Genomic DNA, 57,671 nt, shown 5'->3' on the forward strand with positions numbered 1-57,671 from the left:
GAAACAGATTCAGTCTGATATGCGTTATACAGGCACTAAATTGCCCATCGTTTCAGATACCCCACCGCCAAACACTCAGGCAGCCAGGAAAGAGATGATGAAAAAATCCCCAAAAAGTCAATGGCTACAATGCGCTGCTTTTCGTGAAGCTCACCAGGCTAATCGGTTTCGAGTGCAGCTCGCATTAGAAGGCATGGAAAGTAAAATTCATTCATTGGATGGTTGGAATCGCGTGTTATTGGGGCCTTATAAGAACTCATCAGACACCAGCCGCGCTTTTCAAAAATTAAAAAAAATAGGAATAAATACCTGTATTTCTGTTAATGACAGGGGTTGAAAAATGTGACTCTTCGCCCCATCTATATTTGCTGTATTTTTAATATTTTCGTACATCATTTTATTCAACCGATAGTGAGGGTTTTCTGGTGACAACAATTGTAAGCGTGCGCCGTCATAATCATGTTGTCATCGGTGGTGACGGTCAAGTGACTTTGGGCAACACTGTCATGAAAGGCAATGCGAAGAAAGTACGTCGTTTGCATCACGATAAAGTCATCGCCGGTTTTGCAGGGGGAACTGCCGATGCGTTTACTTTATTCGAATTATTTGAAGCAAAATTAAAATTATGCAGTGGCCAGCTAACTAAAGCGGCTGTTGAAATGGCAAAAGATTGGCGTACAGATCGTATGCTCAGACGCCTGGAAGCACTGTTAGCAGTAGCCGACGAAACAGCCTCTTTGATCATTACTGGTAATGGCGATGTGATTCAACCTGAAGATGATTTAATTGCGATTGGTTCTGGCGGTCCTTATGCTCAAGCTTCAGCTCGAGCGCTACTAGAGAACACAAATTTGAGCGCGCGTGAAATCGTTGAAAAATCACTGACCATTGCAGGAAATATTTGTATTTATACAAACCAATATCCGACCATAGAAGAATTAACAATTAAAACTAAGGGATAGATAAGTATGTCTGACATGACTCCAAGCGAGATAGTAAAAAAGCTGGATGATTATATCATTGGCCAAGATGATGCAAAGCGTGCAGTCGCGATCGCTTTGCGTAACCGTTGGCGTCGTATGCAACTTGATACAGAATTACGTCAAGAAATCACGCCAAAAAATATTTTGATGATTGGTCCTACTGGTGTTGGTAAAACTGAAATTGCTCGCCGCTTGGCTAAATTAGCAGAGGCTCCCTTTATTAAGGTTGAGGCAACAAAATTTACTGAGGTAGGCTATGTTGGAAAAGAAGTGGAGTCCATCATTCGTGATTTAACTGACACAGCAGTAAAAATGGTACGTCATCAGGCTATTGAGAAAATGCGAGATAAGGCAAAAGAACTTGCTCAAGAGCGTATTTTGGATATTTTAGTATCTCCTGCAAGGAATTCTTCAGGTCAAGTCGAAGGATCACAAAATACCTCTACTGCTCGTCAATTTTTTCTTGAACCTTTAATAAAAGGTGAGCTGAATGAGCAAGAAATTGAAATTGATTTGGCAGTAACACCAGTGGACATAGAAATTATGTCTCCTCCTGGTATGGAAGAAATGACGAATCAATTGCAATCTATGTTTCAACATATGTCGAGTCAAAAACACAAGATACGAAAAATGAAAATCGGTGATGCATTAAAATTACTGATTGATGAAGAAGCCTCGAAATTAGTTAATCCTGAAGAGCTTAAACAGGTTGCCATTCACTCTGTTGAACAAAACGGAATTGTGTTTATAGATGAAGTGGACAAAATTTGTAGACATGGTAGTAAATCAACCTCTGATGTATCTAGAGAAGGTGTTCAGCGGGATTTATTACCATTGGTAGAAGGCTGTACCGTTTCTACTAAACATGGCATGGTCAAAACAGATCATATTTTGTTTATTGCGTCTGGGGCTTTTCAGGTAGCCAAACCCTCTGATCTGATTCCTGAATTGCAAGGGCGATTTCCTATTCGTGTTGAATTAAAATCGCTGACTCCAAAAGATTTTGAACGTATTTTGACTGAGCCTAGCGCATCTCTTACTTATCAATATAAATCTTTGATGAAAACAGAAGGGATCAAAATTGAATTTACCAAAGATGGCATTACTAGTATTGCTGGCGCGGCAGGTCAGGTGAATGAAAATACAGAAAACATTGGAGCTCGTCGTTTACACACGATATTGGAACGTGTCATGGAAGACATTTCATATAACGCTGATAAAATCAAGAAAAAATCTATTACTATTGACTCAAAGTATGTTGACACACATCTCAGTAAATTGATCAATAACGAAGATCTGAGCCGTTTTATTCTTTAATATTTCTATTTATCTGAAAGACGTGACCTTATATCCCAATCATAAAGAGCCGGGATACAAGGCTGCTTATTCGATAAAATACTTTTTTCTCAAATTTAACGTTTGGCAGGAATAGAGCAACGGCAAGAACATTTTACTCCTAAACGGCCTGCCATAGCACTGACGATTGCTCCTAATAGTAAAGCAAAGAATGACCACAATGCAGATTTAGCAATGGCCTTTGTGGCTTCAGCGGCTTGTTGGAGGGCTTTTTGTTTAAAAATCTGATATTGCTCTTGGGCTTGAACCATTTTCTCTTCTAATTCATTAAAATTTTCATTGATCATTTCTGCACTTTTTTCTTTGGCTTCAATAATATTATCCGCAATTTGATTGACTTCTTCTTGTGTTAAATCGGTATTACTAGAAAGCGCTTGAATTAATTCAGGACGATCAATTTTTTGCGTTATTATTTGACTGCGTTTTTTCAGATGATCAATTAATGTTTGAAAGATCTGATCTGAATCATTAGGATTCATCGCAATTTGTTTTAATGATTGAGCGATTTCTTTCTTTGTTGCCTGTAATTGTTTTTTTAAAAATTCGGGTTTTAAGGTTGGAATATTACTTTTATCTAAAGACTGGATAACATTTTTTTTAATATTTTGAGGGCTCAGTTGAATATCAGTGTTAAAATTTTCGAAAATCCGCTCCCCTGTTTCCATCATTTCTGAGAGACCATTACCGATAGAAGAGCTTGTTCCCGAGATGATATTACCTGTTATTGATGTGATAGAGCCTAAGAGGTTTCCTGTTGCTTTAATAGTACTTCCAATTAACATACCTCCTAAAATGACAGCAAAAAGAAGTGCGGTTGCCCAGACGAGAAAACCATGAATAAAACCATTTCCAGCAGCTAATTTTCCAGAAACAAAAGCCCCGAAGGCCAAGCTGATCATGAGAGAAATAGCAGACCATATTGCTACGGTAGTTGCCACACCTTTAACAGGTTCACTAGATAGAGGATCTGTAATGGAAAATCCTAAGCTAGTACCTAAAGTAGAAAATAAGAGCGAAGCCGATAAAACGGTAATAACACCAGCTAAAATACTGCCCCAAGAAATTCCTTCCATCATTTTTAAATCTTTTTTTATTTCCATACCTAAAGCTCCTCTAATGTGAATATCTATTAAATAAATGTCAGCAAAAATAAGTATAGACAGCATTAAATAATCTGCATGAATTAAAAGTGTTTTTAGATAATAAAATAACTTATCATTCAACAATTAAACTATGACTACTATGAAAAATTATCTAATACCGTACTGGATGTAAGCTGGCCACTAAAGTCTCAATATGAGTACATCTCAAATGTTGGAGAAAATTGCTAAACATTATGTAAAAAAATACGGCTTCTTTTTTAGTTTGTGTATAAATCCTTTTTTTATTTTATGAGCTAAAATATATTGACTCAATGACTTAAGAAAATTTTTATTATCAGTTTTTTTAGAATTTAAATTGATATAAATCATTTAATAAAAAATATATTAAAAGGATTCAATATATGCCGATGCCGAGCACTTCTTCATCTGATTCAAATTATGGCCCGCACTTTGTGATAGAAAATTCATTTGATTTTAGTCAATACCAGGATATTTTTATCAAAACAAAAGATAAAATCGGCAATATTAATCTTTTATCAAAATATTATAATAATAACGGATTATGTATTGCTTTGTCTGTTCGCTATGTAATTGAAGAACGTAACTTTGGTTTAGGGGGCGCGGTAAAGGCTATATTTTATGGTTAAAAAATTTGGCAGAAAGTGATTATGCCGCTTGGCGTAACTTTTATTACGAATTCTCTTCTGAATACGACTCGATCAAACGGGGAGAAATTATATCAATTTGAAGATCCAGAAGCAGGAGAGAAGACTAAAATAGAATATACGCATTTAGTACCAAAAGATAATTCAGGTTACGATGGCATTTGGAAAGAAGCACAATCACAGGAAGAAAGCTATTTCATCAAATCTTTAGTGGAAAAAAAATTCAAGTGAATTTTCATCCCAACGTGACAGGTCAATTCGTGTCTTACTACTTTCAATGCTGAGAATAAAATCCCTGAAATTACCTTTAAAATAACGCATCATAAAAACCAGGAATGCACAGTCATTGCCATATCAGCATTTTCATCAAATACGTGAAGCGGTTCTACGTAGAATTGATAAAAAAGGGCATTTTATAAGGAAAAAATTTAAAAGATTTAATTGTGATGGCCTCTAAAAAAGAATATAAATCCGCCGGAATTCAAATGAATATTATTGCACCTAAATCTGTTTATATTACAAATAATATTTATAATAGTTTCGGACTAGGCCTTATTTGGTTAAATAAAAAAATAAAAGAACGAGTACCTAAATAAAATTTTTTAAAATTATTAACAAGAAATTTTTTTATTAATAATGACAGTTTTGATGTAATGAGTGATTATGATAAAGAAAAATTAAAAGAATTTGAAGATTTATTCAAATCTTTAAAAAAAACATAAAAGAAAAAACCAATAATATTTTTAAAAATACCAGAAATTCATTTTTACCTATGAATCCTGAAAGTTATTTTTTAAGTTCTACTCAATCGAATCATGGACATATCCTGGTTTTAGATATCACTCAAAACGATCAAGGTAATACGATGACATTATATGATCCGATGATTGGCGATATAAAAATAAAGACGTCTGATGAACATAATACTGAATTTCATCAATTTCTTAATGATTATCTGGATTCTAAAGTCATGAATGATAAAACACGAGGTCAATTATATGGGGTTGAAAAATTTCGTGGCAATTATTATTTTAAAATCACGACATTAACTGAAAATACGTTAACTGATTTACATCAATTGAATCATATAGACCAATTTATCTCTGATTTTCGTTCCGATAAACAACGCATTTTTGAATTACCCCCCATGATTTTAAATAAAGTGACTTTGTCTCCTTTCTTAATTTATGAAATGGGGGGGATGTTTGGTCAAAAGGGGATTTCTGTAGAGCACTTTGCTTCTCAAAAAGAGTTATTATCACACCTTCATTTTAACGCGAAAAAATTAAAAAATTATTTATTAAATCAAAAGCTCGAAGAACATGAAATAGAAATGGCGATCACCCTTTTAAAAGAAAAAATAAAAATAACGCCCTCCCTCACTACAATATTAGAAGGAGAAAAAGAAGATAAAAAAATCATCATCGATTTCATAATTTAAAAAAAAATTTTTTGAATAGTCAATTATATAAAAAAGTGAATCGAATCGATACTTTTATGCAAATCTCTAATTACTTTCATGGCATGTATGAAATCATTAAAATTAGACATTTTTTACAGGATAAAGCATTAACCCAAGAAGAGAGAAAAATACTAGAAATTCAACAAGAAGCCCTTTATTCCTCTCTTTTTTTAGCATGAGCGGCGATCTCGTGCAATATAGTCTTCATAAACTACATATTAATCTGATCGAAATACCCAGGCATCAATTACCACTTTATTCTCCTTTTATCCAAATAGGGGGGAATAAGGGGATCCAGTTTCTCCCTTTTATCAAAATGGGGTTAGGTTTATTCATTTCTTCTTTTGATTTTTATCAGGCCTATTTTAATTTTGAAAAAATATCTGACACTGTTGATCCAAAAATTCGGCAAGATTTGATGGTCAATGGTTCTTTATCACTGTTAAGTGGTGGGCTTGGCGTGGCGAGTCTGACCGCGATTGTTGGATACAAGAGTGCTCTTTTAGGCGGAGTAGCTATTCTGGCCACCTCGCAATTATATTCTGCCTTTCGTCAGTTAGAAGACATAAAAAACCATGTTGAACTCAATACAGAAGAGTTTTGGAAAAATTACGCGCGTCTATTTGTGGGATTAGCCCCCACTATTGAATTACAAAATAAAGAATTAAAACAAAAAAGTGAACATGCGGCACGTGAACAATATAATCAAATGTTGGACGTCAACGCTCAAAAAATATTAAAAAATTTATCGCCTCAAAAAATTAATATTTATTTTTATAGTCAACAAGATTTTAAGATAGAAATGAGACCTTATAAATTATTAACTTATAAGAACTGGACTCAGACTTTACCTGGCATTAAGTATTTAACGGAAATAAAAGATAAATTTCATCCTAAAGAAGTCAATCAATTTATTTCTGATAATGTTCATCAATATAAAGATATAGAGATTAAAGATAGCGAATATCATTATCCTGAGCCTTCAGCTTTAACAGCGGTGAATGATCATATCAATGTGAATTAGGATGAGGATGATGCAAATAACGCCACGGTTAAAAAAAACTTTTCGGATGACCCTGACATTTCTCAAGACGAATCGACGGCTTTATTTGATCTCGGTGATGGGGATGATATTGCGGTGGGGTATCGTCAAAGAAAAAATATTTTTAAAATCAGCTACGGCTCCAAACAATATACAGGAGGAGATAAAGCCGATATTTTTTACTTATCAAAGCCGGACTTATTGGCAGAAGCCAGTTATTTTAATGGTTTAGGCGGTGAAGATATTATTATTACTTATGAAGATTTGCCAGAGCATAGTCATTATTTCATTGATTTAACTTTAGGAGAAATTCATTTTCATCATATCAATGATAAAAAATTAATAGCAAAAATAGAAAATATCGAACACGCTTATGGCAATCCAAAAACCAATGATGAACTTAAAGGAAATCATGAAAATAACTATCTGAATGGAAGAGGCGGAAACGATCAAATTTGGGGATATTTAGGAGACGATGAAATATTTGTTTATCAGGGCAATAACTTTATTTGTGGTGGCATAGGAGATGATTTCCTTTCAGGGGGTGTGGGTGATGATATTTATTTAATCAGCTATAACGATGGTCAAACCGTGATTGAAGACACAGCGGAGGTAACGATACTTTAGTTTTATGTCATATTCGTCATGATGAATTAGAGGCAATAACAGAAGGCGAAGATATAGTACTTAAAATGTCAAGGCCTGGATTTAAAAATTCATTTTCAGTCACCATCAAAAAAGGTGCAAAGCTCAATACGGCTCAAAAAATAGAAAAAATACAAACACTGATTCAAGAAAAGAACGGGATACAATTAACTATTTCAGATCTTGAATTTAAAAAAACTCTCTCATTCAATACAGAACAAGCATTTCAGACAGCAGAAAGAGAAAAATTAAAAAATATTCAAATGAGCAATGGTGACGATATCACCCCTGATTTGATCACAACACTTATGTCTGCTTTTAATTCAAAAGACGAAACGCCTATCATACAGGAAATCGCTTCTACTTTTTATAAACCGATCGCTCAAATCGTTACTCAGTATGGATTCACTAAAAAATACTTAATGAGAAAATCTGTTTTTTGAATTGAAGTTGTTAGTCTCTATTTAATACTTCTCAAAGTAGGAGGCTGACTTTTTGATTTTTTTCTATGGGAAGGTATTTTTTTCTTAACTCCTGATGCCTCTTCTGTATTTTTTTCTGTGTCTATAGAAGTGTCGACCAGATTTAAGAAATGATGCGATATCTTCACTTCTTCTGATTCAAATATTTCTGCTTCAAATAAAGTGCCAAATCCATTTTCTTGGGCATAGATGGCTAGTACTGAGCTGATAGGGATCACTATAGAAAAAGGCACACTACTAAAATAAGCATCAAAACAAACTTCTTTGTTAGTTAATGACAAATCGGAAACAACAGAGGGTGCAATATTCAAAATAATTTGGCCATCTTGAACACACTCTCTCGGTACTATGACATCTTCAGAAGTGGCATCTACCATCAGATAAGGGGTCAAGTGATTATCGATTAACCAATCATAAAATGCGCGTAATAGATAAGGACGTCGTGGGATCATAGTTAAAATTTCCGTCATTACTTTATCATTATATCTGTTGTGAAATCGACTTCGAGCGGCGACTTCTGTGGTTGTCTTTTCTTTAATAAACCAGTCACTCGCTATCCTCATGACTTCTATATAGGTTCTGATGACAGTACTCAGGGCGCCTTGAATTCACCGCTTTGGTGAGCGTTTTGAAAGCAGTCTCTTGATGAAAGGGATTCATTTGAGATTCAGCTTCGGTCAAAGACGCAAGAAACGGATCACGATCAAAAATACGAGTCATATAATTTTTTAATTCTTTTACGCCAGACACAAGTTCCTCGAACTTGATATTTAATTCAGGCAAACGCCATAATAGAGGCGCTAAATAGCAATCTATCAAGCTAAATGTATCACTCATAAAATAAGGTTTTTGCTGAAACATCGGAGCCAATGCTAATAATTCTTCTTTTAATTGTTGACGAGCCGATGCCACTTCCGAAGCAGACCCTTTTTGAATTTTATCAAATAGACTGTACCAATCATTTTCAATGCGGTGCATCATCAAACGAGCATGTCCACGAATCATCGGATAAACGGGCATCAGAGGGGGATGGGGGAATCGTTCATCTAAATATTCCATTATAATGCTTGATCGATACAAGGTGAGATCACGATCTACTAAAGTTGGCAGGCTAGCAGAAGGATTAAGTTCGATAAAATCTTTAGGAAGAGGTTCATCTTCTTGAACATATTTAATGACAACTTTGACTCCTTTTTCTGCCAGTACAATACGAACTTGATGGCTAAAGATGTCTGTGGACCCTGAAAAAAGCGTTATTACCGAACATTTATTAGCGGCAACAGACATAAAAAATCTCCAAACTTTAAAAAATAGTTATTCCAAAGACGACATAGTCTACCAGATTTTAGGGATGTTTTGCAGATCTGATCGAGATAGGCTTAATAATAAATACGTGTAAACAACAAAAAAGATAAATAAACCCTAACAGGGATCCTGATAAGGTTTATTTAAATTATTAAAATGATATATAAAAAGTAAGTACTAACGTTTCGAAAATTGTGGACGCCGTCTTGCTTTACGGAAGCCTACTTTTTTACGTTCGACTTCTCGGGCATCACGCGTCACAAAACCTGCTTTACGTAGTTCGGGTCTCAAAGACTCATCGTAAGCCATAAGTGCACGCGTAATACCGTGGCGAATAGCCCCAGCTTGACCTGAGATCCCGCCTCCTTTTACCGTAATATACAGATCAAATTTATTCATCATATTCAATAGCTCTAATGGTTGATAAACAACCATTCGAGCGGTTTCTCGCCCGAAATATACTTCTAGACTGCGTTGGTTTACGACGATATTACCGCTGCCAGGTTTTATAAAAACCCGAGCCGCAGAACTCTTTCGGCGACCAGTGCCATAATGTTGATTCTCAGCCATTGCTATCATCTCAATTAAATGTTCAGAACTTTTGGCTGCTGCGCGATATGATGATGCGTAGCCCCTTTATAAACTTTCAGTTTACGGTACATTGCACGCCCAAGAGGGCCTTTAGGAAGCATCCCTTTAACGGCAATTTCAATGACCCGTTCAGGATGACGGGCAATCATCTCTTCAAATGTGGTTTGTTTGATACCACCCACATATCCTGTATGGCGATAATAAATTTTATCTTTACGCTTTTTGCCCGTTACAGAAATTTTTTCTGCATTAATCACAATAAGATAATCACCAGTATCAACATGAGGGGTATATTCTGGTTTATGTTTTCCTCTGAGACGCCGAGCTAACTCAGTTGCAAGACGACCTAAGGTCTTGCCATCTGCGTTAACCAAATACCAGTCTCGCTCTACTGTCTCTTTTTTAGCTGTAAAAGTTTTCATTGAAACTTACTCAATTAATCATTAAGTCACAGACTGGTGAAGGTTCAATCGTTCAAACCTGTTTTTTCGTTTACACCAGGATTAATTCCGACTCATCTATCCCTTCGAATAGTGGGTGGTATAATTTTGGGAGCCATTGATACTGTAAGGCGGGAGCTGCGGATTATAGATAATTTAATGCTAAAAATCGAATAATTTTTAACCTAAGTTCAGTTTTAAAAACTGAACATTATTTTCAGCGATTCTTAATGATTTAAAAATCATGTGTTTATGGGTTAAAATCAGCGATGAACGGTGCTTCGAGGCAAAGCCAGCCAATCTTTGACGGGTAAAAAATCTTGGTATAAAGCAGCTTCAGGGCTGTTTGGCTCAGGTTGATAATTTGATTCCCAACGAACCAGCGGGGGCAATGACATCAAAATAGATTCAGTACGCCCACCACTCTGTAAACCAAAAAGAGTGCCTCTGTCCCAAACTAAATTAAATTCTACATAACGGCCTCTGCGATAAAGCTGAAATTGGCGTTCTCTCTTCCCCCAAGAAAATATTTTACGACGTTTAACAATAGGAAAATAAGCCTTTGAAAAGCCATTTCCTACTGCTTGGATAAACTCAAAGCAGTTTAAAAAATCGGGCGTATTCAGATCATCAAAAAATAATCCACCAATACCTCTTGCTTCGTTGCGGTGTTTGAGAAAAAAATAATCATCACAGCATTTTTTATATTCTTGATACCGATTATCACCAAAAGGTTGGCAAAGATCGCAGGCTGTCTGATGCCAATGACGAGCATCCTCTTCAAAACCGTAAAATGGAGTAAGATCAAACCCCCCACCAAACCACCAAACGGGAGCAACGCCTGGTTTTTCCGCCATAAAAAATCGAACATTTGCATGACTGGTTGGTACATACGGATTGATAGGATGGATAATGATCGAAACCCCGAGTGCTCGATAAGCATGTCCTGCTAATTCTGGGCGAGACAAAGTTGCAGAGACAGGAAGGGATGGGCCAAAAACTTCTGAAAAATTAACGCACGCCTGCTCAAACACCGAGCCGCCTGAGAGAATACAGCTGATGCCGCCCCCTCCTTCGTTTTTTTCCCATTTTGTTTTTTTACACTCCCCATCGTTTTCGACTTTGTTGATGTCGTCACAAATTTTTTTCTGCAAAAAAAGCAAAAAAGTTTTAATTTCATTTATTGTTTTTAAATTTATCACTGAAATGATTGCCTTTAAAAAACTTTGATAAGCTGAGTTTTATAAACTGGTTTTTTGTAAGGGGGTAGTTGTGATGCATATATTCGTATGTTTTGTGAAAATTCATACCATACATAGGTTTTATAAATAGTCTATTGTATATTTAACGACCATTCAATTAATGACGATCGATAAATTGATTGACTATACTGATTGTCAATATTCATTAAATTACGTTTTGGGGTTTGTTAGCCATGTTTGAATTATTAAAAAGTTTCTTATTTGCCTTGCTCATGGTGCCTGTAATGATCACTATGATTCTGTCGCTGATTTATGGTTTTGGCAAAATTTTCAACTTAATATCACACAAAAATGACCACTCATCTTCGCTTTAAAAAACAAGGAGTCAGGATGCGACAAATCGTTTATGTAGCAAGTTCTGAGAGCCACCAGATTGATGTTTTTCAATTAAATTTAGCTGGCCAATTGACCCTGATCCAAACAAAAAAAGTCTCAGGCCAAGTACAACCTATGGCCATCAACCCGAATACAGGCCATTTATACGCGGGAGTGCGACCTGAATTTTCTGTCGTCACTTATCATATCGCTGATGATGGTCAATTAGAGGAAGTTGGTACTGCAGCTTTACCGGCGGGGCCTACATATATCACAACAGATCCAGCCGGACGTTTTTTATTTTCCGCTTCTTACAGTGGAAACTCTGTCAGTATCAGCCCGATTGATCATCAAGGGATTGTGCAAAAATGGAGTGAACAATTAACCAATTTAGGCGCGCCTCATTCAGTTAATTTCGATCTCACAGGTAAAGTATTGTTCATTCCGTGTTTAAAAGAAGATCGGATAAAGCTTTTTGAGTTGAGCGTAGAAGGGACATTGAGCCCCCATTATCCAGCTGAGCTCATCACATCAAAAGGTGCCGGACCTCGACATATGGCATTTCATCCTAACAATAAAATTGCTTACTGTATCAATGAATTAAAAAGCTCGATTGATCTGTATTTGATCAGGGATAACGGCAAAAATTATACTTTAATTAATACAGTGAACGCTTTACCTGAAGGCTTTGTTGGTCAGCCTTGGGCGGCTGATATTCATATGAAGCCTGATGGGCGTTACCTGTATACCACTGATCGTACTTCTCATATGCTGAGTATTTTTAAAGTATCAGAAGAGGGGATTGTACTTTCCTTAGTAGGCTATCAATCAACAGAGGCACAGCCAAGAGGCTTTAATATCGATCACAGTGGGCAGTTTTTAATCTCTGCAGGACAGCTTTCAAATAAAATTGCTGTTTATCGTATTCATTCATTAACAGGAAAATTGTCACTCCTTTCTCGTTACCCTGTCGGCAAAGGCCCTATGTGGATCAGTATTTTAAATTTAGAAACATCCTAAAAACGTTATCATGAATACAATTCATTCAATGCGATTAGACCGTTTTTTGTCTCATCAATTGGGAAAAAGTCGAAAACAGGTGACACGGGCCTTAAAAGAAAAGCGGGTCATACTAGATTCAAAAGTGATAACGAACGGAGCAGTCAAATTATTACCTGAACAAAAAGTGTTATTTGATCAGCAATTATTGAAATATCCCATAACGGGGCGTTATTTTATGCTCAATAAGCCCAAGGGATATCTCTGTGCTACCCGAGATCCTCATCATCCTGTCGTGAATGATTTTTTTGATGAAACAGTGTCTAGTGAACTGCACGCCGCAGGACGTCTAGATATAGATGCCACAGGATTAGTGTTAATGACGGATGATGGTCAGTGGTCGCATCGTCTGACTTCACCAAAATATCATTGTAAAAAAACCTATTGGGTGACCTTGGCTTCTCCAATTTCTCACGATCCAACACAAAATTTTTTGGACGGTTTGCGCCTTAAAAATGAAAAAACTCTAACGCGTCCTGCACAATTAAAAATTGTAACACCTCAATCGATGGAATTGACCATTACTGAAGGTCGTTATCATCAAGTTAAACGCATGTTTGCGGCGATAGGTCATCATGTCACAGAATTACACCGTATGCAGATTGGCAGTATCAAATTGGATGAAGCACTGATGCCGGGCCAGTATCGTTTACTCACAAAACAAGAAATAAACAGCATAATTTCATTTGAACGTATGGATCAGAGATCACGATGCCTTTAGCTAAAGAGCCGATTGTCGAAAGCTATGCGGTTTTTGGTCACCCTATTGAACACAGCCTGTCTCCCCAAATTCATCAAAGCTTCGCAGAGCAAACCGGCATTCATCATCCTTACTGCAAAATAAAAGTGCCTCACGAAGACTTTGAATCCATCGTCAGTGATTTCTTCACCCAAGGTGGGCTCGGTGCGAATATTACAACGCCTTTTAAAGAACGAGCGTACCGGCTTTGCGATCAACACACAGAACACGCAAAATGCACGGGAGTTGTCAATACATTAAAGCTTTTAGATAATAATCAATTATTGGGCGATAACACAGATGGGATCGGTTTATTAACTGATTTAAAAAGATTAAATCTGTTGATGCCTGGGGATCGTATTTTATTAATTGGAGCTGGAGGGGCAGCACAGGGCGTCATCCCTTCATTATTGAAAGAGGCTTGCGAGCTCGTTATCACCAATCGTACCTTGAGTCGCGCTCAAAAATTGGGACGGTTATTTCAGCACCTTGATAAAATAGAGGTATCAGAGATAGGCGCCCTCGAAGGCAGCTCTTTTGATTTGATCATCAATGCCACCACATCTGGTCTGTTTGGTGAAGTACCTGATTTACCAGCCTGTCTCTTTTTCAACAACAGTCGTTGTTACGATATGTTTTATTCCGCTCAGGCATCTGAAACGATTTTTATTGATTGGATAAAACAAAAAGGAGTGATGCACTATGCTGATGGGCTGGGTATGTTGGTGGCTCAAGCGGCGTATTCTTTTTATCTTTGGCATGGTGTGATGCCAGAAATCAAGCCAGTGCTTTCTTATTTCACTGTTTGATAGATTATTTGAATACGGTCAGTTTAGTATATTATTTTTACTTGATTTTGACCCCAAGCACGACAAAACCACTGCGATTAAACTTTTTTATCACACTCTTTGACAAGCCTTACTATATTTGCGCCATAAACTGAAGCGTCATCCGATACAAACATGGCAATTCCTTTCACTAATTCTCCTTTTTTTAACTTATTTGGAATTAATTTTTCATCTACTGTATCAAGTTTAAATTCTTTTCCATTCGAATCGAAGGCTTTTAAGCATGAAGTTGATAGTTCTATATCTTGTTGACTATTATTTCTTAAAGCAATATCAAATGTTTTTGTATAAGTCTGCTGTCTACCTATAGAAAGAGCTCCTTTTGATTTTTCGGTAGAAAAAACGATGATTTTATCTACAGTTTTTGCCGCCGCTGTCAAACAGCATCCAGCTAATAAAATTGACGCGATAAAAATTTTTTTTCTCATTTATGGTACATTTATATGATTTGTAGAATAATTTTTTTGAATCATCATTTTTGATAAAAATACGTTTTGTTATTTTAAATGATTATAGGAAAAAATTTCGGTTTTGCAACTTGAGCGGTTTTTTCCTTCAACTTCAATCTATTGATCAAAAAAGTATTTTTCAGTTATAAAAAAAAAGGGTGAAACTTAAAGAGGCAGTAAGGGCGAATATATTTCTGTTTAAATATTGATACATTTGTATCATCAGAGAGCAAACAATAATCCAAGTTATTTTATTTTTTATTAAAAATATTTTGTATTTCTCATTCTCAGATATGTTTTTTATTATATTATAAATATTTTTTATTTACTGACGAACTTCGTTTATACAAATGGTACGTTTTGACGCATAGTCTTTTTGAATATGTTTTGATATACAATCATTATAATGATTAACATACTGATTAAACATTTGACGAGCAGAGTCAGGCGATTGATTGATGAGTTTATGAATAAAATTGTAACTTCCTACTTCAAAGTGTTGATAGTCAATAGGAGTATCCCAATCACCACCCCATATGATGAAACCGTGGCGAGCAAAAACATCGATCACATTTTCTGCCATGCCTGCTCGTTGCTTTTTATTTGGACGATTGTTATTTCTGTTTACAAAAAATTTGCTACTGCTGGGCGGAAGTATGTTAGCACTACCCTCCTCGGGATATGATATATAAGGATTTTGCAATGGGTTGATATCAATGGCGACGCCATAGGCGTGTTTCGACCAGGAGGCTCCACCTGTCATTGAACGCCCATTAAAATCGGATGTGTTGTTATCAACCATAGATGCTTCATCATTACCTTGATAATGTTCTATAACCACAGCCTTATGGATGGGAAAACGTTGTTTGAATAATTCAGAAAAAATTCCTTCGACTTGTTCTGCAACAGAATCAAGAACAACAATATTGCCAGTTTTTATCACCCCGTTAAAGTTGACGTGTCTAAAATTGACACGACGTAGACGATCACAGCTCACAGGATTAGAACTCGTAATCGTACCCCTAGTTTGCATATTGGCACATTCCTTAGCTGATAAGATACTGACGCTGGCATTCGCATTAGTACATGATAAAAAAATCATTACAGTCAATATAAGTGTTCCAGTACTGAAGTACATTTTTAAACTCCAATTTTTCTATAAATTGATATGAAATAAACGATAATGTATTCAATATGTTTATTCATGATAAAAATAATTCAATTTTATCATATTGCCCTACAAGCAGTTAATCCAACGCAACCAAAAAATCGCAATAATTAAACGCTGAACACTCCGATGCTGGGATTTAACTCCTGTGATGACTTTAATCGGTATTATTTTGACTCAAAATTGAGGCTTTAAATTAAAAAAAAGAGATCTAGATCTCAAAATTAAAAACTTAAGTTCGATTCACTTTGATAAAAGAAGGTTTTCATTTTAACCTATGCTAATCTTTTTGAATTATCTTTATGTGATATAAAAAATCAGCTCAATCATCAGGAATTTTCTATGGCAGTAGAACGTACTTTTTCTATCATCAAGCCGAAAGCGGTTACTAAAAATGTAATCGGCGCAATTTATACCCGTTTTGAAACAGCGAAATTGAAAATAATTTCAGCAAAAATGCTACTTCTAACGATAGAGCAAGCAGAAGGTTTTTACGTAGAGCACAAGAATCGCGATTTTTTTACGAATTTAATTCAATCAATAACATCAGGCCCAGTTATGATCCAAGTTCTTGAAGGCGAAAATGCAGTCAAACGAAATCGTGAAATCATGGGTGAAACCGATCCTAAAAAAGCCTTAGCAGGAACCCTTCGTGCAGATTTTGGAGACAGCCTGACAGACAATGCACTTCATGGCTCAGATTCCCTTGCATCTGCTGAACGTGAGATTGCTTATTTTTTTAAATTTGACGAAATTTTTTCCAGATAAAATCATTTATTTAAAAGATAAACATTCTGTGATCTATTTTTTAAAAAAGGCGCTCATTTTTTATGTCTCAATTAAAACCGTATTCTGTTTCGTTATCAGATATTCCTGTCAGCATAATCCCATCTGAAAGCGCACTGCAGACTATCAAACCGACTAACAAAAAAATCAACTTGCTGGATTTTAATCGACAAAAACTACGGGATTTTTTTGTCAAAATAGGTGAAAAACCTTTTCGGGCTGATCAAATCATGAAGTGGATATATCATTATTGTTATGATGATTTTTCTTTGATGACAGATATCAACAAACAGTTACGTGATAAATTACAAAAAATAGCAGAAATTCGTGCGCCAGAGGTCGCGAAAGAACAAAGTTCTTCTGATGGCACCATTAAATGGGCAATAAAAGTGGGAGATCAACAGGTCGAAACCGTTTACATACCCGAATCAGACCGTGCAACCCTCTGTGTTTCTTCACAGGTCGGCTGTGCACTTGAATGTCGATTTTGTTCTACCGCTCAACAAGGCTTTAACCGAAACCTGAGCGTCTCCGAAATTATTGGCCAGGTTTGGCGTGCTGCTAAAATCATCGGTTCTTTAAAATCAAAAGGTCAACGCCCCATCACTAATGTTGTGATGATGGGTATGGGAGAGCCCTTACTGAACATCAATAATGTTGTGCCAGCCATGGCTATTATGATGGACGACTTTGGTTTTGGCTTATCTAAACGGCGAGTCACATTGTCCACCTCTGGTGTTGTGCCTGCTTTAGATAAATTAGGTGATATGATAGACGTTGCACTAGCGATTTCTCTTCATGCCCCGACGGATCATATCCGCAACGAACTGGTTCCCATTAATCGTAAATATAATATTGAAACCTTGTTAGCAGCGGTTCGCCGTTACTTGACAAAATCTAATGCCAATCAAGGCAGAGTGACGATTGAATACGTCATGCTTAATCATGTGAATGACAGTTTAGAACAAGCTCATCAGTTAGCTGATTGTTTAAAAAATACTCCCTGCAAAATTAATTTAATTCCTTGGAATCCTTTTCCTGGTGCTGACTATGGACGTAGCTCCAATAGTCGGATAGATCGTTTTGCAAAGGTATTAATGCAATATGATTTCACGACGATTATACGTAAAACCCGAGGGAATGATATTGATGCTGCTTGTGGTCAATTAGCAGGAGATGTGATTGATCGCACCAAACGTACATTAAAAAAATAATAGATGGTGAATCCATATATTATTGAGTATTAAAATGTTTTAAGTATTCCCCTCACACCGTAAAATTTTTTTAAAAAATCAATACGAAAAAGGTCAAGACTAAAATATGACCCTTCATATATTTTGGAAAATTTTTTTGATCAGCTCTTTTTTAATGGGTTGTACACATATATCAGATAAATCACGCGAACAAGCAGCACGGCAAACACGTTTACAGTTGGGCTTAGAATATTTAAAACAAGGTGATTACAAAGCGGCGCGACAAAATTTTGAAAAAGCACTGCTTGAGAATGAAGAGGATTATCGAGCTCAGTTAGGTATGGCTCTCTACGAACAAAACGTGGGAGAAAATAAAGCCGCCCATCAACGTTATCAAAAAATTCTGAAATTAGCACCGTTAAATGCTACGGTGATGAATCATTACGGTACTTTTTTATGTAAACAAGGAGATTATGCTTCTGCACAGGAACAGTTTAGTGCCGCAGTACTTTCAACAGATTATATTGAAATTGCAGACAACTTAGAAAATGCAGGGTACTGTTTTTTTGAAGCTAAGCAATATAAATTTGCTCAAATGCTGATAAGCAGAGCCTTAAAATATGATGCAGAAAAAGGCAGATTTCTCATAGAAAAAGCAAAAAAACAATTTGAATTTAAAAAATACGACCACGCTCAATTTTTGTTAAATGTGCATCAAAGTGTTTTACCTGTTTGTGCTGAAGTTCTATTGTTACAAATTTATTTATCCTATAAATTTGGAGATGAGGACAGCGTACAAAATATCGGCAAACAATTAGCGAGAGATTTCTCACACTCAAAAGAGTATAAAGATTATTTAGCCCATGAAGACTAGATGTATTGAACATAAAATTGCAATAGAAACAATTGGAGCTCGCCTAAAAAAAGCTCGCGAAGCATCAAAATTAACACAACAAACGGTAGCGGATCGTTTATGCCTAAGATTGTCTACCATTCAAAAAATTGAAGAAAACAATCTTACGCCCAGTTTTTTTCTGCTTTTGAGCTCGGTTATATTCGTTCTTATGCAAAATTATTGAATCTACCAGGAGAAGCATTATTATCAAAACTCAATGAAGAAATTTAGGTAATAAAAACATCTAATAAACTTTATTTTTATCTAATAAAAAGAGCAAAGAATGGCATAGATGTCTAATTCTATCTACTTGGTTTATTTTATTCACAATTTTTTGATTAACTGGTGCTTGGTGGTGTCAAAATAATAAAATTCAAAAAACAGAAATTAACAGCATGAATATCGAATCATCAGTAAAATTGTTGACACAAGACTCATTAATAAAAAAAACGACTCAACATCACCGATGACTGAAGTTCAACTACCTCATGCCTCTATTTTGGTTTGGTTCAAAAAAACAACCTGTCTGTCGCCGACAGTAATAATAAAAAGTCAATTGATCCTAAATTACTACTTAGTACACTCTAATATTCAAGTAAATGGCAACATTGGGCGCAATTTTTGACTTACAGGCGTTTAAGGGAATATCATGTATAACTTATCCTCCATCATTAGACGCAAATCGACCCGCATTTATGTAGGGAAAGTTCCTATTGGAGAGAATGCACCGATCAGCGTTCAATCCATGACCAATACAAAAACCACAGATGTGGCTGCGACGGTAGCTCAAATTAAAGCATTGCAATCTGTTGGTGCAGATATTGTAAGGGTTTCTGTACCCACTATGGAGGCTGCGGAAGCGTTTAACCAGATCAAACAACAAGCTTCTGTTCCATTAGTTGCTGATATTCATTTTGACTATCGTATTGCTCTAAAAGTAGCAGAGTATGGTGTAGATTGCTTACGCATTAATCCTGGTAATATTGGTAGTGAACTTCGTATTCGCGATGTTGTTGCCAGTGCACGTCATCACGGGATTCCAATCCGAATCGGTATTAACGGCGGTTCATTAGAAAAAGACATTCAAGAGAAATACAAAGAACCGACACCAGAGGCACTATTAGAATCGGCAATGCGCCAAGTCTCGTTTTTAGAACGCCTCAATTTTGATCAATTTAAAATCAGTGTAAAAGCATCAGATGTTTTTTTAGCTATCCATTCATACCGCCTTTTAGCAACTCGTATCGATCAACCCTTACATTTAGGCATAACAGAAGCGGGGGGGGCTCGTAGTGGCTCTATAAAATCCGCGATAGGTTTAGGAATCCTTCTCTCTGAAGGAATAGGAGATACTTTGCGCATTTCTTTGGCCGCCGATCCAACAGAAGAAATCAAAGCCGGCTTTGATATCTTGAAATCTTTGCGTATCAGGTCTCGAGGTATTAACTTTATTGCGTGCCCAACCTGTTCGCGTCAGGAATTTGATGTTATTGGTACCGTTAATGCGCTTGAAAAACGTCTAGAAGATATCGTCACTCCTATGGATGTTTCTATTATTGGTTGTGTTGTTAATGGCCCAGGTGAGGCGTTAGTGTCTACTTTAGGCGTCACTGGAGCACGTAACAAAAGTGGCTTTTTCGAAGAGGGTGAACGTAAAGGTCGACTTGATAATCAACAAATCATTGATCAACTCGAAGCCAAAATTCGTGCCAAAGCAGCCTTATTAGATAAAAAAAATCGGATTCAAATAAATCAACTTTGATCTTTTCGGAAGTAATGAAAATATGACAGATGTGATGAAAAAGTTACAGGCCATTCGCGGAATGAATGATTGTCTGCCTCCAGATTCCGAATTATGGGAGCAAATTGAAAATACTTTGAAAAATATACTTGCAACCCACTGTTATAACGAAATTCGCATCCCAATCATAGAAACTACAACATTGTTTAAACGAGCGATTGGTGAAGTCACTGATGTAGTAGAAAAAGAGATGTATACCTTTGATGACCGCAATAGTGAAAGTGTAACCTTGCGTCCCGAAGGGACAGCAGGCTGCGTTCGTGCCGGTGTTGAGCATGGTCTTTTTCACAATAAGGAACAACGTTTTTGGTATATTGGCCCCATGTTTCGTTACGAAAGACCACAAAAAGGCCGTTACCGTCAGTTCCATCAATTAGGTGTAGAAGTATTTGGTTTGTATGGGCCAGATATTGATGCAGAACTTATTTTAATGACCGCCCGATTCTGGAAGAAGCTAGGCATTTTAAATTATGTTCAATTGGAATTAAATTCAATTGGTTCGATAGAAGAGCGTGCAAGGTATCGTGAATCTTTGTTGAAATTTTTAGAAAAAAATAAAGCTCAATTGACTGAAGAAGCAATTCATCGAATGCACAAAAATTCATTACGGCTATTAGATTCGAAAGATCAGGTTGTTCAAAAAATACTCGCAGATGCCCCCCTATTGTCCGAATATCTCAATGATGAATCGAAACAGCATTTTTTAACACTCTGTCAATTTTTGAATGAATCGGGCATCTCTTATCGTGTGAATCCATACTTGGTAAGAGGGTTAGATTACTACAACAAAACGGTATTTGAATGGGTGACCAATCATTTAGGATCTCAAGGAGCTATTTGTGCAGGGGGGCGCTATGATGGTCTGGTCGAACAATTAGGAGGAAAAGATTCAACCCCAGCAGTAGGTTTTGCTATTGGGCTTGAGCGGTTAGTTTTGTTGGTTAAAAAGGTGAACCCTGATTTTTACCTTTCTCCAAAATTGGATGTTTATTTCGTTTCTGAAAACAATACTTCTCGAGCTAAGGCAATAAAATTAGCAGAAAAAATTCGTGACAGTTTGCCTCAACTAAAATTAAAGCTGCACTACGGTAAGCAAAAAATATCTAAACAATTATCTTCGGCTAACAAATGCAGCGCGACTTTTGCCTTAATATTAGGTGAGAACGAAATAGCAAAACAAAAAATTGTGATCAAAAACCTTCTTACAGGAGAACAGAATTTATTAATGCAAGAAGATCTTATCTTATTTCTTAATAAAATTTTCATTGAATAAATTTTAACTACAAGGGATGCATTTTGAACAGATCTTCAACTCAAAGTATTGAAACTGAAGCTTTTCGAATTTTTTTACGTAAAAACCGGAAAGCACTTGCACTGGGCCTATTAATAGGCGTACTAGCGCTTTTCGCTTGGCGTTATTGGCAAAACTATCAAAGCAGCTTCGTGTCAATTTCTTCTTCCTCTTATCAAGATATCAGTCAGCTTTTTCTCAATGATAAAGACATAAGTGAGCCAAACATCTCAAAGGCTGAAAAATTTATTCAAAAAAATTACAATAATTATTCGGGATTTATCGCGTTGCAATTAGCGAAAAAATTCGTTGAAAATCAGGCTTTTGATAAAGCGGAGCAACAACTGATATCGGCATTGCTCAATACAAAAGATAACAATCTGCTTTCGTTAATTTATCTACGTTTAGCTCGAGTACAATTACAGTTAAAGCAATTCGATAAAGCTTTAAAAAGCTTAGATAATATATACTCTGATTTTTGGCTAGGCATGGCTGAGAATATACGAGGAGATATTTTATTAGAAAAAAATGATATAGCAGGCGCACGAGCGGCGTACAAAAAAAGTATAGAGTCATCTATTGCTTCATCACAATTATTACGTCTTAAATTGAATAATTTATCCGATTAAAGGAAGTTTTCATGCAATTTTATAAAATATTTTGGTTAGGAATGTTCTGTCTTTTTTTACTTAATGGCTGTGCATTTTTTAATAGCGAAAAAGATGTGGTCACTCTATCACCTTTACCAGAAGTCAAAAATCAATTTACCTTAAATCCACTGTGGAGTACATCCGTTGGTCGAGGGATAGGAAAATACTATTCTCATCTACGTCCTGTCGGAAACGATACATCCTTATTTGTTGCGGACCGTAATGGATGGGTTAAATCGCTAAAACTTGATACAGGCAAGGTGATTTGGCAAACAAATTTATCTCAAAAAACAGGTTTTATCTCTACTAAAAATGATTCTGCCATGTTATCCGGAGGATTAACGGTCGATGGCGATCTTGTCTATGTTGGAAGTGAACACGCTATCCTTTTTGCGCTCAATGTTTCTGATGGCAGAGTTGTTTGGAAAACCCAAGTTGCAGGTGAAGTATTGTCTCGTCCTATTATCAGTAGTGATTTAATATTAATTCATACTGGTAACGGAATAATTCAAGCAATAAATAAAATAAATGGAAGCATTGATTGGACCTTGAATTTAGACATACCAACACTCTCATTACGAGGTGAATCAGCTCCTGCTATCTCATCGGACACCGCTGTTTTTGGTGGTGACAACGGTCGTGTCAGTGCTGTTACGATGGATCAAGGGCAGCTTATTTGGCAACAGGTGATTTCTGAAGTGAGAGGCTCAACAGAAATTGAGCGTCTTAATGACGTTGATATGAGACCTCTCATAGTAAATGGTATTGTTTATGCGGCCGCCTATAATGGTAATTTCGTTGCACTGCAACTAAATTCAGGAGAAATTTTGTGGAAACGTAACTTGGGATCAGTAAGTGATTTTGCAATACATGCAGGTTATATCTATCTTGTAGATCAAAATGATCGACTCCTCGCGTTAAAATCTGATACTGGTATTCCAGTTTGGAAACAAAGCGATTTATTGCATCGTGGTTTAACGGCCCCACTGATTTATAATGGCTACTTAGTCGTAGGAGATTCCGAAGGATATTTACACTGGTTGAATACCGAAGACGGACGTTTTGTCACACAACAAAAAGTCAATCGTTCTGGATTTTTAAGTGCTCCTATAGAAATATCGGGTAGACTGATTATCCAAGCCAGAGATGGTACTGTTTATTCATTTGTACAAAAATAAATTCTAGTATCTAATAAAATAAACGACCGATTAGAGATCAGCAAACAGGAAAAATAGCGGGTACATTATTTTAAAATAACTGATCCCTCAAATTTTTACGCCACTTGGCAAGATTTGACAAAGAATTTAAATGAAAATAAGTCGTGAGAATGACAATGATACCTATTATTGCGTTAATTGGACGCCCAAATGTAGGTAAATCTACCTTTTTTAACAGATTAACCCAGACAGCTAATGCATTAGTGGCCGATTTCCCAGGATTAACCAGAGATCGCCAATACGGCCACGCTGAAATTGAAAACCATAAATTTATTATTATTGATACAGGGGGTATAAATGGAATTGAAGGAATAGAAAATATTCAAAAACACATGACACATCAGTCTTTTTTAGCGATTGAAGAAGCAGACGTTGTGCTCTTTATACTGGATGCCCGTGCTGGTCTGCTGCCAGCAGATTTAGAAATAGCTAAACATTTACGTAAACGCAAAAAAGCCACTTTTTTGGTGGCTAATAAAATCGATGGCATGAACTCTGACACTGCATTGACTGATTTTTATTCATTAGCTTTAGGTAAAGTTTATGGTATTGCAGCTTCTCATGGTCGTGGTGTCGCACAACTGATGAGTTCAGTTATCACGCCTTTTGTACCCGAAAAGCCCATTATTGAGCTCAGTGAAGAGGAACTCAATTCCTCTTATTGGGAAAAGCAAAAAACTGAGGTTGATAAAACAGATTTTTTAGAGAGCAAAAAATTTCTTTGTAATCCTGAGAGTTTACCTATTAAACTGGCGATTGTGGGCCGTCCCAATGTGGGTAAATCTACACTCGTTAACCATATTTTGGCTCAAGATCGTATGTTGGTTTATGACATACCAGGCACCACTCGAGACAGTATTTATATTCCCTTAATCCGTAATAACAGAGAATATATTTTTATTGATACTGCCGGTGTCCGTAAATCCTCAAAAATAAAGGAAAAAGTTGAAAGATTTTCCGTCATAAAAACCCTCAAAGCAATTGAAGATGCCAATGTTGTGTTGTTAGTCATTGATGCAAATGAAGGGGTTTCTGATCAGGATTTGTCTTTGCTGAGTTTTATTTTAAACAGCGGGCGTTCATTAGTGATTACCGTCAATAAATGGGATGCTATTTCTTCAGAAAAGCGAAAGCAAATAAAAAACAGTTTAGATTTACGTTTAGGGTTTATGGATTTTGCACGAACGCATTTTATTTCTGCTTTGCATGGTAGCGGTGTTGAAAATTTATTTAAATCCATTAAAGAAGCTTATGACTGTTCTACAAAACGGATCAACACTTCTTTACTCACACGTATTATGCAATTGGCAAAAGAAGAACATGAACCTCCTCTTGTCCGTGGTCGACGTGTCAAGCTTAAATATGCTCATTCTGGCGGCTATAATCCACTGATTGTCGTGATCCATGGAAATCAAGTAACCGCAATTAATGATTCTTATAAACGTTATCTTATGAACTATTTTCGTCGTTCATTAAAAATAATAGGAGCTCCGATCCGGATCCAATTCAAAGAATCGGAGAACCCTTTTGCAAGTAAACGCAATACTTTAACGCCCAATCAAGTCCGTAAACGCAAACGACTGATAACGCATTTAAAAAAAAGATAAATTAATTAACCTGAGTTTTGGATAAGCGAGTCAATTTTCACTTTAAATGATATGGCTAAACGATTTAATTTTTGATTAAGATATAAAGAATTAATCCGAATCAGTTTACTATGAGTTATTCACTGGATTTTCGTAAAAAAATTCTCCGTATTCGAGAGCAAGAAGGACTGAGCATCAGAGAAACCGCCAACCGTTTTCACAGTGTGCCCTAAAACCATTTGGCGAGCGTTGAAAATATAGAGTCTGACCTATAAAAAAACTCTGCCTCACCCCAAGGCAGACTAAGAGGCGGTGCCTGTTCCAGGAGAAAATAGGCGGCTATCAAAAGCAGGGAAAATCTCTGGTTTATCTCAATGAAAGCGGCTTTGCCGACGAGATGCCCTGCCTCTACGGGTATGCCCAAAAGGTCAGCGCTGCTGCTTTGACACAGATTGGCAGGCTAAAGGGCCTCACTGTCTAACTTGATTGACGCTTTTTATTGGGGTTTACCCTTGTAATGGTCAAGTAAAACCGGACACATTTTTAAGACACATTGATTAATGGTATTCGCTCAAACTGCATGGGTGAAAGATATCCCAGTACACTGTGGGGACGTTTACTATTGTAATAAGCCAAATAATCCAACACACTCAACTTGGCATCAAGATGATCTTTCAGCTTCGTAGTGCAAATATTCATATTTCAGACTGCGGAAGAAGCGCTCTGTAAGGGGCATTATCCCAGCACTGGCCTTTTCCACTGTGGCTTGCCCGCATACCCCCATGACCGACAGATGTTGCCTGTATTCGCTACTGGTGTACTGACTGCCTCTATCTGAGTGGTGAATGAGCCCCCTATCGGGCTTTCTACGCCAATACGCCATTTCGCTACACAGAGCTCAGTCCGCATATGCCTTGCCAGGGCCCAGCCTGCTATCTGGCGTGAATATCAATCCATGACGATAGCGAGATACTGCCAACCCTGACAGGTACGGATGCAGGTGATATCGGTTGGCCACACTTGATTGCGTGGATTCACGGTCAATTGCCGGTCCAGCAGATTCGGGGCAATCTGCTGGTGATGCTGACTGTCTGTTTTCACCCGGTAACGCTTCGGATAACGGGCGATTAATGATAACGAAGCCATTCAACGACGCGTTTTAAAGCGACCGACCTGAAAGCCGGCCTGATTGAATTTCAGTTTCAATCTGCGTGAACCCAGTGTTGGTTTATGTTCACTCAATATCCTGACCGCCGTCCGCTCCAGCGCCCTCATGGCCGGAGACGTTACCTAAAGCACTGCGACTGACTTTCATCACACAACATAACAAGCGCACCGGACAGGTCTTCTTTTGCTCACGAATAAACAGAAATCTTATCCGTTTTCTTTCGCAAGGAAGACCGCCGCTTTTTTTAAAATTTCACGCTCTGCCAAGCCAGGATTTGCCTGTTCAGCGCCTGTCGCCCCTTTTTCAGCACTGACCCAGCGTCTGATAGCACTTAATGAAACCCCCAAACTGTCTGCCGCTTGTCGACAGGGATATTTTTTCTATGACTCACTTTGCCGCGTCTCGTTTAAACTCCAGACTGTATTTCGACCGCTTCACTTTATTGTCCATTTTTTCCTCCTGGAGACATTTTACTAGCAGTCTTTTGAAGTGTCCGGAAATATGGATAAGCGATTTAATTTTGATTAATTTATATATTCTGAAAACAAGGTATCCTCAACCCAGAGGATCAGCTGGTATATATAATTCTCACTGACCCCATAAATTTTACTAATATGGAAATAGGTCCGATATTCGCGTAAATATTCTAATAACATTACTATAGAGTTATTAACAAAGTTATTTAAAGATTTTAAGACAAGCGATATCGAAGAAAGAAAAGAAGGCGACATCGAGTTTATCGAAGTGTAAAGCGAGCCTTTTGTTTTCTTTTATCTTGCCAAAGAAACATTCAATAGCACTGCAGGTTTGATATCTTTCTTTATTCAACGCAGTGGCGGCCTTCAATAAAAAAGCTTAAAATATTTGTTTTTTTGGGGAATAACAGGAATACAGTCATGAACGAGGCCAGCGAACGTCCGAATCACTTTATTCGTCATATCATTGAAGAGGATCTCGCTCAAGGTAAGCATTCATTCATCAGAACCCGCTTTCCACCTGAACCGAATGGTTATCTCCATATTGGTCATGCCAAATCCATTTGTTTGAATTTTGGTCTGGCACAAGATTATCAAGGTGAATGTCATTTACGTTTTGACGATACCAATCCAGAAAAAGAAGAGCAGGAATATATTGAATCTATCAAACGTGATGTGCAGTGGTTAGGGTTTGCATGGAGCGGCGCGGTGCGATATTCCTCAGATTATTTTGAGTCCTTATACGGATATGCGATTGAGTTGATTCAAAAAGGATTGGCTTATGTCGATGAGTTAAATGCCGAACAAATGCGTGAATACCGTGGCACTTTAACAGCGCCTGGCAAAAACAGCCCTTTTCGTGACCGCACCGTTGAAGACAATCTAGAGTTATTTAAAAAAATGCAAGCAGGCGGTTTTGCAGAAGGCGCTGCTTGTCTGCGTGCAAAAATTGATATGGCTTCTCCCTTTATGATCATGCGTGATCCTGTTTTGTATCGTATTAAATTTGCTGAGCACCACCAACTAGGTGATCAATGGTGTATCTATCCGATGTATGATTTTACGCACTGTATTTCTGATGCATTAGAGGGGATTACCCATTCGCTCTGTACGTTAGAATTTCAGGATAACAGGCGTTTATACGATTGGGTTCTGGAGAATATCAGTATCGATTGTCATCCGAGGCAATATGAATTTTCTCGTTTGAATCTTGAACATACCCTGATGTCCAAACGAAAACTTCATCTCTTGGTCAAAGAAAAAAAAGTGACCGGTTGGGATGACCCCCGTATGCCGACCCTCTCAGGGTTAAGACGAAGAGGCTATACACCCGCTTCTATCCGTGAGTTTTGTCACCGTATTGGTGTCACTAAACAGGATAATCAGGTCGAAATGAGTGCTTTAGAAGCTTGTATTCGTGAAGATCTGAATCAAAATGCGCCGCGCGCTTTGGCGGTATTAGATCCTGTTCAATTAATCATTGATAATCGTTCTGATGAAAAAGAGTGGCTAACGGTGCCTAATCACCCGAATAACCCTGGTATGGGGCATCGCCAGATGCCTTTTAATCGTGGGCTTTATATTGACCGAGCCGATTTCCGCGAAGAAGCCAATAAAAAATATAAGCGTTTGGTGTTGGGCAAAGAAGTTCGGCTGCGTCATGCCTATGTCGTTAAAGCAAAGTATGTTGAAAAAAATGCTCAAGGCATGATTACGGCAATTCACTGTGAGTATGATCCTGAGACGCTCAATAAAGATCCCTCAGATGGCCGTAAAATAAGAGGGGTGATTCATTGGGTTTCTGCCGATGACGCTGTTCCTGCTGAAATTCGCTTATACCATCATTTATTGACGGCGTCGCATGCAGACACCTGTCTCTTTTTAGAGGCCTTCAACCCTGAATCATTATTCATACGTCAAGGCTTTGTGGAACCAAGTCTAGTCAACACGCAAGAAGGCAAAACGTATCAATTTGAGCGCGAGGGCTATTTTTGTACCGATAAAGATTCTTCTGAAAAGCGTTTGGTATTTAATCGTACCGTGAGTTTGCGGGGCGAAAGCGCTTTGTATGATCTTTAAATGCATTGAAAACGGGATGAACAGATTTTTGAATCTCATCTATTAAAATTTTACCCTTTAGGTTCATATGATAACGAATTATATTTTTGTCACCGGAGGGGTGGTTTCTTCTCTGGGTAAGGGGATAACTGCTGCTTCTTTGGCCGCCATACTAGAAGCCCGATCTCTGAAAGTCACCATCATGAAACTTGATCCCTATATCAATTTAGATCCCGGCACCATCAGCCCAAAACAACATGGCGAAGTTTTTGTCACTGAAGATGGCGCAGAGACCGATCTAGACCTGGGTCACTATGAGCGTTTTATTCGCACTAAAATGACACGGCATAATAATTTTACAACAGGGGCAATTTACTCTGAAGTGCTTCAAAAAGAGCGCAGGGGGGATTATTTAGGCTCGACCGTTCAGGTGATCCCTCACATCACGAATGCCATCAAAGAACGTATTGTGATGGCAGCGCAAGGCTATGACGTCGCTTTGGTAGAAATTGGAGGCACAGTAGGTGATATTGAGTCTTTACCCTTTTTGGAAGCCATTCGTCAAATGGTGACAGATGTGGGTCGCAGTCATGCTCTTTATATTCACTTGACTTTATTGCCTTATCTCACCACTGCCGGTGAAGTCAAAACCAAGCCAACACAGCATTCAGTCAAGGAATTGCTTTCTATTGGGATCCAGCCGGATGTATTAATTTGTCGCTCAGATCATGAAGTACCCGATCATGAACGCTCAAAAATTGCGTTATTTTGTAATGTAGAAGAAAAAGCGGTGATTTCTCTCAAAGATGTGGATTCTATCTATAAAATTCCAAAAATATTACAGTCGCAAGGGCTTGATCAATATATTTGCGATAAATTTAACTTAAAGTGCCCCAAAGCCAATTTGGGGCACTGGGAGCAAGTGTTATACGAAGAATGTCATTGTGAAGGAACTGTGAGCATAGGTATGGTAGGGAAATATATAGAATTGCCTGATGCCTATAAATCAGTGATTGAAGCCTTAAAACATGCAGGTTTAAAAAATCGGGTCAAAGTTAATATTCAGTTGATAGATGCACAAGAGATCCTAACAGTTGGGATTGAAAAATTGGCAGGCTTGAATGCTATTCTCATTCCTGGAGGATTTGGACATCGGGGAATTGAAGGCATGATTGTCGCTGCTCAATATGCACGGGAAAATCGCATTCCTTATTTGGGGATCTGCCTGGGTATGCAAGTTGCTTTGATAGAATTTGCTCGTCATGTTGCGGGAATGGAAAAAGCCAATTCGACTGAATTTGACCCTGATGCCCGTTATCCTGTGATTGGATTGATTACGGAATGGCAAAACGAAGATGGTGAAATCGCTGTTCGTTCAGAAAAAAGTAATCTGGGGGGCACCATGAGGGTGGGGGCGCAAAAATGTCACCTGGTCAAAGGGAGCTTGACACATCAACTCTATGAAAAGCCCATTATTATAGAGCGGCACCGTCATCGTTATGAAGTCAATAACATGATATTACCCATCATAGAAGCGGCGGGGCTGAGTGTATCAGGTCGTTCCATGGATAAAAAACTCGTTGAAATTATTGAATTACCGCATCATCCCTGGTTTGTTGCGTGTCAATTTCACCCTGAATTTACTTCAACGCCTCGTGATGGTCATCCATTATTTATTGGTTTTGTGAAATCCGCTTTAGCACATCATCAAGATTCACTAAAATAAACATACTGTCGAAAAAATTTGCCTAAAAGGCGATTTTTTCCAAATTATATTGAATACCTACTTAAGGAAAATACGATGTCTAAAATTGCAAAAATACTCGCCCGAGAAATCATTGATTCTCGTGGTAATCCCACAGTAGAAGTAGAAGCCCATTTAGAGGGGGGATTTATCGGTTTGGCCGCTGCGCCATCAGGGGCCTCCACCGGTTCACGTGAAGCGTTAGAATTGCGCGATGGTGACCCTGCCCGATTTTTAGGGAAGGGCGTTCTGAAGGCAGTTAAGGCCGTGAATGGTTCTATCGCACAGGCGCTTTTAGGTAAAGATGCGAAAGATCAGCAACATATTGATCAATTGATGATTGATTTAGACGGGACTGAAAATAAATCTCATTTTGGGGCTAATGCCATTTTGGCCGTTTCTTTAGCGGTTGCAAAAGCAGGTGCTGCTTCTAAGGGAATGCCTTTGTATGAGCATATTGCTGAGCTTCATGGCACGCCTGGTCAATTTTCCATGCCATTACCGATGATGAATATCATTAACGGTGGTGAACACGCTGACAACAACATTGATATTCAAGAATTTATGATCCAGCCTGTCGGGGCGAAGAGCTTTAAAGAAGCGGTTCGAATGGGATCTGAAGTTTTTCATCATCTGGCCAAAGTACTTAAGTCTAAAAATCTGAGTACTGCAGTGGGTGACGAAGGCGGATATGCGCCAAATCTCGAATCCAATGCAGCGGCTCTAGAAACGATGAAAGAAGCCGTAGAAAAAGCGGGGTATGTTTTAGGTAAAGACATCACTTTTGCGATGGATTGTGCGGCCTCTGAATTTTACAATAAAGAAACAAATCGTTATGAATTGAAAGGAGAAGGAAAGACCTTTACATCAGAAGAATTTACGCATTTTTTGGAAAATCTGACCCAAAAATATCCTATTATTTCGATTGAAGATGGGTTAGACGAATCAGATTGGGAAGGATTTAAATATCAAACTCAAGTATTAGGCGATAAAATTCAATTGGTTGGAGATGATTTATTTGTCACCAATACTCAAATTCTCAAAGAAGGCATTCAAAAAAAGATCGCCAATTCAATTTTAATTAAATTTAATCAAATAGGCTCTCTGACTGAAACATTAGCCGCGATTAAAATGGCGCAAGAAGCAGGTTACACTGCGATTATTTCTCACCGTTCTGGTGAAACAGAAGACGCCACCATTGCTGATTTAGCGGTGGGCACCTCTGCAGGCCAGATTAAAACAGGTTCTATGAGTCGTTCTGATCGTGTTGCTAAATACAATCAATTGATACGGATTGAAGAAGCATTGGGTGAACGTGCCCTTTTTAACGGTTTAAAAGAAGTGAAAGGCCAAAGCTAAGAGATAATCTCCTTGACAGAACGCTTTGCTGCCAAGGAGGTCTTAAATTGCCAGGTCCTGGTCTGTTTTGCAAAAGCTTTAACTGAGCTAAAAAATCCAAAATATGAGAAAAAATAATCCTATCAAACGCGCAGTTCTGGTTTTCAGTGGGGGGCAGGATTCTACGACCTGCCTGATCCAGGCTTTACATCAATATGATGAAGTCCATTGTATTACTTTCGATTATGGGCAGCGCCATCGATCTGAAATCGCGATAGCACAAGCGCTGGCAAAAAAACTTCAAGCCACCTCATACAAAATATTAGATCTTCAACTTCTTAACGAGCTCACGGTGAGCAGTTTGACGAGGGAAAATATACCTCTTCCAAAAAAGCAAAACAGCGAAGGCTCGCTGCCTAATACTTTTGTACCTGGTAGAAATATTGTATTCCTGACTTTTTCGGCGATTTATGCTTATCAATTAGACGCAGATGTGGTCATTACAGGTGTCTGCGAAACTGATTTTTCCGGGTATCCTGATTGCAGGGATGAGTTTGTCAAATCGCTCAATCATGCAGTGACATTGGGGATGCAAAAAAATATCACTTTTGTCACCCCTTTAATGTGGCTGAATAAAGCGGAAACTTGGGCTTTGGCCGATTATTATCAACAAATGCCACTGATTCGAAATAAAACACTGACTTGTTACAATGGTATTCAAGGCGATGGATGTGGCGAATGTCTCTCGTGCGAATTGCGTTTAAAAGGTCTAAAATATTATTTGGCTCATAAAGAAGAAGTTACCGAAAATTTGAAGCTCAAAAGCCAACTTTGATAGTTGTTTTTCTGATCCAACAAAATCAGGAATTTAACGTTTCACCGATCAATTCGACAAAAAAATATAGAATTGAATATCGATTCTTTTTTTATTAAAACGATAGAGATTTTAATCATGCAAGACTTACGTTTGATGTTATTGCTTTTTGGTGTGATTACCATCATCGTATTATTTTTACATGGTGTATGGGCGAGGCGTAAAGAACGCTCTGCCCTTTTTTATGATCAGACGACAAAAGATCAAAATCAAAAAGAAGACGATGTTCTGTTACAGATTTTGGATGAAGAAGGTGTGGGCGAAGTCAAAATTCTTAAAAAGGCACCACCAAATGTTGAAAAAAATGCTTTTGATAAGGAACATCATAAAAAAATACCATCGCAAACTAAATATCAGGCGCTTAAATTTGATAGCTCAGTTGCCTGTGTGACTGCCTCGTCTTTTTCACAGATCTCAGAGACTGAGCCTCAATTGCAAAAAAAAAGTGATGATTTATCTCATCGATCTAAAGAAACCCATCATCCATCTATTCAAAAAGAACAAAAGGTATTGGTTTTACATGTTGCTGCTCATTCATCGCGCACCTTTTCTGGAGAAACTCTTTTAAAAAGCATTTTAAATAGTCATTTTCAATTTGGCGATATGAATATTTTTCATCGCTATCTTACTCTTACAGGCGAGCGCATCACTTTATTTAGCTTGGCCAATATGGTGAACCCCGGTTTTTTTGATTTAAAAAAAATGGCTCATTTTTCAACACCAGGCATTTCAATATTTATGACATTGCCCTGCTATGGCCATGCCTCTGAAAACTTTAAATTAATGTTGCAGTCAGCACAAAAAATAGCAGATGAGCTTGGAGGCTTGGTTTTAGATGATCAACGCCAAATGATTACCCCTCAAAAATTAGAAGATTATAACGCCCTCATCCGAAGTACCTCTCATTTATGAAATCCATCCTTGAAAAAATTAACCAATTGCGTGATGTGCTAAAACATCATGAATATTTATACCATGTGAACGATGCCCCCGAGATAACAGATGCGGAATACGACGCTTTGTTGGAACAACTACGGGAATGGGAATCGCAATATCCTGAATTAATGAGCCCTGATTCTCCTACCCAAAAAGTGGGCGCATCGCCTTCAACCGCTTTTGAGCCTGTGACTCATCAAGTGCCTATGCTTTCGCTCGACAATGTATTTGATGAAAAGGGGTTTTTAGCGTTTAACAAACGTGTCTCTGAACGACTTGGAGCGCCATCCTCTGCACAAAAAGCGTCTTTGAACCCACTGGTTCGAGATTCAGATCAGAAAAACAGGAGCGAAAAAAATATTCAAGAGGCGCTGACTTTCTGCTGTGAGCTCAAACTAGATGGCTTGGCAGTGAGTCTCATCTATGAAAAAGGGGAATTAACCCAAGCGGCCACGAGAGGCAATGGTTTTCAAGGTGAAAACATCACGCATAATATTCGCACCATTCAATCAATTCCTCTTCGTTTAAAGGGTAAGGCATTACCCCAACGGATAGAAATCAGGGGCGAGGTTTATATGCCTCAAGCCGGCTTTGAAGAGTTCAACAAACAAGCTCGTGCTAATCATGGCAAAATATTTTCCAATCCTCGTAATGCGGCGGCCGGATCTTTGCGCCAGCTCGATCCTCATATCACGGCGCAACGGCCTTTAAATTTTTTCTGTTATGGCGTTGGTTTGCTTGAAGGCGGGGTCTTACCTCAGAGTCATATACAGCGTTTGATGCAATTGAAAGCTTGGGGGCTACCTGTCCATGATCGAATCACATTATGCACTGGTGCTGAGCAAGTCATGGCCTTTTATCAAGAAATAGCACAAGCACGGGCGACCTTGGGTTTTGATATCGACGGCATCGTGATCAAAGTAGATGATGTTCTATTACAAGAAAAATTAGGTTTTTTGGCGAAGGCCCCTCGTTGGGCAACGGCCTTTAAATTTCCCGCCCAAGAAAAAACCACTCAAGTTCTTGGAGTGGAATTTCAAGTCGGCCGAACTGGGGCTCTGACTCCAGTGGCTCGCCTTGAGCCAGTTGAATTGGGAGGGGCACTGGTCAGCAACGCCAGTTTGCACAATGCAGATGAAATAGCCCGTTTAGGGTTACGTATTGGGGATACCGTAGTCGTGCGTCGTGCAGGTGATGTGATCCCACAAATTGTCAACGTGATCATCGAATCCAGACCTCAAAATACGGTGGAAATCATTTTTCCTCACCATTGCCCTATTTGCAAATCAGTTGCAAAACGTATTGAAGGTGAAGCCGTGATCCGTTGCACAGGGGGATTATTTTGTCCTGCTCAGCGTAAAGAGGCATTGAAACATTTTGTTGCGCGACGCGCGCTCGATATAGAAGGTCTGGGCGATAAAATCATCCATCAGCTAGTAGACAAAAAATACGTTCAAAACCCTGCGGATTTATTTCATTTAACATCAGAGAAATTACTGTCTCTGAAGAGGATGCGAGAAAAATCAGCGCAAAATTTATTAAATTCTTTAAAAAAATCTCAAAAAACCACCTTTGCGCGTTTTTTATATGCGCTAGGAATCAGAGAAGTCGGTGAAACGACAGCCGCCAATTTGGCGTTATATTTTGGTCAACTTGATCTTTTGCGGAAGGCGGACATAGAAACATTAAAAAAAGTGCCTGATGTTGGTGAAGTTGTCGCAAAAAATCTGGTAGATTTTTTTGGAAACGAACATCATCAACAGGTTATTTCTGCACTGGAATCTGTTTTAGATTGGCCAGATCCAGAGCCGATAGAAAAACCGAACCATCCCTTTCGGGATAAAACGGTGGTTTTGACCGGTTCATTAAATGCATTTACCCGAGATGATCTTAAAGCGCATTTGATTTCTTTAGGGGCAAAAGTCAGCGGCAGTGTATCCAAAAAGACAGACTTTCTTATTGCTGGGGAAAATCCGGGCTCTAAAGCTCAAAAAGCCGAGAAATCAGGTATAAAAATAATGAATGAACCTGAGTTAATAGAGTTTTTAAAAGCGTTAAAACCCGAAGAAACTAAGGTGTAAGGTCACTGAGGATGAATAATGTTATAAATGGCATAAAAAGGAAATGCCTCTGGTTTTTCAGCAGCATTTCATAGAGTTATAGGGCACTCCTCGCCCTGAATTTATCGATAATAACTCTACCTAATTTAGAAGCATTAACTTCTATTAGAACATGAGTCAGGTAAGAAAGCAGAATTGAGAAAAATAGTAAAAACATCAACCGACTGAAGCCAAATAAGTGCATGTAGGGGGTAAAATAAGCACTGTTTGATGATATCAACGCCAAAACTATTGTGTGTGTCAAATATAATGGATAGGATATATTTCCGAGAAAATTCAGATATTTGTTTTCTTTTACCTCATTAACTTTTTCTAAAATCACGGATGAAAAAAGAATTAAAAAGCAGGGGAAACCCATACGTAGGATTCCGAGCCCGCCTATCTGTACAAAAAAAACACAGTAAAAAAATATGCACAGCGATGAATAAAACATAATGCTACAAATCGAAATCAATATTTTGTTGTTTGCTCTTGTTCTCATGAATATCTCACATGTAATCATGCCAAGGATAAACTCAATCATAAGCGGCGACGCCATGTTTTTTATAAGCCCCTGCAATCTGTTAGTCACAGTAAAGTTTAATCCGTGATTTGGGTTTAAGGTCAAGCAACCGTTGTATTTTATGTGTAAATAGGCGTATACAAAAAGCATGATTACTGAAGTTACTAACGTTCTGTAGCGATGTGAAATTTTAAGCCCAATCAAGAAGAACATATAGAAAATGAATTCATATGTTAAAGTCCAAGCAGGGTATATAGTACTATACCCGTAAAAAGGTGCGTTATCATTATAATTAATCTGTAAGAAGAACAGAGACTTGATAATTTCTATACTGACGTATGGATACACAACTGCAATATGTAAAGCTAAACAAAATAAATAGACTGGATATATTTTAAACAGTCTTTTAACCGAGAAAGAAAAAATACTCTTGTCATTTTTGGTTGAGTAAACAATGATAAAACCACTTATCATGAAGAACAGGTCAACACCAAAATAGCCGCTAGAGAATAGAATATCGCCCAGGTTTTTTGTTGAATATACGTTATTGAGCATAAACTTGTAGTGAAAAAACAAAACAAATAGCGCTGAGATACCCCTCAGATAGTGTATAGATTTAACCATATTAATTTAGTTGTCACTTCCGTTGTATTATCTTTGATTTAATCGATCACTTTAACCCCAGAAATTTTTGTACCATAGAAGCAGGTTCTCAAAACTTATCCTATACCGGCATAGTCCATTTATGTGATGCTGGTTCTAAAGTTATCATCTCTGAATTTCAATTTCTTATCCCGAACTCAGGTTTTTTTAAATAACCAGTGCTTTCTCTCACCAATAACGAACTCTCTAACAGATAAGATCCCTTTGCTATTTTATGTTCATCTAAATGAGCCAGTAAGAGTTCAGCTGCTTTTTCACCCATTTTATGACGAGGGGTTGATACCGTTGTTAACGCAGGATCAATATATTCTGACAGTTTTAGATCATCGAATCCCATAATTGAGACATCATTTGGAACTGCTATTCCTTGTTTTTTTGCCTGATAGATAGCCCCTACTGCCAAAAGATCGTTGTGGCAAAATATGGCCGTCGGAGGTTTAGGTAAAGCCATTAATTTTTTAAACGACTGAGCCCCTGCTCCATAACCGAAATCAGATTTTATAATATAATTCTTTTGCAAGGGAATGTTGCTACGATGAAGCGCCTGAATATACCCCTGTAACCGATTTTGGCAGAACAGATGACTCTCGATTCCTGAAATACAGGCAATACGTCGATGACCTAATTTATAATGCAGATAATTCGTGGCATTAAAAGAAGCAGCCAGGTTGTCAATATGCACTGTTGGCAGATTAAATTGAGAAATAAATTCATTGACCATCACTATAGGGGGTAAATATTGCCGAGATGCTTCAGTGAGGTTCAAAGGAAAATTAGAACCCAAGAACACAATACCTGCTATTTGTCTTGCAATCGTAAATGGGTTTAATCCGCCTTTATTTTGCGCGGAGTCGTTAATGAGAACTTGATAGTCTTTTTTTAGGGCTGTCTCTGTAATGCCTTTAATGATGTCATCAAAGAAAGTCTCACCGAAGTTGGGCACACACACCAAGATAGTACGGGATTCGGTTCGTTTAATATTTCGGAAAAGCGCATTCGAATAGTAACCTGCGTTGGTAACGGCCCTTTCCACTTTATCCCTGGTCGACACAGAAACTTTTTCTGGGCTCTTAAAAGCTCTGGAGACGGTTGCTGTTGATACGCCTGCTATTGCCGCTATTTTTTTCATCGTACTCATAGTCAAATTTTTCTCTAACTTTTATTCAATGAATAACTGGCAAATCGACTATGGAATATGGAATGAAGGCCTTAAGCTCATATTCTCTTTGCTCGATTTTCAGCAAATTTATTTTATGTGATTTAAAAATCAGCGATGATTAATAGAACAATTAACGCAATATTAAATATTTTTCATTATTTTATATCCCATATTTATCAAAATATGTGATTTAAATTTTCAAAAATAGCTTGTTAAACATCATTTTTATGATCTACGTCGCAAAAAAAAGAAAAAAATAATACAGTTTATAAACATGAGCTCACTAAGCCCTGTTTAAGATCATACTCATGATCCTTTTCGGATACTGATGAAAACGATTAAAATCCAAATTGATATAAAAGATCTAATGCCTGGCCAATCCCAGAAATGGCTTCTAGATATAATCGGGGCATTAACTGATAACGTAATGTCAGTGTGGCTAACGAATCAAAAATGTCGACACCATATTTAAGCTGTAAATTTTTGTTAAGATAACCACTCACAACCACCTGAGAATCGTTTCCCACGCCCTGTGTGTCTAAAGTAAGACGACTGATGCCAAAGGCACCTCCTATTTCTCCAATCAAGTTTCCAGTTTGTAAAATGCCTATGTTGATTAGCATGGAAGTCATTAAACTACTGTCAGTGCCAGAAGACTGATCTATAGCCTGACCTCGAAGAAGGTAAGATAACGCTTCTTGCTGGGATAATACGGGGTCAGAAAATATTTCAATTTTAGGGGCATTCGCCTTCCCTGTGACTCGAATTCCTGCGGTATATCCAGGGGTGATATTTTCAGGATTCCGAATCGCTTCAATATTGAGAAAAGGTTTAGTAGGCCCAGAAAATATTAAGTGGCCTTTTTTGACCAGTAAGTCTTGGCCGTAAGCGTGAAAGCTGCCTGAAGAGGTGTTGATTTGACCCTGTAGACCCATCCCATATTGATCTTGTTGAACCTTAAGGGTTCCTTGTAATTGCGCTTTTAAACCAAATGCATCTAGTTCGACATCCTTGCCAATTTGAATATTTAAATGAGTATTAATCGGAATTGCTGTTTTTTGAGGGATGATGGGTTGTAGTTGATCGTTTAGCATGACTTTATATGAAGAAACATCCACGACGTTAGGTGGAATTTTTTCCGCCTTAATTCGAGCCCATGGAACCTCAATCAAACCTTTGAGTGTCAGTAATTTTGGCCTGGCTTCAAATAGTATATCGGGTGCAATGTCCAGCTTTACTATAGGGGGGAAAGTGACTCGAATCTGATCACCTTTGGCCGAAATGTTGGCACGCCAATCATCGATATGATCCCAGTTCGCATTACCTAAGAGGTTGATTTGGCCTTTTTCTGTTGCAATCACCCCTTTTAATGTCGATTTCGTCCCTTTAAAATTGATCAATAAATGACTGGGAGAGGCCATATTCACTGGCATCCAACTGCCATTAATAGCAAAATGATTTAGCGAAATATCACCGTATAGCAAAGGGTTTTTTGAGTTTCCACTCATATCTAAGTGACTGTTTAAGACACCCGTTATTGTTTCATTTTTGTCTAATACTGTGTTGATAGGTTCCAATGAAATTTGATCGATGTCGATTTTTCCAGATAGTGTGCGTTTCCCCTGCAAATCAGATATTTTCAAATCCCCTTGCATCTGACCATTATTTTTCAATGAGATCAAAGTATTGATTTGAGCTTGATGATGAGAGAGTTGAACGCCTAGCTTTAAATTATTGAACACAATATTGAGAGGATTATCTTCAATATTTTGACGTATTTTAACGTCATGCCCTACGAGCGAGAGTTGAGCTGTTGGCAAATGATCTTCTGCAGTCCATTTCATCTGTGCATCTCCGGTTATGTTTCCAAAGATGGCTGTACCTGAGCTCAAAAATGGTTTGAGCATCGCCAGATCAAATCGATTGAGTTGCATACGCAGTTGCCCGGCTGATTTCGTGGCCTCTATCATATCGGGTAAACACAATTTCGCCTGTATATTCTCCCAACAGTGAGGTTGAATGGTGACTTTTTGAGCATGATGAAAATATTTGATGCCTGTTGGGTGATTTAAATGCCAATTCCAAGATAGGGTTCGAATATCTGTTTTGTTGAGTTTGAGATCCCATATTTGTTTTTGACGATTGAAATCCCCTTTTAAGGCAAAATTTCCTGAGAGAGGCTCGCTTTTTAATTGAAGAGCCAGTTGATGTTGCTTTTCTGTGCCTTTTGCATTGAACATCAGATGATGAAGCATGAAATCAGATTGTTTCAGTTTTTCTACCTGTAGAACTAATTGACCTTTGATGTGATCTAAAGAGTGGAGATTGGCATCGAGCTTGATTTGATGAATGCTGAAATTTTTCCATTTTAACTGATTGGCAATAAAATGCGCCTCTAGCTGAGGTTTTGTTAAGTCCCCTCTTAATTTTAATGCCCCCTTAAGTTGACCAGCGACACTCGGTAATCCATCCTGTAATTTCGGCGCATCGATGTTCACATCTAATGACCATTGGTGAGTCAGATCTCCTTTGATATTGAGTTTATTGTTCCCAAAAGCCATATTAAACGAGGAGATTTTCCACTGTCCAGACCTATCGCCTTTTAAAGAACCAGAAACTTTGAAGGGTTTTTTTTGTACTTCCCCTTCCAAGAGCACATCAGGGATCTGCAATTGCCAACGTTCACCATCGATACTGCCACGAGTAGATATCTTTCCGTTGAATTGAGCTGGCCATTCTGGCCATTGTTTTTTTGTATCGATTCCTTTTAGCGTTAATACGGAGTTCCAACTGATGGCTTTTGACCAATCTATCATTCCCAATAAATCCGCCTGACCTTGAAGAAGCTTTAAGCGTAAAAGAATTATATGAAACTGTTGTAAATTACCTTTTCCATCAAGGCTAAATTCCGCGGGTGGCAGATCTGCACTTTTCATTTTTCCTGTCAATGACAAAGCATAATCTGTGGCTCTGCCATTCAATTGCAGTTGAAGATTGTTGATTTTATATTCGGGATCTCCTTTGAGCGGCCACTGAAGTTGGCTCGATATTAAGGTCATCGTAAGGGGCAGCCCCGATTTGGAGAGCGTGGTAGTCGCATTCAACTGAGCGCTGATAGAACCAGAAAAATCGGCGGTGAATTTAAGTTGTTTTTGGAGTTCGCCGGTTAAATTGAACTGTATTTTTTCTTCCTTTAATAGGGGAGGAATTTTTATCAGGCTGTCAATTTTGAGGGCGATTGGCCATTGATCGGCAAAAGTCGCTTCTCCATGCGCAGAAAAAGATCCAAAAGGAAGGCTGACTTTTAATTTATCCAGCTGAAGATGCTGGTTATCGGATTTTGCCTCTAATTGCAACGAATGGATAACAATATCTGTATCTCCCACGATCCGGAGTTGCTCTGCTGTTAATTTTTTGATTTGAATATTTAAAGGGAAATGAAAATCAGGCAAGGCAGGCAAAAGAGGTTGAGCAAAAAAATCCAAAAGATCTTGATGTATGTTTTTCTTAAAAGAAGAGTTCGTTAAAGGTGTTGTTGCTTCTGTAGAAGAGGTTTGGTCATTGGATTTGGCAGGATGGATAAGTGCTGGAGCTTGTAATTTTTCCAAAGCTTTTGGCAAGCTGACCAGCAGGCCTGAGAGTTGAGGGGATATCAAAGACAGTGTTCGTCCCTGCCAATCTGCTTGTGTACGAAAATGGGCTAAAGATATATGTGTGTCATCGATGGTCACATTCAGGTTTGTTAATCTGAGATTTTTTAAAAACAGGGGATAAGGGATGCGAAGGTCAGTAAATGGTTGATCCGATACTTTTTCAGTAGAAGGCAATTTTTGCGTCTCTATCACCATATCCAGGTCATTGAGTGTGAAATCATCAATGCAAAATTTCAGCGATGTTTGACAAAAGAAATGTAAAGCAAGATGTATTTCTTTGACCTTTACTTCAAAACCCGGCATCTGATATTGAATGCCTTTTAATGTCAGGTCGTTCGATTTTCCTTCAATGTTTTGAATACTGAGCCCAGGCACCCAATAAACGATATTTTTGATTAAAAAATGGAGGCCTCCCGTGGTACGAATCAAACCCCATAAAGTGCCACACAATAATAAAACAACCAAAAAAAAAGCCAGAGTGAATTTTTTTATTCTTCTCATAGCTCAGGCCCTAAACCAATATAAAACTGAAACTTTTTATTTTCTTTATCGCCAATCGGAGTTGCAATATCGAATTTGATAGGGCCAACAGGAGAAGCCCAACGGATCCCTATGCCTACCCCTGTTTTAAAATCACTCTGCCGGATATCGTTGACAGCCTCACCGCTATCAACAAAGGCGGCTCCCCACCAGCGACCCATCACATTATATTGATATTCAACAGAGGCAGTGAGCAGTTTTGTAGCACCAGTGAGTTTATGGTCACTGTCACGGGGTGAGATACTTTTGAGCTTATAACCCCTGATGCTGCCATCACCTCCCGCAAAAAAACGTAATGAAGGTGGCATACGTTGAAAATCTTTGGTTGCTATCCACCCCAGATGCGTTTTCACTATAAAACGGTTTTTTTTTCCTAAGGTCCTTATCCAAACATTTTGAGCTTGAATAATTTCAAAATTAATATCAGAAGCCCATTTTTTATTTGAAATATCGAAAGAATAACGTTGACTGTCCCCCCAATAAGGCATGGCCTCACCACTTTGACGAGTTTTACTCATACTGATCCCGGGATAGAGCAAACCAGTGATAGAATCTACTTTACCCTGGTTGAATTTTTCCAAGCTCCAACGAAAATGAATGGCCGGTTGCCAGCCATTTGAAAAATTCCAAAAACGAGCCACATTCATGGTACTGGTGTTAGATTTAGTATCGTTTAACCTAGAGGTTTTAAGACCTGCCTGTAATAAATAATATTCCTCTAATGCGTTTTTGATTAATGGAATACGATAACTAAAAGCCAAGTTTTGTTCAGCAGCAGAAAGATTGCTTTTTGTTGTTAAGCTGTGCCCTTGCGAATTCACCCAAGGTTTGTTCCAACTTGCCTTGAGACGCGGGCCAATACTGGTTGAGTACCCCCCCCCTAATTCCACATTGTTTTTTGTACGAGGTGTTAAAACAGCGTCTAGTGGTAAAATTTGACTCGTTTTTAAAGAGCCAAAATCTGGAGAAACCAAAGCAGCGCTGAACCAGTTAGTAGCAGAAAGGCGACGATTGAGTTCAGCGGTATTATCCGCACTATAATTATCCCCTATATGAAAAGGCACTAAATTTTGCAAATAGGGTTCTTTAATTTGAGAACCATGAAAGGTCACTTTACCAAAGCGATAGCGTTCACCACTGTCAAAATGAATCTTCCAAAAAGCTTTATTCAGATCTAAGGCGATACGAAGCTGAGTTTCGTTCATTTTAGCATCAAAATACCCTTTGCTCACGGCGAGCCCGTTGAGAGCATCTACAAATTCATCAAATTTCCCTTGATTTAATATTGAGCCTATTGTGGGTGTTTCTTTCAATAACGCCTGATAATCAGGGTCGTTTTTAGCATGACCCGTTAACATCACATCGATTCCAGCAATCAGCACGGGTTCGCCCAGAGTGATTTTGGCCAGCAATACAGATTTTGGGGTGAATTCAAAATTGATGGCAGAATGATAATAACCTAAGGCTTCCAGTGCGAGGGTGATTTCTGCTTTAACCCGTGATCTCAAACGATGGTTGTCGGTGGTGTCTTCTGTGTTAATCATAAACAGGCGAGCTTTAACATTACGAGCCACCTCTCCTCCAACGCCTTCGATGTCCAAAGACAAAGAGGATTTTTTTGAAGAGCCAGAAAAACTACAAAACGAAAGTAGCATCAGACATGATGAAAAGAAAATAATCAGACATCGTGACATCAAGATCCCTATTCAGAACTCATTTTCACATTTATAAGCGGGTTGAATAAAATAACGTTTTTTTTCCCAATGTAATAAAGTTAATTCATTTCCCCAGCAACAGCCTGTATCTAGAGCATAAATATTTTTTGGTGTGCCTTTTCCTTTTAATGCTGACCAATGACCAAACGTAATCGCATATTCAGGCTCCAGCAAACGGGGTAATAAAAACCAGGGATATAGATCACCCTGCACTTTTTCAGGGATTTCTTTGTGAGTCATGTCCAAGCTTCCATCGGAAAAACAGTAACGCATTCTTGTTAATGCATTCGTTATGAACTGCAAACGAGCATCACCCTTTAACTTAGGACTCCATGAGGGAGGCGTCTGGGTATGAGATCTATCTAAAAATAACGGAAGTCGATTACCACGAAGCGCCACCTCTATTTCTTGAGCACAAGTCTGTGCTGTTTTTTTATCCCATTTAGGGTAAATGCCGGCGTGTGTCATGATGAGTTTTAAGTCATCATCTATTTGCAAAAGAGGCTGTTGGCGCAACCAATCCATGAGCTGATCTACATCAGGGGCGGCCAATAAAGAAGTAAGATGATCTTTCGGATTGTTTTTTCTCATCCCCGCATGTATCGCCAATAAATGCAGATCATGGTTCCCTAATACCATACGTAAAGCCTTTCCTAAAGAACGGGCATAGCGCAATACTTTTAAAGATTGAGGGCCGCGAGAAACGAGATCTCCTGTTAACCACAGGGTGTCTTTTTCTTTATCAAAATTCACTTTAGCCAACAAAGCTTTAAGCTCATCAAAGCAACCGTGGACATCTCCGATCAGGTAGTTAGACATATTAAGCCGATATCAGTTTTAGGTTGAAAAAGTGGTTAGAAAAAGTTTTAAACAGACTCTAGTGAAGCCGATTTGCTAAAAGGCAATATTGTTCAACGGACACATTTTCTGCTCTAAGTTTTGGGCAAATTCCTGTTTCAGCCAATTCTTGGTCAGTAAATAGAGCGCCTAGACTATTATGCAGTGTTTTTCTCCTTTGATTAAAGGCTTGTCTTGTCACAAGGTTAAGCCGCTCTATATCTGTGACAGGATAAGGATGCGACAAAGATCGGTGTGGAAGCAATCGAATCATCGCTGAATATACTTTAGGTATGGGGGTAAAAGCATCAGGAGGCACCTCCAATATGGGGATCACCTTGCAATGATATTGCACCATGACACTTAAACGCCCGTAGGCTTTCGTGTTTGGGGCTGCCAACAAACGGTTAACGACCTCTCTTTGCAACATAAAGTGCATGTCATCAATACAGTGAATATCTTTAAATAGATGAAACAGTAATGGTGTAGAAATGTTATAAGGCAAATTACCCAATATCCGGAGGGGTTGCTTAAAAGTCGCTGATAATTCTGAAAAATTCACGGTCATGACGTCTTGTTGATACAAAATTAGCTTATCTTTTAATTGAGGATGCTGATTTAAGCGATCAGCCAAATGACGATCTAATTCAATGACCAGAATTTTATCCATCTGAGCGGCTAGAGGGAGTGTTAACGCCCCTAATCCTGGGCCAATTTCAATTAATGTTTGTTCAGGTGAAGGATGGATCGATGAAATAATTTGATCAATAACAAATTCATCTGTTAAAAAATTTTGGCCAAAGCGTTTTTTTGCAAAATGCCCCTGATAAAGTTTACGGTTCATCGCTTTTAACAATCATATCGATGGCCAGGTTGACTGCGCTGGCGAAACTCCCTACTTTAGCCTTACCTGTGCCTGCTATATCCAACGCAGTACCATGATCTACAGATGTCCTAATAAAAGGCAACCCTAGCGTAACATTGACCGATTGGCCGAATCCTTGATATTTCAATACAGGTAATCCTTGATCGTGGTACATGGCTAAGATCACATCAGCGTGTTTTAAGTATTTTTCATGAAATATCGTATCTGCAGATAAAGGCCCAATGAGTGTCATCCCTTCTTGACGTAACAAATTGAGTGCAGGAATGATAACGTCAATTTCTTCTTTTCCTAGATGGCCGTTTTCACCAGCATGAGGGTTTAGTCCACAAACATAGATGTGGGGATGAGATATCCCAAATTTGGTTTTAAGGTCGTGATTGAGAATACGAATAACTTGTTTTAGGTGATCTTGAGTCACCGCACTCGATACCTCTGATAAAGGCAAATGAGTGGTCGCTAATGCCACTTTAAGTTTTTTGCTGGCTAACATCATCACGACCATTGAGCATTTGCATCGTTGCGCAAAAAATTCAGTATGACCTATAAAAGGAATGCCCGCTTCATTGATGACACTCTTTTGAATCGGCCCCGTGACCAGGGCGCTAAATTCACTGGCTAAAGAACGATCACAAGCTTGCATCAGTGTGTCTATCACATAAGGCGCATTGTTGACATTCAGCATCCCCGCGATCACGGTGGTTTTTACTTTAACGGGTAAAACGCTCAATGTGGAGGGCAGACAGGGCTGACTGTCTTTTTTGGGGTGATACTGTTTCAATGTCAGGGGTAAATTCATCTGTTTGGCTCGTGCCGATAATAAATCAGGATCAGCACAAACAACCAACTCAACAGGCCAATGCTGTTGTGCCAAAGCGATCACTAAGTCGGGACCAATGCCAGCAGGTTCACCAGGCGTGATGAGAATAGGTTTATTGTCATTCATCATCGTGTTCAAGAATTTTAACGTAAGCTGAAGCCCTCTGCTCTTGTATCCAAGTCTCGGCTTGTTCAGAAAACTTACGATTAAACAGGATTTTGTAAGCTTGGTTTTTGATATCTTCACTGTTTTCAAAAATAGTATGCAAATCGTTAATGCGTAAAATATGAAAACCAACCCCCGAGCGAATAGGGCCAATAATATCGAACTTATGAATGACTTTTAATTTTTCAGAAAAAAGGGTGGGTAATTCTTGCACTTTTTTCCAACCCATCATTCCCCCTTTAAAAGCTTGCGAGTCAGCCGAATAGGCGATCGCTAATTTCGCAAAATTTGCCCCTTTTTTGAGTTGAGAGACTAATTTATTGGCTTTTTTTTCGGCTTTATCTATCTCTTTCTGGGAAGGATTCTCTGTTAAAGGAATCAAAATTTGGCTGAGATTTAGCTCCATGTTTTGATTTTTTTCGTTTAAAATTAACTTTGACAAAGAATCCACTTCTTGTGGCAAGATATTGATTCGAGGTTGCACCGCGTTTTTAAGTACTTCTGAAATTAATATTTGATTACGAATTTCATTACGATAAGTACCGTAATTAATATTTTCTGAGGCCAACTTGCTACGGATCTGATCAACAGTCAGACGATTTTTTCTTGCAATATCAGCAATAATTTTATCCAAATCCTCATCAGAAATTTTTAAACCTATTTTGTTAGCTATTTGTAATTGAATGCTTTCTAATATGAGCCGTTCAAGTATTTGATGTCTTAAAATCGCATCATCGGGCAAGGATTGATTTATATTATTCGCATTTATTTTGATGGCTTTTAGCCTATGATTGAGATCGCTCAGAAGTATGACGGAATCGTTCACTATAGCAACGATTTTATTGATTTCTTTTGGTGCTGAAAAAACAGTGAAGTGGCTGCATAAAAGCCATACTAAAACATATATTCTCCAATTTTTCATATTTTTACCTTATCTCATCAAGTAGATTATTGACTAAAGCTGCCGCGAACAGGTATGAGATCCAGTTTGTTAAGCTCTGTGTTTTTATCATTTTTTAAAATTAAAAAGGTTTTTGGTAAGGTAAAGGACCCCATTGCAGTGCTTCTTGTGTACTGAAGCCGTCATTCTTATTTAAGCCACGTAATTGAATATTAATTGAAAATCTATTTTCATACTGACTGCCATTATTGTCGGCATTCCAACCGTTAATGCTATTTTCATAGCCAAGGTTAACACTCCAACAGCAAGTGGTATATTGGATTGAAACCAATTCGCTGGCAGGTTGATGTGCTTTCATATCATAGTAGTAAGCACCGACCAGAAACCAACGATTTTTTATGGGCAAGCTCACCGTAGTACCTACTTGTGAAATCCCTTTCTGGTAATTGGGCCTACTCACATTCGGCAATGAAGCCTGAATATATTCGGGGCTTGCATAACGGTAATTTAATTGATAAATGCGATTATTGTCCTGATGATGATATTCCATAACGGCATCGCTTTGAACAATGCTGCCTAAACGGGTGTCATATTGCATTCCCCCTCTTAAGCTAGTCTGATCCGTTATACGCCAAAAACTGTCACCAGCCCAAACTAAACTACCGATACGACTGCGATCAATTTGAGTATTGCCGCCAGAACGAGAAGGAGAAAAGTAATAAATTTGACCGATAGAAACGTTAAAGCGCTCTAACATAGCATTATCATAAATGCGGGAAGTTAAACCGGTGGTCACTTGATTGGCCGAAGCAATACGATCCAGGCCACTATAGGTACGATCACGAAATAAACCCTGATAATCATTTTGCATCAGAGTTGAATCATAAATATAAATATTATTTTGATTTTTATAAGGTTTATAAATATATTGTACTCGTGGTTCTAAAGTTTGTGTAAAACCAGCGAGTTCCTCCATTGAGCGATCGAATACCAATGTGCCGTCAGTCGTAAATTGTGGGATCACACGATTAACAGAATTTTCTAAATTGTACGAAGACTGCAAGTTTTTATCAGAAAACTGTTTAGGGATCGATTGCTTGTAATGAGTCGCCATTAACTTGGTTTCAATATTAAGATTCCCCCATCTGTTTGAGAGAGGCAAGTTCAACTGAGGCTCTACATGAAAGCGCTGAGTCTTTGGGTTATCAGCACTCACACTCGTAAATCTCGCTGCTTGCCCATAAATATGCATATCAAAAGGGCCGATATCGTTTTTATGATAATTTATTTCTAATTCCGGCTCAGCTCGGTATGCATTTCTATTTCCACCTTCGTTAAATACTTGAAATTTCTTTAATGACAACATTAAATTCCAATGATTTTGGAAATAACCTACATTAAAAATTTGAGCGGCATAACCATCTGTAGAAAAACCATAAGGAGATCTAAGATCAGAAAAATAATCATGATCGCTGATTCTGGTATAATTCACGCCAAATCGCCATACTTTATCCATGACTCCTGAATGATTCCAATAATACAACCAGCGGTGACTATTTTTATTTTTTTCTTTAGAAAGCTTATCATTAGGTAACCATTCAAAAGCCATAGTACCTTGGCCCTGTGGAAACAAATATCTAAATTCATTTTGCCATTGAACCCCTCTTTTACTCAGATATTTTGTCGTGATCGTCGCATCAAAATTAGGCGCAATATTCCAGTAATAAGGTAATGTAAATTCAAAATTATTTTTTTTGGAATATTCATTAGTAGGCACTAAAAAACCAGAATGTCGCTCTTTTCCCAAGTAAAATTGCATATAAGGAGCATAAAAAACAGGTATTTTCGAGATTTTAAAGCGGGCATTCCATATTTTTGTCACTTCTTTTTTTCTATCAAAAACGATTTTTGAACCGATAATATTCCAGCTATTATCCTCAAGAGGACAAGAAGTAAAGGTCCCATTTTTCAAAATGGTATAACGGTTTTGATCACGTATTTGAATCAGGTCCGACTCACCACGACCTTGACGCCCAACCAACTGATAATTTCCTTCATCGATGTCTGCATCTTTGGTATCAATATTGGACCTGGCCTGAGTCCCTTCGAGTTTTATTTCAGGATCAAAGTACTGGACATCCCCAGTAGCCACCGTAGTACGAACAGGGTTATGGAGTGAATTTGGGCTCTGAGTTTTATTTAAGGTCATTTTATTGGCATTTAAAGTGCTATTACCTTGCTTAACAGTGACATTGCCTGAAAAAATAATAGTGCCAGGGTAATCAGCTGATGTCTGATTTGATTGAATATAAATAGGGAGATCATGGTGATTATTTGCAACCAGGGGCTGGTTGTAACGAGGAATGCTTAATGAACATTGTTTTGTGATATCAGAGACGGCTTTTTCACTGTAAAAGAGGAATAAAATGATGGTGATTAAAAATGTTAATAAGCGATTATTCATGCCGTTTTGGTATTTGACTTAATTATTAAAAATAAAAGGATATACAATAAAACGGCTCGAGGTTATATGATTCAATCCATTTCCGCCAGTGCTAACTCAAAAAATACAGCAAAGACTCCATTATTTTTTCTCTGTTTCATTAATCTTATCAACCCCAAAATATGATTTTCTAATAGTGACTAAAACACAATATAATGCGTTTAAAGAAATCTAAAAATTCTTGATGTGACAGAATTTTTGTTATTAAGGCCATTTTGTTTTAAAAGAATTTTTGTCTTTTATATGCCTATTCTCAAATGAGATATTCAACCCTTTTAAAGAACAGTTTTTTTATTTAACCTTGACTTCTTAAATGCCGACAGATAACAAATTCAAAATTATAGTAGATGAAAATATGCCATACGCTGAAACGTTATTTCAACGTATGGGCGAGGTGCAATTAATACGTGGGCGGGAGATTACAAGAGAAAGCTTACAGCAAACAGATGCATTAATGGTTCGTTCTGTCACCCCTGTTGGTTCTGAACTTTTACAGGGAACCCCTATACAGTTTGTGGGGAGCGCGACAGCGGGTACTGATCATATCGATATTTCCTGGTTAAATCAGCAAAAAATACATTTTTCCTCTGCAGCGGGATGCAATGCGATTGCAGTTGTGGAATACGTTTTCTCTGCTCTATTCGTCATGTCAGAACGACAAGGTTTTTGCTTGCAGGATAAAACGGTCGGGATCATCGGTGTAGGACATATTGGATCTCTACTTTATCAACGTTTAAACGCATTGGGTGTGCGTACGTTACTTTGTGATCCTCCAAGAGCAAGTCAAACCCCAGTGGATGATCCCGTTCTAAAATTTTGGCCGTTCGAAAAATTAGTGAATCAGGCAGATATTTTAACTTTTCATACTCCCCTCAATGAAACGGGTTTATATAAAACTCTGCATTTAGTAGATGATGATGTGTTAGCCGCTCTTCCTGAGAATAAAATTTTGATCAACACTTGCCGCGGTAAAGTGATTGATAATCGTGCTTTACTGAAAGCTTTAGAAAGAAAGAAAAAGCTGAGGGCGGTATTGGATGTATGGGATCCGGAACCTGAAATTTGTCTGAAATTATTGGCTCTGGTAGACATCGGAACTCCTCATATAGCAGGTTACACCTTAGAAGGTAAAGCCAGAGGCACTTTTCAAATATTTTCTGCTTTTAGCCAATTTTTAAATCAACCTCAGACCATTGATCTGAATGCTTTATTAGCATCAGCAGATTTTAATCTGATTCAATTGAATGCTGAGATGAATCCAGGCAGATTAAAGCAATTAATACACCTGGTGTATGATGTGCGCCGTGATGATGCTTTGTTACGAAAAAAGGCAGGCATCAAAGGAGGATTCGATTCTCTTCGTAAACATTATCAAGAACGTAGAGAATGGTCTTCTTTTTGTGTTGAATCTCATCATTTAGAAAGTCGATCACTTTTACAAAAATTGGGATTTAGTGTTTCATCTTTGTGATTTTTTAATGGCTTTTATTTTTAATGGCTTTTCGATTAAGGAAAATCATTCATTTCTAATGATAGTTGGAGAGAACCAAATATGTCTGACGGTTGGAATGTTGCCCTCTTAGGTGCAACAGGTGCGGTAGGTCGAGCATTAATAGAAATGTTGCAAGAATGCGCGTTTCCAATTGGCCATTTATATCTTTTAGCTACGAAACAAAGTGCAGGTGAGGTGATTCGTTTTGCGGGAAAAAGTGTACCTGTACAAAATGCCGCTGAATTTGACTGGTCTAAAGCACAAATTGCCTTTTTTGTTGCAGGAAGAAAAGCCACCGCATTTTATGCAGAAACAGCGAGTGATGCAGGGTGCAGGATAATCGACAATAGCGGATTATTTTCGATGGATTCTCATGTTCCATTAATAGTACCCATGGTCAATCCACAAGTGTTGTCACAGATCCCATACCATAATATCGTTGCGGTAGCAGACAGTTTAACCAGTCAATTACTGGTTGCGATTAAACCCTTGATAGAGCAAATGGGGTTATCACGTCTTAATGTGACTAATATGATCTCGGTTTCTGCTTACGGTAAAGCGGCCGTAGACGATTTAGCAGGCCAAACAGCCAAGTTACTCAATGGGGTGTCTCCAGAAAAAAGCGTTTTTAAAAAACAGTTAGCTTTTAATTTATTGCCGCTCGTCAATGATGAAGAAGAAAGTGTTTATGAAGAACGTCATCTCGTCAATCAGATCCGAAAAATACTTCAAGATCCCCATCTACCTATTTCAGTCAGCTGTATACAGGCACCCGTGTTTTATGGGCATGCTCAGATAGTTCATTTTGAAGCATTACAACCTATTTCTTTTAATCAAGTACGTAGTGAACTGGAAAATATTCAAAATATTCAATTATTTTCAGAATATGATTATCCTACCCAGGTAAGTGATCTAGAAAACAATGCTGTCAACATAGGATGTATCCGAAATGATTACGGTATGCCAGAAATAGTACAATTTTGGTCGGTTGCGGATAATATCCGCTTCACAGGAGCCCATATGCTCATCAAAACGGCCGAACTCTTAATTAGGGAACGATTGCATTAGTGACAGAATTCTACTTACCCCCTTTATCGTCTGACCTAAAGCACAAAATTGCACTGGGGATTGAATACAACGGTTACCGTTATTACGGATGGCAACGTCAAGAACATGTGCCAAGCATACAAAGCTGTTTGGAGCACGCATTGTCTAAAATAGCGAATGAATCCATCACGGTGTGTTGTGCTGGGCGTACTGATGCAGGCGTTCATGCGACTGCTCAAGTTGTTCATTTCTTAACCAAAGCGGTCCGAAAAGAAGTCAGTTGGATCATGGGTGTCAACACTTATTTACCCCCCGATATTACAGTTCGTTGGGCAAAAAAAGTGGAAAAAGATTTTCATGCCCGCTTTAGCGCAACAGCCCGCCGTTATCGTTATCTTATTTTTAATGATCGTCATCGGCCTGCTCTTTTTTCAGAGGGACTCGCACATTACAGTATGCCACTCGATGAAAAAAAGATGGAACGTGCAGCACAATGCGTACTCGGAGAAAATGATTTTAGTTCATTTCGAGCCGCTCAATGTCAATCAAAAACGCCTTGGCGTTATGTGCATCATCTCAAGGTGAGCCGTTTTGGGATGCACTACATTATGGTGGATATCAAAGCGAATGCTTTTTTACATCATATGGTCCGAAATATTGTAGGAAGCTTGATAGAAGTAGGGATTGGTCGTCAAAATGAACATTGGATTGCTCAATTATTAGCTTTAAAAGATCGGACTCAAGCGGCGGTAACCGCAAAAGCCTCCGGTCTATATCTGGTTTCAGTTGATTACCCTGCGCATTTTTCTTTGCCTTATCTCCCTTTGGGGCCCTTCTTTTTACATAGAGAATAAAAGGTATCCACAGTGACTTGAGGTCTTTTAATTAACCCATTTTCATTCATCTGAGTTTTTATGGAATTTATCCATTTTTTCATTGATTTTATACTGAATATTGACATTCATTTAACGGAACTCGTGGCACAATACGGTCTATGGGTTTACGGAATACTGTTTTTTATTTTATTTTGTGAAACAGGTTTGGTGATAACCCCTTTCTTGCCAGGCGATTCACTGCTTTTTATCTCGGGATCATTAGCATCACTGTCTTCAAATGAGTTAAATGTTCACTTGATGGTGTGTCTGATGATCATCGCGGCTGTTATCGGTGACACATTGAATTACTACATAGGCTATCTCTTTGGAGAAAGGCTTTTTCGTGATCCAAATTCAAAAATTTTTAAACGAGCGTATCTCGACCTCGCTGATCAATTTTATAAGAAGCATGGAGGTAAGGCGGTTATTTTGGCCCGTTTTATTCCGATCGTCCGGACTTTTATTCCGTTTATTGCAGGTATAGGGAAGATGTCTTATCCCAATTTTACTTTCTATAACATCTTAGGCGCTTTTTTGTGGGTTTTGTCTTTCACTTACGCAGGATATTTTTTTGGCTCTTTGCCTATGGTACAAAATCATTTGAAATTATTGATCGTGCTCATTATCGTACTGTCGATTCTTCCGAGCCTTTTTGGAATATGGCGTCATTGGCGTACTTCAACATTAAAAAATGAAGGTAAGCGCTGAACATTTTTCTATTTTTGTAAAAAAATCAATTACCTAAGGTGAATAATGAGCTGGATTGAGCGAATTTATAATAAAAGTCATATTATCCGCACTCGGAAAGCCAATATCCCAGAGGGCGTTTGGACGAAATGTGAAAAATGCGAGCAAATATTATATAGCGCAGAATTAGAGCAAAATTTAAGGGTTTGTCCCAAATGTCACCACCATATGAGGATATCGGCTCGAGCGCGGTTACATGCCTTCTTGGATGAAGGTTTTAGAATCGACTTGGCGGAAGAATTAGCACCCAAAGATCTGTTGAAATTTAAAGATACAAAAAAATATAAAGACCGCCTTTCTGGAGCACAAAAAGACACTGGTGAAAAAGATGCGCTGATAGTCATCAAAGGGACGTTGTTTGGTATGCCTCTTGTGAGCGCTGCATTTGAATTTTCTTTTATGGCGGGTTCTATGGGCTCGGTCGTGGGTGCCCGTTTTGTTCGTGCCGTCGAACAAGCTTTGCAAGACAGCTGCCCCTTCGTTTGCTTTTCTTCAAGTGGGGGAGCCAGGATGCAAGAAGCGCTGACTTCCTTGATGCAAATGGCAAAAACAAGCGCGGCCCTTGCTAAAATGCAGGAATCGGGATTGCCTTATATTTCGGTTCTGACCAATCCCACTTTTGGCGGTGTTTCTGCTAGTTTGGGGATGCTCGGCGATATTAATATTGCCGAACCTAAAGCGTTAATTGGTTTTGCAGGCCCTAGAATCATTGAACAAACTGTCAGAGAAAAATTACCCTCAAGCTTTCAAAGCAGCGAATTTTTAATCCAAAAAGGCGCCATAGACATGATTGTTAGCCGTCTCGATATGCGACACAAGCTGGCCAGTCTTTTATCTAAACTGACTCATCAACCTGAACCTTCGATGATGCCATGCAAATTGCAAAACATGAGAGAAGACAGTCACTGAAAATGCATGGAGGAGGATACCTAAAAATCGCTCGTGATGCTCATCACTTAGCTATCGCTAGAAAAACAAAAAAGGTGATCAAAACGGATAATGTAGGCGCCACCACTCTCAGTAGATTTTGCAAAGGTCTATTTTTTAAAACAGGTCTGTTATGAATGACTCTTTTATCCCTCACGCGGATGCTTCTTTAGCTCAATGGCTTGATTACGTCGCAAATTTGCATTTTAAAGACATTGATCTCGGTCTGGAAAGAGTCAAAAAAGTCGCTGAAAAGCTAGATGTACTCTCTCCGGCTAAGTGGGTTATCACTGTGGGAGGGACGAACGGAAAGGGGACCACTTGTCGTGTTTTGGAGAGGATTTTAATCGAAGACGGTTACAAAGTGGGGGTGTATAGTTCTCCACATCTTATTTGCTATAGAGAACGAGTCCGTATTCAAGAAAAAATGCTTCCTGAAAAGTGCTTTACTGATGCCTTTGATCAGGTTGAAAAAGCGCGTGGTCAGATCTCGTTGACTTATTTTGAATTTGGAACCTTGGTGGCCTTACTTCTTTTTAAATCACATCAACTGGGCGTGGTTGTTCTGGAAGTAGGTTTAGGTGGGCGGCTTGATGCCACTAATATTGTGGATTCAGATGTGGCGGCTATTACTAATATCGATTTTGATCATATCAAATTTTTAGGTAAAGATCGTCACAGTATTGGTCGAGAAAAAGCAGGCATTTTTCGGACGAATAAACCAGCCGTGGTCGCGGACCCTGACATCCCAGATTCTGTCATTCGTGTAGCGAAAGAAAAAGCGGCTCATCTTCGCCCCATTGATCAGTCTTGGACATTTCGCCCTCAGGGAAATCAATGGATTTGGGAAAGTAAAGAACGCATGTTAATTGATCTGCCCCTGCCTAATGTCCCCTTAATCAATGCGGCCTGCGCATTAGCGGTATTACATTATTTCCCTAAGATAATCAGTAAAGAAGCGATTAAACGGGGCTTGAAAGGGGCTTCTCTTGCGGGACGTTTCCAAATGATCGATCAAAAGCCTTTAGTGATCCTCGATGTGGCGCATAATCCTCATGCGGCTCGTTATCTGCTCAATCATCTGACTCAATTTTTGAAAAACGCAGTCAAACCCGGTGCTAAACTGCATGCCGTGGTCGGAATGCTCAAGGACAAAGATATTAAAGGGACATTAGACATTTTATCTGAACGGGTTGACCATTGGTATTGCGCCACATTAAGCGAACCTCGTGGGGCACCTGCCCAAATTTTGGCGAGTTTTTTGCAGAAATCGGCATTTTTATCTCCTGATGTAAAAAGTGCTTGGAATCAGGCGATGCAAGCGGCTAATCCAGAAGATATTTTGTTGGTTTTTGGTTCTTTTCATACCATTGCTCCTGTGATGTCAGCATTAAATCTCCGGAGTACCGGTGATCAGTAAATTTCAATATCGTTTGCTGGGTGTGGCCATTATGGTTATTCTGGCCATTATTTTTTTGCCATGGTTACTTGATGGCAAAAAAGAATATGACATCACTTCGGTTTCCAACTCTGTATTAAATAGCCCGCCCGGGATGAATCCTTCTGTGTCTTCAGATTCGTCTGCCTTAGTTCAAAGCACTAAAGTGCTTTCTTTTGAAGTTGAAGAAAAAAAGATATCAAAAGAAGAGGCCATTGATTCTACAGATCAAAATAAATCGCCGCCTTCCGAAAAAAAATTGAGGTCAAAACAAGCAATGTCAGAAATCCAGCAAGAGTATGTCATACAGCTGGGGGCCTTCAATGATATGGCTAGAGTCAATCAAATTATCGCAAAATTACGATTATCAGATTATCAGGTTTTTACTTTGCCTCCTGTGCCTGTAAAAGGAAAAATCACTCGGATTTTGATTGGTCCTGATCCTTCGAAAGATAAGCTTGAATCTATGCGACCTGAGCTTTATCGACTCGTTGGTTTAAACGGACAAATTAAAACCTATCAGTAAAAATTCCCGCGTTTTTTTATATTTATCATTTGCCAATGGAATAATTTATGATTTGGATTGACTACATCATCATCGGTATATTGGTTTTTTCAACGGCGGTCAGTGTCATACGTGGATTTATTCGTGAAGCATGGTCACTGGTGATATGGGGTTGTGCGTTTTTTGTGGCAGGTTATTTTTATCCCTATGTGTCAGAGTATTTTACTGATTTTGCTGATCAAAAAATTCGGC

59 protein-coding genes and 1 pseudogene (2 of these 60 cut by a window edge) are annotated in these 57,671 nt (G+C 38.3%); 38 read left to right on the top strand and 22 right to left on the bottom strand.

Translation table 11 applies throughout. From position 1 onward, the window contains the following. The 3 genes from AACL23_RS00600 to hslU form a co-directional block, all read left to right on the top strand. On the top strand, positions 1 to 337 hold the end of the coding sequence (locus tag AACL23_RS00600) for an SPOR domain-containing protein (RefSeq protein ID WP_339049474.1). It extends 356 nt beyond the left edge of the window; only the last 337 of its 693 coding nucleotides appear in the window; its start codon lies off the left edge, out of view; it ends in the stop codon at positions 335 to 337. Positions 338 to 425: 88 nt separating this feature from the next. Next, complete coding sequence (gene hslV / locus AACL23_RS00605) at positions 426 to 962, top strand: ATP-dependent protease subunit HslV (RefSeq protein ID WP_100096678.1); 537 nt, start codon at positions 426 to 428, stop codon at positions 960 to 962. 6 nt (positions 963 to 968) lie between these two features. Then, positions 969 to 2,300, top strand: coding sequence for an HslU--HslV peptidase ATPase subunit (gene hslU, locus AACL23_RS00610; RefSeq protein ID WP_015873714.1), 1,332 nt, complete (start codon positions 969 to 971; stop codon positions 2,298 to 2,300). A gap of 95 nt (positions 2,301 to 2,395) precedes the next feature. Here the strand turns inward: hslU and AACL23_RS00615 are convergent, their stop codons facing one another. Then, positions 2,396 to 3,562: a TIGR04086 family membrane protein gene (locus tag AACL23_RS00615; protein ID WP_235661099.1), complete on the bottom strand. Its 1,167-nt coding sequence runs from the start codon at positions 3,560 to 3,562 to the stop codon at positions 2,396 to 2,398. A gap of 281 nt (positions 3,563 to 3,843) precedes the next feature. On the opposite strand from AACL23_RS00615, the gene AACL23_RS00620 reads away from it, so the two are divergent. The 8 genes from AACL23_RS00620 to AACL23_RS00655 all read left to right on the top strand — a co-directional run bounded on the left by AACL23_RS00620 (position 3,844) and on the right by AACL23_RS00655 (position 7,699). Next, positions 3,844 to 4,089, top strand: a complete 246-nt coding sequence (locus AACL23_RS00620; protein WP_015873711.1) for a hypothetical protein — start codon at positions 3,844 to 3,846, stop codon at positions 4,087 to 4,089. 21 nt (positions 4,090 to 4,110) lie between these two features. Beyond that, complete coding sequence (locus tag AACL23_RS00625) at positions 4,111 to 4,338, top strand: hypothetical protein (RefSeq protein WP_171967439.1); 228 nt, start codon at positions 4,111 to 4,113, stop codon at positions 4,336 to 4,338. A gap of 215 nt (positions 4,339 to 4,553) precedes the next feature. Continuing rightward, complete coding sequence (locus AACL23_RS00630; RefSeq protein ID WP_339049475.1) at positions 4,554 to 4,703, top strand: hypothetical protein; 150 nt, start codon at positions 4,554 to 4,556, stop codon at positions 4,701 to 4,703. 176 nt (positions 4,704 to 4,879) lie between these two features. Then, a complete protein-coding gene (locus tag AACL23_RS00635) occupies positions 4,880 to 5,548 on the top strand; it encodes a hypothetical protein (protein WP_339049476.1) in 669 nt (222 codons plus the stop codon). An 11-nt stretch (positions 5,549 to 5,559) separates the two neighbouring features. After that, positions 5,560 to 5,748, top strand: coding sequence for a hypothetical protein (locus AACL23_RS00640; RefSeq protein ID WP_339049477.1), 189 nt, complete (start codon positions 5,560 to 5,562; stop codon positions 5,746 to 5,748). Positions 5,749 to 5,759: 11 nt separating this feature from the next. Beyond that, on the top strand, positions 5,760 to 6,593 hold the full coding sequence (locus tag AACL23_RS00645) for a hypothetical protein (protein WP_339049478.1): 834 nt from the start codon (positions 5,760 to 5,762) through the stop codon (positions 6,591 to 6,593). Positions 6,594 to 6,707: 114 nt separating this feature from the next. Continuing rightward, positions 6,708 to 7,238: a calcium-binding protein gene (locus AACL23_RS00650; protein ID WP_339049479.1), complete on the top strand. Its 531-nt coding sequence runs from the start codon at positions 6,708 to 6,710 to the stop codon at positions 7,236 to 7,238. A gap of 65 nt (positions 7,239 to 7,303) precedes the next feature. Next, positions 7,304 to 7,699, top strand: a complete 396-nt coding sequence (locus tag AACL23_RS00655) for a hypothetical protein (RefSeq protein WP_339049480.1) — start codon at positions 7,304 to 7,306, stop codon at positions 7,697 to 7,699. A 17-nt stretch (positions 7,700 to 7,716) separates the two neighbouring features. Here the strand turns inward: AACL23_RS00655 and AACL23_RS00660 are convergent, their stop codons facing one another. From AACL23_RS00660 to hemF, 5 genes are all read right to left on the bottom strand, one after another. After that, on the bottom strand, positions 7,717 to 8,208 hold the full coding sequence (locus AACL23_RS00660; RefSeq protein WP_339049481.1) for a ClpXP protease specificity-enhancing factor: 492 nt from the start codon (positions 8,206 to 8,208) through the stop codon (positions 7,717 to 7,719). A 76-nt stretch (positions 8,209 to 8,284) separates the two neighbouring features. Beyond that, positions 8,285 to 9,025 carry a stringent starvation protein SspA gene (sspA, locus tag AACL23_RS00665; RefSeq protein ID WP_100096671.1) on the bottom strand — a complete coding sequence of 247 codons (741 nt, stop codon included), beginning with the start codon at positions 9,023 to 9,025 and terminating at the stop codon, positions 8,285 to 8,287. Positions 9,026 to 9,220: 195 nt separating this feature from the next. Beyond that, positions 9,221 to 9,613, bottom strand: coding sequence for a 30S ribosomal protein S9 (gene rpsI / locus AACL23_RS00670; RefSeq protein ID WP_015873705.1), 393 nt, complete (start codon positions 9,611 to 9,613; stop codon positions 9,221 to 9,223). Between the two features lie 14 nt (positions 9,614 to 9,627). Then, on the bottom strand, positions 9,628 to 10,056 hold the full coding sequence (rplM, locus tag AACL23_RS00675) for a 50S ribosomal protein L13 (protein ID WP_015873704.1): 429 nt from the start codon (positions 10,054 to 10,056) through the stop codon (positions 9,628 to 9,630). Positions 10,057 to 10,337: 281 nt separating this feature from the next. Then, complete coding sequence (gene hemF, locus AACL23_RS00680; protein ID WP_100097133.1) at positions 10,338 to 11,273, bottom strand: oxygen-dependent coproporphyrinogen oxidase; 936 nt, start codon at positions 11,271 to 11,273, stop codon at positions 10,338 to 10,340. 236 nt (positions 11,274 to 11,509) lie between these two features. Between hemF and AACL23_RS00685 the strand changes: the two genes are divergently transcribed. The 4 genes from AACL23_RS00685 to aroE are packed head-to-tail and all read left to right on the top strand — an operon-like array spanning position 11,510 to position 14,258. Beyond that, positions 11,510 to 11,650: an AcrZ family multidrug efflux pump-associated protein gene (locus tag AACL23_RS00685; RefSeq protein ID WP_086934997.1), complete on the top strand. Its 141-nt coding sequence runs from the start codon at positions 11,510 to 11,512 to the stop codon at positions 11,648 to 11,650. Positions 11,651 to 11,666: 16 nt separating this feature from the next. Next, a complete protein-coding gene (gene pgl / locus AACL23_RS00690) occupies positions 11,667 to 12,671 on the top strand; it encodes a 6-phosphogluconolactonase (protein WP_100096669.1) in 1,005 nt (334 codons plus the stop codon). Between the two features lie 28 nt (positions 12,672 to 12,699). Further along, positions 12,700 to 13,431: a 16S rRNA pseudouridine(516) synthase RsuA gene (gene rsuA, locus AACL23_RS00695; RefSeq protein WP_100096668.1), complete on the top strand. Its 732-nt coding sequence runs from the start codon at positions 12,700 to 12,702 to the stop codon at positions 13,429 to 13,431. 11 nt (positions 13,432 to 13,442) lie between these two features. Further along, positions 13,443 to 14,258, top strand: coding sequence for a shikimate dehydrogenase (aroE, locus tag AACL23_RS00700; protein WP_171967536.1), 816 nt, complete (start codon positions 13,443 to 13,445; stop codon positions 14,256 to 14,258). A 77-nt stretch (positions 14,259 to 14,335) separates the two neighbouring features. Here the strand turns inward: aroE and AACL23_RS00705 are convergent, their stop codons facing one another. Then, positions 14,336 to 14,725, bottom strand: a complete 390-nt coding sequence (locus AACL23_RS00705; protein WP_100096666.1) for a DUF4354 family protein — start codon at positions 14,723 to 14,725, stop codon at positions 14,336 to 14,338. A gap of 346 nt (positions 14,726 to 15,071) precedes the next feature. Next, positions 15,072 to 15,779 carry a M15 family metallopeptidase gene (locus AACL23_RS00710; protein WP_100096665.1) on the bottom strand — a complete coding sequence of 236 codons (708 nt, stop codon included), beginning with the start codon at positions 15,777 to 15,779 and terminating at the stop codon, positions 15,072 to 15,074. Between the two features lie 477 nt (positions 15,780 to 16,256). Between AACL23_RS00710 and ndk the strand changes: the two genes are divergently transcribed. From ndk to der, 9 genes are all read left to right on the top strand, one after another. Further along, positions 16,257 to 16,682 (top strand): nucleoside-diphosphate kinase, encoded by a 426-nt coding sequence (gene ndk / locus AACL23_RS00715; protein ID WP_015873297.1) that lies wholly within the window; start codon positions 16,257 to 16,259, stop codon positions 16,680 to 16,682. Positions 16,683 to 16,744: 62 nt separating this feature from the next. Continuing rightward, complete coding sequence (locus tag AACL23_RS00720) at positions 16,745 to 17,914, top strand: bifunctional tRNA (adenosine(37)-C2)-methyltransferase TrmG/ribosomal RNA large subunit methyltransferase RlmN (RefSeq protein WP_339049488.1); 1,170 nt, start codon at positions 16,745 to 16,747, stop codon at positions 17,912 to 17,914. Between the two features lie 106 nt (positions 17,915 to 18,020). After that, positions 18,021 to 18,767, top strand: coding sequence for a type IV pilus biogenesis/stability protein PilW (pilW, locus tag AACL23_RS00725; protein ID WP_015873300.1), 747 nt, complete (start codon positions 18,021 to 18,023; stop codon positions 18,765 to 18,767). Continuing rightward, positions 18,757 to 18,972, top strand: coding sequence for a helix-turn-helix domain-containing protein (locus AACL23_RS10160; RefSeq protein ID WP_048901553.1), 216 nt, complete (start codon positions 18,757 to 18,759; stop codon positions 18,970 to 18,972). Before pilW ends, AACL23_RS10160 begins: the two co-directional genes overlap by 11 nt. 465 nt (positions 18,973 to 19,437) lie before the next feature. Beyond that, positions 19,438 to 20,550: a flavodoxin-dependent (E)-4-hydroxy-3-methylbut-2-enyl-diphosphate synthase gene (gene ispG / locus AACL23_RS00730; RefSeq protein ID WP_015873301.1), complete on the top strand. Its 1,113-nt coding sequence runs from the start codon at positions 19,438 to 19,440 to the stop codon at positions 20,548 to 20,550. Between the two features lie 31 nt (positions 20,551 to 20,581). After that, entirely contained in the window at positions 20,582 to 21,862 is a 1,281-nt protein-coding gene (gene hisS / locus AACL23_RS00735; RefSeq protein WP_157791476.1) for a histidine--tRNA ligase, read from the top strand. Between the two features lie 23 nt (positions 21,863 to 21,885). After that, positions 21,886 to 22,509 (top strand): YfgM family protein, encoded by a 624-nt coding sequence (locus AACL23_RS00740; RefSeq protein WP_015873303.1) that lies wholly within the window; start codon positions 21,886 to 21,888, stop codon positions 22,507 to 22,509. Positions 22,510 to 22,520: 11 nt separating this feature from the next. Continuing rightward, the gene (bamB, locus tag AACL23_RS00745; protein ID WP_100096662.1) at positions 22,521 to 23,708 is read left to right on the top strand and encodes an outer membrane protein assembly factor BamB; all 1,188 of its coding nucleotides are present in this window, start codon (positions 22,521 to 22,523) and stop codon (positions 23,706 to 23,708) included. Positions 23,709 to 23,863: 155 nt separating this feature from the next. After that, positions 23,864 to 25,354, top strand: coding sequence for a ribosome biogenesis GTPase Der (der, locus tag AACL23_RS00750; RefSeq protein WP_100097132.1), 1,491 nt, complete (start codon positions 23,864 to 23,866; stop codon positions 25,352 to 25,354). Between the two features lie 522 nt (positions 25,355 to 25,876). Here der and AACL23_RS10165 read toward each other — a convergent pair. The 5 genes and pseudogenes from AACL23_RS10165 to AACL23_RS00770 all read right to left on the bottom strand — a co-directional run. Next, positions 25,877 to 26,032 (bottom strand): IS3 family transposase, encoded by a 156-nt coding sequence (locus tag AACL23_RS10165; protein ID WP_086934980.1) that lies wholly within the window; start codon positions 26,030 to 26,032, stop codon positions 25,877 to 25,879. Between the two features lie 36 nt (positions 26,033 to 26,068). Next, complete coding sequence (locus AACL23_RS00755) at positions 26,069 to 26,242, bottom strand: hypothetical protein (RefSeq protein WP_171967431.1); 174 nt, start codon at positions 26,240 to 26,242, stop codon at positions 26,069 to 26,071. Between the two features lie 39 nt (positions 26,243 to 26,281). Next, positions 26,282 to 26,479, bottom strand: a complete 198-nt coding sequence (locus AACL23_RS00760) for a hypothetical protein (RefSeq protein WP_048901554.1) — start codon at positions 26,477 to 26,479, stop codon at positions 26,282 to 26,284. A gap of 228 nt (positions 26,480 to 26,707) precedes the next feature. Further along, positions 26,708 to 26,848: a hypothetical protein gene (locus AACL23_RS00765; protein ID WP_158530971.1), complete on the bottom strand. Its 141-nt coding sequence runs from the start codon at positions 26,846 to 26,848 to the stop codon at positions 26,708 to 26,710. Between the two features lie 198 nt (positions 26,849 to 27,046). After that, a pseudogene (locus tag AACL23_RS00770) lies at positions 27,047 to 27,160 on the bottom strand (transposase family protein); the annotation flags it as partial. Positions 27,161 to 27,397: 237 nt separating this feature from the next. On the opposite strand from AACL23_RS00770, the gene glnS reads away from it, so the two are divergent. From glnS to ligA, 6 genes are all read left to right on the top strand, one after another. Further along, entirely contained in the window at positions 27,398 to 29,056 is a 1,659-nt protein-coding gene (gene glnS / locus AACL23_RS00775; protein WP_100096660.1) for a glutamine--tRNA ligase, read from the top strand. Between the two features lie 67 nt (positions 29,057 to 29,123). Beyond that, positions 29,124 to 30,761 (top strand): CTP synthase, encoded by a 1,638-nt coding sequence (locus tag AACL23_RS00780; protein ID WP_339049497.1) that lies wholly within the window; start codon positions 29,124 to 29,126, stop codon positions 30,759 to 30,761. 75 nt (positions 30,762 to 30,836) lie between these two features. After that, entirely contained in the window at positions 30,837 to 32,138 is a 1,302-nt protein-coding gene (gene eno, locus AACL23_RS00785) for a phosphopyruvate hydratase (RefSeq protein WP_100096658.1), read from the top strand. A gap of 121 nt (positions 32,139 to 32,259) precedes the next feature. After that, positions 32,260 to 32,952, top strand: a complete 693-nt coding sequence (queC, locus tag AACL23_RS00790) for a 7-cyano-7-deazaguanine synthase QueC (RefSeq protein WP_174888306.1) — start codon at positions 32,260 to 32,262, stop codon at positions 32,950 to 32,952. Positions 32,953 to 33,069: 117 nt separating this feature from the next. After that, entirely contained in the window at positions 33,070 to 33,903 is an 834-nt protein-coding gene (zipA, locus tag AACL23_RS00795) for a cell division protein ZipA (protein WP_171967429.1), read from the top strand. Beyond that, a complete protein-coding gene (gene ligA / locus AACL23_RS00800; RefSeq protein WP_339049503.1) occupies positions 33,900 to 36,008 on the top strand; it encodes an NAD-dependent DNA ligase LigA in 2,109 nt (702 codons plus the stop codon). Before zipA ends, ligA begins: the two co-directional genes overlap by 4 nt. Before the next feature lie 76 nt (positions 36,009 to 36,084). Here ligA and AACL23_RS10170 read toward each other — a convergent pair whose 3' ends face one another. The 9 genes from AACL23_RS10170 to lptD form a co-directional block, all read right to left on the bottom strand. Beyond that, positions 36,085 to 37,173, bottom strand: coding sequence for an acyltransferase family protein (locus AACL23_RS10170; protein ID WP_100096654.1), 1,089 nt, complete (start codon positions 37,171 to 37,173; stop codon positions 36,085 to 36,087). 157 nt (positions 37,174 to 37,330) lie between these two features. Further along, positions 37,331 to 38,350: a substrate-binding domain-containing protein gene (locus AACL23_RS00805; protein ID WP_174889083.1), complete on the bottom strand. Its 1,020-nt coding sequence runs from the start codon at positions 38,348 to 38,350 to the stop codon at positions 37,331 to 37,333. Between the two features lie 359 nt (positions 38,351 to 38,709). Continuing rightward, positions 38,710 to 42,525 carry a translocation/assembly module TamB domain-containing protein gene (locus AACL23_RS00810; protein WP_339049508.1) on the bottom strand — a complete coding sequence of 1,272 codons (3,816 nt, stop codon included), beginning with the start codon at positions 42,523 to 42,525 and terminating at the stop codon, positions 38,710 to 38,712. After that, positions 42,522 to 44,258: an autotransporter assembly complex family protein gene (locus AACL23_RS00815; RefSeq protein ID WP_339049510.1), complete on the bottom strand. Its 1,737-nt coding sequence runs from the start codon at positions 44,256 to 44,258 to the stop codon at positions 42,522 to 42,524. The genes AACL23_RS00810 and AACL23_RS00815 overlap by 4 nt, the downstream gene beginning before the upstream one ends. A gap of 12 nt (positions 44,259 to 44,270) precedes the next feature. Then, positions 44,271 to 45,098 (bottom strand): bis(5'-nucleosyl)-tetraphosphatase (symmetrical) ApaH, encoded by an 828-nt coding sequence (gene apaH / locus AACL23_RS00820; protein ID WP_100096650.1) that lies wholly within the window; start codon positions 45,096 to 45,098, stop codon positions 44,271 to 44,273. A 58-nt stretch (positions 45,099 to 45,156) separates the two neighbouring features. Continuing rightward, positions 45,157 to 45,960, bottom strand: a complete 804-nt coding sequence (rsmA, locus tag AACL23_RS00825; RefSeq protein WP_100096649.1) for a 16S rRNA (adenine(1518)-N(6)/adenine(1519)-N(6))-dimethyltransferase RsmA — start codon at positions 45,958 to 45,960, stop codon at positions 45,157 to 45,159. Continuing rightward, positions 45,950 to 46,948 (bottom strand): 4-hydroxythreonine-4-phosphate dehydrogenase PdxA, encoded by a 999-nt coding sequence (pdxA, locus tag AACL23_RS00830; RefSeq protein ID WP_100096648.1) that lies wholly within the window; start codon positions 46,946 to 46,948, stop codon positions 45,950 to 45,952. The genes rsmA and pdxA overlap by 11 nt, the downstream gene beginning before the upstream one ends. After that, the gene (locus AACL23_RS00835; RefSeq protein ID WP_171967424.1) at positions 46,938 to 47,906 is read right to left on the bottom strand and encodes a peptidylprolyl isomerase; all 969 of its coding nucleotides are present in this window, start codon (positions 47,904 to 47,906) and stop codon (positions 46,938 to 46,940) included. Before AACL23_RS00835 ends, pdxA begins: the two co-directional genes overlap by 11 nt. Positions 47,907 to 48,006: 100 nt before the next feature. Then, positions 48,007 to 50,349, bottom strand: coding sequence for an LPS assembly protein LptD (gene lptD / locus AACL23_RS00840; RefSeq protein WP_095034026.1), 2,343 nt, complete (start codon positions 50,347 to 50,349; stop codon positions 48,007 to 48,009). A 352-nt stretch (positions 50,350 to 50,701) separates the two neighbouring features. On the opposite strand from lptD, the gene AACL23_RS00845 reads away from it, so the two are divergent. From AACL23_RS00845 to AACL23_RS00880, 8 genes are all read left to right on the top strand, one after another. After that, positions 50,702 to 51,859 (top strand): 4-phosphoerythronate dehydrogenase, encoded by a 1,158-nt coding sequence (locus tag AACL23_RS00845; RefSeq protein ID WP_193432597.1) that lies wholly within the window; start codon positions 50,702 to 50,704, stop codon positions 51,857 to 51,859. Between the two features lie 81 nt (positions 51,860 to 51,940). Continuing rightward, complete coding sequence (locus tag AACL23_RS00850; protein WP_100096645.1) at positions 51,941 to 52,948, top strand: aspartate-semialdehyde dehydrogenase; 1,008 nt, start codon at positions 51,941 to 51,943, stop codon at positions 52,946 to 52,948. Next, on the top strand, positions 52,948 to 53,781 hold the full coding sequence (gene truA, locus AACL23_RS00855; protein ID WP_015873329.1) for a tRNA pseudouridine(38-40) synthase TruA: 834 nt from the start codon (positions 52,948 to 52,950) through the stop codon (positions 53,779 to 53,781). Before AACL23_RS00850 ends, truA begins: the two co-directional genes overlap by 1 nt. A gap of 60 nt (positions 53,782 to 53,841) precedes the next feature. Further along, the gene (locus tag AACL23_RS00860; RefSeq protein ID WP_015873330.1) at positions 53,842 to 54,510 is read left to right on the top strand and encodes a DedA family protein; all 669 of its coding nucleotides are present in this window, start codon (positions 53,842 to 53,844) and stop codon (positions 54,508 to 54,510) included. Positions 54,511 to 54,555: 45 nt separating this feature from the next. Then, a complete protein-coding gene (gene accD, locus AACL23_RS00865; RefSeq protein WP_100096644.1) occupies positions 54,556 to 55,458 on the top strand; it encodes an acetyl-CoA carboxylase, carboxyltransferase subunit beta in 903 nt (300 codons plus the stop codon). 151 nt (positions 55,459 to 55,609) lie between these two features. Further along, a complete protein-coding gene (folC, locus tag AACL23_RS00870) occupies positions 55,610 to 56,896 on the top strand; it encodes a bifunctional tetrahydrofolate synthase/dihydrofolate synthase (RefSeq protein ID WP_100096643.1) in 1,287 nt (428 codons plus the stop codon). Further along, positions 56,886 to 57,440, top strand: a complete 555-nt coding sequence (locus AACL23_RS00875) for an SPOR domain-containing protein (RefSeq protein ID WP_100096642.1) — start codon at positions 56,886 to 56,888, stop codon at positions 57,438 to 57,440. Before folC ends, AACL23_RS00875 begins: the two co-directional genes overlap by 11 nt. Positions 57,441 to 57,487: 47 nt before the next feature. After that, a protein-coding gene (locus AACL23_RS00880) for a CvpA family protein (protein WP_015873334.1) crosses the window boundary here: on the top strand, positions 57,488 to 57,671 show its start. The gene runs 326 nt beyond the window's last position; 184 of the gene's 510 nt are visible here — the first part of the coding sequence; the start codon lies at positions 57,488 to 57,490; the stop codon falls past the right edge of the window.

Source organism: Candidatus Williamhamiltonella endosymbiont of Tuberolachnus salignus, from assembly GCF_964019775.1.
GTDB lineage: Bacteria > Pseudomonadota > Gammaproteobacteria > Enterobacterales > Enterobacteriaceae > Hamiltonella > Hamiltonella defendens.

Coding starts and splice junctions, on each gene's coding strand:
- hslU (WP_015873714.1), top strand. CDS start 969: ATGTCTGACATGACTCCAAGCGAGATAGTAAAAAAGCTGGATGATTAT.
- AACL23_RS00620 (WP_015873711.1), top strand. CDS start 3,844: ATGCCGATGCCGAGCACTTCTTCATCTGATTCAAATTATGGCCCGCAC.
- AACL23_RS00625 (WP_171967439.1), top strand. CDS start 4,111: ATGCCGCTTGGCGTAACTTTTATTACGAATTCTCTTCTGAATACGACT.
- AACL23_RS00630 (WP_339049475.1), top strand. CDS start 4,554: ATGGCCTCTAAAAAAGAATATAAATCCGCCGGAATTCAAATGAATATT.
- AACL23_RS00635 (WP_339049476.1), top strand. CDS start 4,880: ATGAATCCTGAAAGTTATTTTTTAAGTTCTACTCAATCGAATCATGGA.
- AACL23_RS00655 (WP_339049480.1), top strand. CDS start 7,304: ATGTCAAGGCCTGGATTTAAAAATTCATTTTCAGTCACCATCAAAAAA.
- AACL23_RS00660 (WP_339049481.1), bottom strand. CDS start 8,208: ATGACGGAAATTTTAACTATGATCCCACGACGTCCTTATCTATTACGC.
- sspA (WP_100096671.1), bottom strand. CDS start 9,025: ATGTCTGTTGCCGCTAATAAATGTTCGGTAATAACGCTTTTTTCAGGG.
- rpsI (WP_015873705.1), bottom strand. CDS start 9,613: ATGGCTGAGAATCAACATTATGGCACTGGTCGCCGAAAGAGTTCTGCG.
- rplM (WP_015873704.1), bottom strand. CDS start 10,056: ATGAAAACTTTTACAGCTAAAAAAGAGACAGTAGAGCGAGACTGGTAT.
- AACL23_RS00685 (WP_086934997.1), top strand. CDS start 11,510: ATGTTTGAATTATTAAAAAGTTTCTTATTTGCCTTGCTCATGGTGCCT.
- pgl (WP_100096669.1), top strand. CDS start 11,667: ATGCGACAAATCGTTTATGTAGCAAGTTCTGAGAGCCACCAGATTGAT.
- rsuA (WP_100096668.1), top strand. CDS start 12,700: ATGCGATTAGACCGTTTTTTGTCTCATCAATTGGGAAAAAGTCGAAAA.
- AACL23_RS00705 (WP_100096666.1), bottom strand. CDS start 14,725: ATGAGAAAAAAAATTTTTATCGCGTCAATTTTATTAGCTGGATGCTGT.
- AACL23_RS00710 (WP_100096665.1), bottom strand. CDS start 15,779: ATGCAAACTAGGGGTACGATTACGAGTTCTAATCCTGTGAGCTGTGAT.
- ndk (WP_015873297.1), top strand. CDS start 16,257: ATGGCAGTAGAACGTACTTTTTCTATCATCAAGCCGAAAGCGGTTACT.
- AACL23_RS00720 (WP_339049488.1), top strand. CDS start 16,745: ATGTCTCAATTAAAACCGTATTCTGTTTCGTTATCAGATATTCCTGTC.
- pilW (WP_015873300.1), top strand. CDS start 18,021: ATGACCCTTCATATATTTTGGAAAATTTTTTTGATCAGCTCTTTTTTA.
- AACL23_RS10160 (WP_048901553.1), top strand. CDS start 18,757: ATGAAGACTAGATGTATTGAACATAAAATTGCAATAGAAACAATTGGA.
- ispG (WP_015873301.1), top strand. CDS start 19,438: ATGTATAACTTATCCTCCATCATTAGACGCAAATCGACCCGCATTTAT.
- bamB (WP_100096662.1), top strand. CDS start 22,521: ATGCAATTTTATAAAATATTTTGGTTAGGAATGTTCTGTCTTTTTTTA.
- der (WP_100097132.1), top strand. CDS start 23,864: ATGATACCTATTATTGCGTTAATTGGACGCCCAAATGTAGGTAAATCT.
- AACL23_RS10165 (WP_086934980.1), bottom strand. CDS start 26,032: ATGAATATTTGCACTACGAAGCTGAAAGATCATCTTGATGCCAAGTTG.
- AACL23_RS00755 (WP_171967431.1), bottom strand. CDS start 26,242: ATGCGGACTGAGCTCTGTGTAGCGAAATGGCGTATTGGCGTAGAAAGC.
- AACL23_RS00760 (WP_048901554.1), bottom strand. CDS start 26,479: ATGGCTTCGTTATCATTAATCGCCCGTTATCCGAAGCGTTACCGGGTG.
- glnS (WP_100096660.1), top strand. CDS start 27,398: ATGAACGAGGCCAGCGAACGTCCGAATCACTTTATTCGTCATATCATT.
- AACL23_RS00780 (WP_339049497.1), top strand. CDS start 29,124: ATGATAACGAATTATATTTTTGTCACCGGAGGGGTGGTTTCTTCTCTG.
- eno (WP_100096658.1), top strand. CDS start 30,837: ATGTCTAAAATTGCAAAAATACTCGCCCGAGAAATCATTGATTCTCGT.
- zipA (WP_171967429.1), top strand. CDS start 33,070: ATGCAAGACTTACGTTTGATGTTATTGCTTTTTGGTGTGATTACCATC.
- ligA (WP_339049503.1), top strand. CDS start 33,900: ATGAAATCCATCCTTGAAAAAATTAACCAATTGCGTGATGTGCTAAAA.
- AACL23_RS10170 (WP_100096654.1), bottom strand. CDS start 37,173: ATGGTTAAATCTATACACTATCTGAGGGGTATCTCAGCGCTATTTGTT.
- AACL23_RS00805 (WP_174889083.1), bottom strand. CDS start 38,350: ATGAGTACGATGAAAAAAATAGCGGCAATAGCAGGCGTATCAACAGCA.
- AACL23_RS00810 (WP_339049508.1), bottom strand. CDS start 42,525: ATGAGAAGAATAAAAAAATTCACTCTGGCTTTTTTTTTGGTTGTTTTA.
- AACL23_RS00815 (WP_339049510.1), bottom strand. CDS start 44,258: ATGTCACGATGTCTGATTATTTTCTTTTCATCATGTCTGATGCTACTT.
- apaH (WP_100096650.1), bottom strand. CDS start 45,098: ATGTCTAACTACCTGATCGGAGATGTCCACGGTTGCTTTGATGAGCTT.
- rsmA (WP_100096649.1), bottom strand. CDS start 45,960: ATGAACCGTAAACTTTATCAGGGGCATTTTGCAAAAAAACGCTTTGGC.
- pdxA (WP_100096648.1), bottom strand. CDS start 46,948: ATGATGAATGACAATAAACCTATTCTCATCACGCCTGGTGAACCTGCT.
- AACL23_RS00835 (WP_171967424.1), bottom strand. CDS start 47,906: ATGAAAAATTGGAGAATATATGTTTTAGTATGGCTTTTATGCAGCCAC.
- lptD (WP_095034026.1), bottom strand. CDS start 50,349: ATGAATAATCGCTTATTAACATTTTTAATCACCATCATTTTATTCCTC.
- AACL23_RS00845 (WP_193432597.1), top strand. CDS start 50,702: ATGCCGACAGATAACAAATTCAAAATTATAGTAGATGAAAATATGCCA.
- AACL23_RS00850 (WP_100096645.1), top strand. CDS start 51,941: ATGTCTGACGGTTGGAATGTTGCCCTCTTAGGTGCAACAGGTGCGGTA.
- AACL23_RS00860 (WP_015873330.1), top strand. CDS start 53,842: ATGGAATTTATCCATTTTTTCATTGATTTTATACTGAATATTGACATT.
- accD (WP_100096644.1), top strand. CDS start 54,556: ATGAGCTGGATTGAGCGAATTTATAATAAAAGTCATATTATCCGCACT.
- folC (WP_100096643.1), top strand. CDS start 55,610: ATGAATGACTCTTTTATCCCTCACGCGGATGCTTCTTTAGCTCAATGG.